Below are 57,671 nucleotides of genomic sequence, written 5' to 3'. Positions count from 1 at the left end.
CCCCGGAGCGTCCGCGCTATCGCTGCGGGACAAATGCGGTACGGCACCAAGGCGGATTTAAAGGACAGCCTCGCATGGGGCACGAAGCGGTACATAAGCACCATGAGAGTGCGAAATGAGGGGGATTATGGGAGAGAAGTGCAAAGAGCAATCCGGATGCCGGCCCTTGGAACCCGAATCCTTTGATTTGGACAAGGTACATGAGGCAAGCCTCGATATCCTGCGGGAGATCGACCGGATCTGCCGGAAGCGCGGGATCGCGTATCGCATCGATTCCGGCACGCTGCTCGGAGCGGTACGGCATAAGGGCTTCATTCCATGGGACGACGATGTCGATCTTGTTTTCCGAAGAGAGGAGTTCGAGCGCTTCCGGCAGGCTGCGCAGGAGGAGCTTTCCGACCGCTTCGAGCTGGTGCTGCCGGACGAGTACCGGGATGGTGCGGCGTTTTACGATTTCGTGCCGCGGGTGATCTACAGGAATTCGCGCCGACATTCCGGAGATGACCGGATGCAGGCGTTCTATGAAGGAAAGCTGAACCATCTCTGGGTGGATCTTTTTATCCTTGACAGGCTCCCTGCGGGGAAGCTCGCGAGCCGGCTCTGCCGCATGAGGCAGCAGATCGCCTTCGGGCTCGGAATGGGGCACCGGAGGTGTCTGGACTTTTCGAAGTACTGCGGTATCGAGAGGATAGAGGTCGGCGTGCTTTCCGGCATCGGACGTCTGCTGCCGATGCCCGTGATCTTCCGGCTGCAGGAGCGCTGGGCGCGGAAATACACCGATCGGACGGCGCGGACGGGGAAGTGCTCCGGGCGATCCTTCTTCTCGAACTATCAGCCGGACTTCCAGTACTGTGTTGTGGAGGACAGCTGGGAGGAGCCGTATACGGAGTATTCGTTCGAGGGGGAGCGCTTCCTCGGACCGAGAGACTGGGATCGGGTGCTCCATATGCTTTACGGGGAGTATATGCAGCTTCCACCGGAGGAAAAACGGCTGCCGAGCCACAGCGGCAGGGAAATCGAGGTGCTGGATAAGGGATGAAGAGGCTGAGTCTCGTGATCTCCGCCTATAATGAGGAAAGCGGGATCGAACGGTTTTATGAGGTAGTGAGGGGCTGCTGCGAGGCGCTCCGGGAGAGGGGCTGGGATTATGAGCTCCTCTTTGTAGATGACGGCTCCGCCGATCGGACGGGAGAGAAGCTCCGCGGCCTTGCGGCGCGTGACAGGATGCATGTCCGCCTGCTTCGCCTTTCCCGGAACTTCGGACATGAGGCGGCGATGACTGCGGGACTGGACTACGCGTCGGGGGATGCGCTGGTCTTTCTGGATGCAGATCTCCAGCATCCGCCGCGGTATCTCGCCGAAATCTGCGAAAGACTGGACGCGGGCTATGAGGTGATCTCCATGGTGCGGACGGCGAACCGCTCCGCGGGGGTTCTGAAGAATATCAGCTCCGCAGGCTTTTATTGGCTGATCAACCGTCTCTCGGACGTGCATTTCCAGCCGAACGCCTCGGATTTCTTCGCCATTTCCCGGAGAGTGCAGGGGATCCTCCGGCAGAGCTATCGGGAGAAGGTTCGTTTCCTCCGCGGCTACGTGCAGAATGTCGGCTTCCGGAGGACGGTGATCGAGTACGAGGCGGCGGAGCGTGTGGCGGGGGAGAGCCACTATTCGCTCCGGAAGCTGCTCGTGTTCTCGCTGAATACCATCATGTGCTTCTCGAACATGCCGCTGAAGCTCGGGATCTTCGCGGGGGCGCTCTCCGGGCTTCTGGGACTCGTGGTGCTGGCGTACACCCTGTGTACGCGGTGCGGTGCGCCGTCCGGCTACGCGACGATCGTCGTGCTGAACTGCTTCATGTTCGCGGTGCTCTTCTTCGTGGTCGGCATCATCGGTGAATATATCTCCGTGCTCTTTACGGAAATGAAGGATCGTCCGATCTATCTCGTGGAGGAGGAGAGGAATTTCGAAGAGGAAAAGGATGACAGCTCTTTGCGGGAGAGCAGGCGGACACAGACTTCGTCTGTGCCGGATCATTTCGCAGTTTCCTGATGGAAACTGCTGCACTCTCGCATCGCTGACAGAGAGGCAATCGCAAGCAATTGCCCTAAACCGCTCAAAGCGCTTCGCACTTTCGCGATGTTTACACATCGCTTCGTTCTCATACCTGCTGTTCTGTCAAATGTCCGAACGCTCGTGCAGGTAAGCTTGCCTCGCGTTCGTCCGCCTGACAGGAGACTTATACAATAAATGACCGTTGAGAGCAGCGGGAAAGCAGGGGTTTTCGTGGAAAAGCACGGAAAGCCTCTGCTTTTTTGTGGCTTTCGTAGAAGAATATTCTAGATTTTGAAGAGAATATTCTATGTTTTTTGCGTACTGCTTTGTCTATAATGACAGCACAAACAACAAGCGCGCGGCGGGAAACGCCGCAGCGGTTCAAATCTAAGGAGGATTTGGGATTATGAAAAAGTTACTCGGCATCATGACGGCATCTGCTATGGCGGCATCTCTTCTCGCGGGCTGCGGCGGCTCCAAGGCAGCGGAGACCACGATGGCTCCGGCAGAGACGACGGCAGCGGAGACGACGGCAGCCGCCGCAGAGAGCAAGGCGGAGACCAAGGCAGAGGCGGGAACGGCAGACCTGAAGGATAAGAAGGTCGGCGTCTGCATCTATCAGTTCTCCGACAACTTCATGACCCTGTTCAGAACAGAGCTGGAGAACTACCTCGTAGAGAAGGGCTTCTCCAAGGATAATATCAAGATCATGGACGGCGCGAACGACCAGGCTACGCAGACCAACCAGATCCAGAACTTCATCTCCGAGGGCGTAGATGTGCTCATTATCAACCCGGTGAACTCTTCCTCCGCGGCTACTATCACAGACATGGTACAGAGCGCAGGCATTCCGCTGGTTTATATCAACAGAGAGCCGGATGCCGACGAGGAGAAGAGATGGGAGGACAACAAGTGGGATGTAACCTACGTTGGCTGTGATGCCCGTCAGTCCGGTACTTTCCAGGGTGAGATCATCGCTGACCTCGGCATGGACAAGATCGATATGAATGGCAACGGCAAGGTTGACTACATCATGATCAAGGGCGATCCGGAGAATGTAGACGCGCAGTACAGAACCGAGTTCTCCATCAAGGCGCTCGAGGATGCCGGACTTCAGGTCAACAAGCTCGACGAGCAGGTCGGCATGTGGCAGCAGGATGAGGCGCAGAGACTGGTTGCGAACTCCCTGTCTCAGTACGGCAACGACGTTGAGGTTGTGTTCTGCAACAACGACGCAATGGCACTCGGTGCGCTGCAGGCGATCGAGGGTGCAGGACGAACCGTGGGCAAGGATATCTTCCTTGTAGGTGTAGATGCGCTGGAGGAGGCTTGCCAGAACGTGCTTTCTGGAAAGCAGACCGGTACCGTGTTTAATGATCACATTTCTCAGTCCCACACGGCGGCAGACGCAGCGGTGAACTACCTCACCGGCGCCGGCAACGACCACTACATCGGCTGCGATTATGTGAAGGTTACCGCGGAGAACGCACAGGATATCCTCGACTCTCTTAAGTAATCGACAGCAGAAAAGACAATTTCGGAGTGCGGGTGCCCATCGTACCTGCACTCTTTTTCAGAGGGAGAACAAAATGGCGGAATATAAGCTGGAGCTCAGAGGCGTTTGCAAGTCGTTCCCAGGCGTAAAGGCTCTGGATCATGTGCAGCTCGCCGTGCGTCCGGGCTCTGTACACGCATTGATGGGAGAGAACGGCGCCGGCAAGTCGACATTGATGAAGTGCCTCTTCGGGATCTACAGGATGGATGAGGGAGAGATCTATCTGGACGGTCAGAAGGTGGACATCCGGAATCCGGATGAGGCGATGGAGCATGGCGTCGCCATGGTACATCAGGAGCTGCAGCCGGTTCTGGCGCGATCCGTCGCGGAGAATATGTATCTGGGACGCTTTCCTGTGCACAGGTTCGGGCCTCTTAAGGTGATCGACCACAGGCGGATGAATGAGGAAACCACGAAGTGGCTGAAGGAGCTGGGGCTCGACTACAATGTCAAGGCACCGCTCGGCTCACTCTCCATCGGACAGATGCAGATGATAGAGATCGCGAAGGCGGTTTCCCACAATGCCAGAGTCATCATCTTCGACGAGCCGACCTCCTCCCTCTCCGACCGTGAGGTGGAATTCCTGTTCAAGGTTATGAATGACCTTCGGAACAAGGGTGTCGCGATGATCTACATTTCCCACAAGATGGACGAGATCAAGCGGATCTCCGACGATATTACAATCATGCGGGACGGCACCTATGTCGGCACATGGTCCTGCGCGGAGCTGACCACGGATCAGATCATCGCGAAGATGGTGGGACGCGAGCTGACCAATATCTATCCGGAGAAGCATCATGAGATCGGCGAGGTCATCATGGAAGTGGAGGATCTCTCTTCTATCCATGAGAAGTCCTTCCGAAATGTGAGCTTCTCGATCCGAAAGGGAGAGATCCTCGGCTTCGGCGGGCTGGTCGGTGCGCAGCGGACGGAGCTCATGGAGGGGATCTTCGGCATCCGCCATCTTGCGAAGGGGAAGATCAAGGTACACGGCAGGGAGGTCGCGATTAAGAGACCCAAGGATGCGATGGATGCCGGAATCGGGATGATCACCGAGGACCGCCGCGGAAACGGCATCTTCGGCTGCCTGTCTATCAAGGACAATGTCGGCATTTCGATCTACAACAAGAATCTGCAGGCGGGAATCGTGCTGAACCACGGGGCGATCAACCGGATCGTGGACGACAACATCAAGAAGCTGTCGATCAAGACGCCGAGCATGCAGGAGCATATCGCGAATCTCTCCGGAGGGAACCAGCAGAAGGTCATCGTATCGAGATGGCTCGCCAACGATCCGGATATCCTGATCATGGATGAGCCGACGAGAGGCATCGATATCGGTGCAAAGCACGAGATTTATGAGATCATGGAGCAGCTTGCCGAGCAGGGCAAGGCGATCATCATGATCTCCTCCGAGATGCCGGAGCTTCTGGGTATGGCGGATCGGGTATGCGTAATGTGCAACGGCAGGCTGACCGGTGAGATCGACGAAAGAGAAGAGATGACACAGGAAAATGTCATGAACCTCGCGACGCAGTTCTAAAAAGGGGATATTACAATGCAGAAGACACAGAAACAGAAGACCATTGACTTCCTGATCAACAATGGTGTGATTATCGTCATGTTCATCCTGGTGCTTTACACAGGACTCACCTCCAACAACTTCCTGACAAGGAACAATTTCCTGAACATTCTGGGGAATATGTCCTACCGTCTGGTTATCGCCCTCGGCATCGCCGGCTGCGTCATCACGGCGGGCTGCGACCTCTCTGCCGGACGTATGATCGGCTTCGGCGCCTGCATCGCGGGCATGCTCCTGCAAAAGGCGGACTATTCCGGACGCTTCTTCGGACAGGGAAGCTGGGCAGGCGGCTTCTTCGACAGGTTCCAGAGTGCGGGTATCAGCGGCAATACGCTGCTCTTCATGCTCTTCGTACTGCTCATCACGATGCTGATCACTGCTTTCTTCGGGACGATCACCGGCTGGTTCATCGCGTATCTGAATGTGCCCCCGTTCATTTCTACGCTGGCGATGATGGAGATCATCTACGGGCTCGGACTGATCCTCACGGGCGCGACGCCGCTCGGCGGCTACGTGGAGACCTATACGAAGGTTTCTACGGGCAAGCTCCTCTGGCTGAGCTATCTGATCTGGATCGCGCTCCTGATGGCGGCGATCACCTGGTTTATCTTCAATATGACCCGCCATGGTAAGTATATGTATGCGATCGGCGGAAATCCGCAGGCAGCAGAGGTTGCCGGCGTACCGGTGAAGCAGACCATGGTTATCATCTACGCGAAAGCGGCAGCATTCTACGGCATGGCGGGCTTCATGCTCGGTGCGAAGGCGGGCGGCGCTTCGATCAATACCGGACTCGGCTATGAGATGGAGGCGATCGCGGCCTGTGCGCTCGGCGGCGTATCCGTCACCGGCGGACGCGGACGTGTTTCCTCCGCTATCATCGGCGTTGCGGTGCTGGAGCTTTTGAAGGCGGCGCTGCAGTTCCTCGGAGTCAATGCCAACGCACAGTACATCGCGATCGGCATCGTGATCTTCATTGCGATCTCTCTGGATATCCGCAAGTACGTCGCGAAGAAGTAAGCTTTACGAACGCGAAGCATATCGTATATAATGAGGGGGCTGCAGCTGTCTGCGGCCCCCTTTACGGTATATAGGGAGGTGTGTATATGCCAAATGAATTGGTGAAGCTGAGTCTGTCGCAGCTGGGGATCCCGGCGATCCTCGGAGTTTTGCTTCTGTATTATGCAGTGAAGCTTCTCATCTTTCAGGATGTGGAGGCGATCCGTCCGCCGCAGTGGAAGCCGCTCCGTCCGGAGCAGAGAAGCGCTTATGCGAGAGAGGCGGGGCTGCTCCTGCTGCTCTTCGGCGTCTGTACGGCGATCGCCTCCGTACTGATGCTTTTTATCCCGCTGCTCGGGCTCTGCTTCCTGACGCTCTCAATCCTCGGCGTGTTCTACCGCTTCCGCAGGATGGAGGAGAAGTATACGGGGTGAGAAGCGGGAGGGGAGGGCTATGACGAAATATTCCGTGCTGCTCGTGGACGACGAGGAGGATGTCATTCAGGTCATTATCCGGAGGATCAGCTGGGAGGCGCTGGGCTTCGAGGTCATGGGCTATGCGCATAACGGGCTGGAGGCGCTTGAGCTCGCGGAGGAGAGGCAGCCGGATGTCGTGATGACGGACATCAAGATGCCCTATATGGACGGACTCACGCTCTCAAAGAGGCTGAAGGAGCTGTATCCGACGGTGAAGATTATCATTTTTTCGGGCTTCGATGAGTTCGAATACGCCAAGGAGGCGATCCGTCTGGAGGCGGAGGAGTACATCCTGAAGCCGATCAATGCAGAGGAGCTGGGGGAGGTGTTCGGGCGGATCCATGCGGCGCTGGATCGCGAGTTCGACGAGAAGCAGAATATCAATATGCTGAAGAACTACTATCTCGAGAGCCTGCCGATCCTGAAGGAGAATCTCTATACGGCGTTGATCGAGGGACGTGTCCCGGAGCAGGACATTCCTCATGAAATGATGGACTGCCAGGTGAGTCTGGACGGCCCGTATTATACGGTGGCGCTGCTGCACAATAGCCAATCACTCTCGCCGCAGGGCATCAATCCGGTGCTGATTACGATGTCGATTCGGAAGGCGGCGGAGGAACGGCTCAGTGCGCGCTGGAATGCGCGCTTCTTTACCTATCTCGGAGATATCGTTGTGATCGCGCAGCTTAAGCGGCAGGAGGAGCTGACGGAGCTGACGGACAGCTGCGAGATGCTCTGCCGCATCGCACGGCATGTCTGCAATGCGACAGTCAGCGCGGGAATCGGACGGGCTGTTTCGGAGCTTCGTCTGCTTCCGCAGAGCTTCGCAGGGGCGAATGAGGCGCTTTCCTATCGCGTGATCTACGGACGCGGCAAGGCGATCAGCATTTCCGAGATCGCACCGGAGGAGCACAGCGCGGACGAGCGCTGCGATGAGAATTCGGTGCTGCATAGAACGGAGACGCTGCAGGAGCTCTTCCGGAGTATACGGATGGATTCGGAGGAGGCGCTTGAGGGGAAGATAGAGCGCTATCTTTCACAGAGTGTACCGAAAAACCCCTCCATTCAGGACTACCATTTCTTTCTGATGGAGCTTGTGACAGAGCTCTACCGCTTTCTGCATTCCAGCCATGTGGAGCCGGAGAGGATCTTCCCGCAGGATGAGGATGTGTACCGCATGGTGCAGCAGATGGATCTCCGTGAGCTCTCTGCCTGGCTGAAGAGGAGCTGCGTGCTCGCGCAGCAGAGGATACAGGAGAACCGGCAGGACTCGACGAAGTCCTTCGTGCGGCGGGCGATCGAATATGTGGGGAGGAACTACAGCGATCAGGATCTGAACGTGGAGCATATCTGCGGCTATCTGCATGTCAGCGCCGCCTATTTTTCGACCGTGTTCAAGCGGGAGACCGGGAAGACCTTTATTAACTATCTGACGGATTTTCGGATGGAGCGGGCGGTTCGGATGCTGATGGAGGAGGACGAGAAGACCTATATCATTGCGGAGGCGGTGGGCTATTCCGATCCGAACTATTTCAGCTATGCCTTCAAGAAGAAGTTCGGGATGTCGCCGTCGAAGTACAAGCAGTCACAGGGAGTCTGAAATGAAAAAGCGCCGGATCTTCGCATTTCTGCCGAAGCTGCATCTGCTGAAAAGCATTCACAGCATGATACTGGTGAGCTTCACTGTCGTGTCTGTGACGCTCACCCTGCTTCTGTCCTATGTGTTCTACCGGCAGTTCTCCGTACACCTCGAAAGGAATGTGGTGGAGAGTGCGGAGCAGCAGCTCCGGCAGACCGCCGTCAGTCTGGAAGACTACCTCGTCAGTATGCGCCGCGTCTCGGATGCGATGTATTATGAGGCGATCAAGGGGATGGATTTCCGGAGTGACAATGCCGCCGGAGAGATGAACCTGATGTATGAGGCGAACCGGGACAATCTGGTCAGCATCGCGCTCTTCTCCGCAGACGGCGGACTGATTTCTGCGGCGCCGGTGGCGAATTTGAAGAAAAATATCGACGTGCGGGAGCAGAGCTGGTTTGAGCTCGCGACGGCGCAGGTGGAAAACCTGCATTTTACGAGCTCCCATGTGCAGAATCTCTTTGACGATCCGACCTACCGTTATCACTGGGTGATCTCTTTGAGCCGCGCGGTGGAGCTGACGCGGGGCGGCAGACCGGAGAGCGGCGTGCTGCTGGTCGATATGAACTATTCTGCGATCGAGCGGCTCCTGAAGCGTCTGAACGATTATTCCGGCGGGCAGTATTATTACCTCTGCGACAGCGGCGGCAAGCTGATCTACCACCCGCAGCAGATGCTGATCTACAACGGCTTGTATCCGGAGAACAATGCAGTGATCCCGTACTATGAGGACGGGGTGCACCGGGAGACCTTCCGTGGGGGGCGGCGCACTGTCATCGTGGATACGGTCGGCTATACCGGCTGGAAACTGGTGTCTGTGATTCCGGAGAATAAATATTTCTTCGGGATCGACAATATGCGCTACTTTGCCGCGATGCTGGCGGCGGTCACCGTACTCTTTCTGCTTCTTATGAACCAGCTCCTCTCCTTCCGCATCTCCTATCCGCTGCTTCGGCTGAATGCGTCGATCCGCGGGATAGAGCAGGGCAACCTGAACGCGGAGGAGATCTATGTCGGAGGCAGCACGGAGGTGGAGCACCTCGGCATCACGCTGAAGCAGTCCGTGCAGCGGATCCGGCAGCTGATGGCGGATATTGTGGTCGAGCAGGAGGAGAAGCGGAAGTCGGAGATGGACGCGCTGCAGTCCCAGATCAACCCGCATTTCCTCTATAATACATTGGATTCCATTGTCTGGATGATAGAGGGCGGAAATTCCGAAAATGCGGTCTTCATGGTGACGCAGCTTGCGAGCCTTTTTCGCATCAGCCTGAGCCGCGGGAAAAATATCATTCCGCTCCGGCAGGAGCTGCTTCATGCCGAAAATTATATGAATATCCAGAAGCTGCGCTATAGGAATGCCTTTACCGTGAGCTTCGCGGTCGATCCGGAGCTGCTGAGCTGCCTGAGTGTGAAGCTGATCCTCCAGCCGATTCTCGAAAACGCCATCTATTACGGCGTAGAGGGGATGGACGGAGACGGAGAGATCCGCGTGGAGGGGAGGCTGCTTCCGGCGGCGTGGGAAACGGCCTCAGCGAAGGAGTCGGATGCGGCAGACTATGCAGCAGAGAGGGAGATCTGCCTGTCTGTCACGGACAACGGCTTCGGGATGCCGGAGGAGGTTGTTGAGAGCCTGCTCCGCGAGGATGAGGAGAGTCGGCGGCGCGCGCCGAAGCATGGCTCCGGGGTCGGACTCATCAACGTTCACAAGAGGATTCAGCTTCGCTTCGGCACGGAATACGGTCTTCGGATCTATAGCGAGCCGGACGAGGGGACGCGGGTCGAGCTGCATCTGCCGGCGATTCCGGATACCGAGGAGAACCGGCGGCTCCTTGAGGAGGGACATTACCGGAGAGGAGGGAGGAATGAGGGGAAATAGGTTCTTTACGGTCGCGCTCGCGATCTCGGCATCGGTGATCCTGCTGCTCTCCGCCGCGCGGGTCATCTCGGATACGGAGAAGCCGCGCTTTCGGGTCTCCGTCGTGGTGGACGAATCCGGCTCCGGCAGGTGGCTGCCGTTCCGGGAGGGGATCACGCAGGCGGCGAAGGACAATAACATTGAGCTGAGCTTCGTGACGACGGACGCACTGGTGTCGGTGCAGCAGGAGGGACGGATCATCGCACGGGAGATCCAGAGCGGCGCGGACGGAGTGATTGCCGGCTTCCGTTCCTCCTCGGGGACAGCGGAGATGCTGCGGGGCTTCATGGGGCAGACCCTGCTGGAGCTCGTGGATACCGAGGTGGAGAGCGAAGGCACGAACGACTCGATCGGCCTGGTTTCTGCGGACAATGCTGCCATCGGGCAGGCACTGTGCCGAATGCTCCTGTCCGATCTGCCGGAGGGAGCGGCAGCGAAGCGGCTCGGGCTGCTCTGCGGCAGGCAGCAGCAGTTCTCCGTGCAGGAGCGTTTGTCCACTTTTTCCGAGGAATTGAAGACAGGAATTGTGGATAAGCGCTGGGAAATTCCGGATATAGAGGATGGGAAGGAGGCGCTTGCCCGGAAATGTGCGGAGGCGCCTGTGGATATCCTCGTCGCCATGGATAATGCGAGTATGGAATGCGCGATGGAATATCTGGAGGAGAACGGAAAGCGGAATATCCTGCTTTACGGCGTGGGGAATTCCGAAAAGCTGGTGTACGGACTGGACAGCGGACTGATTCGCGGCATGATCGTGCCGGAGGAGTTCAGCATGGGCTACCATGCGCTCTCCGATCTCGCGGCGCGGCTGAATCACAGGATATCGGTGCCGTTCCGGAGGGAGATCGGCTTCCGGGCGGTGCGCAGGGATACGATGTATCTGGAGGAGAACCAGAAGATTTTGTTTCCGAGGATTGCATGATGAAGTGAAAAAGAAAGCTGCTCTGCCTTCTGCTGTTCGGGCTCCTGCTGCTGGGTCTCGGTGCCTGCGGAAGAGCGGAGACGAAAAACAAAAAGAAAATCCGGGTCGGCATCACGCTTTACGACCAGTATGACACCTTCCTCTCGGAATTCATGCGCTTTTTCGAGGAGGCGGCATCCCGCCAGCGGGCGGAGGGCTATGAGATCAATATCGAGATCTACGACGCTGCGACGAGTCAGCGGACGCAGAACGAGCAGGTGGCGGAGATGATACAGAACGGCTGCGACATCCTCTGCGTGAATCTCGTAGACCGGACGGCCCCGACAGAGATCATCGACAGCGCGAAGCGGAAGGATATCCCGGTGATTTTCTTCAATCGGGAGCTGGTGGAGGAGGATCTCCTGCAGTGGAACCGTCTCTATTATGTCGGTGCCGATGCGACCGAATCCGGTGTGATGCAGGGGGAGCTCGCGGCGGAGGATATCCTTGGGGCTTGTACGGATGGGATCTCTGCCTATGATAAGAACCGGGACGGCGCGATACAGTACATCGTGCTCGAGGGAGAGGCGGGGCACCAGGACGCGATCGTCCGCTCGGAGTACTGCGTGAATACGCTGATCGCTGCGGGTGTGCGGGTGGACAAGCTGGGCTACGCGATCGGCAACTGGAACCGGGCGGAGGCGCAGACGAAGATGACGCGGCTCTATCAGGAGCTTGGAGACAGCATCGAGCTGATCTTCGCGAACAATGATGATATGGCGCTCGGCGCGATCGATACCTACCGGGAGCAGGGCGTCCCGAGTGCGCGCCGCCCGCTGATTTACGGCATCGACGGCACGAAGGTCGGAAGAGCCGCGGTGCGGGACGGTACGATGGCGGGTACCGTCTATAATGACGCGCGAGGGCAGGCGGAGCAGATGTTTGCGCTCTGCTTCCGTCTCGGCATCGGGGAGGAGCTCGGGGATCTGCCCCTCCGGGACGGGAAGTATATCCGTCTTCCCTATGAGAAAATCCGGATGAACAATGTAGAGGAATATGAATAATATCCGGAGAGCTGTCCCTTGCGGACAGCTCTCTTGGCTCTTGACTTTGGAGAAAACGGGTGCTATATTGTTCAAAATATTTTGAATGGAGACAAAAATGAACAAAAAGATCGATTGGAGCCTGACACTCTTCCCGTTTTTCTCTATCGTGCTTCTCTGCATCCTTTTCTTCGTACAGCCGGAGGCATCGAATGCGGCGCTCTCCGCGGTACGGGGCTTCCTCGGAAACGAGCTGGGACTTTTTTATCTTCTCGTGGGGCTCGGTGTTTTCCTGCTCTCTCTCTATCTTGCCTTCTCTCGATACGGCGGGATCGTGCTGGGGGAGCCGGGGGAGAAGCCGCGCTACAGCTTCTTCCGCTGGGGGGCGATGATGTTTACCGCTGGACTTGCCGCAGATATCCTCTTCTACTCCTTCTGTGAATGGCTCAGCTACGCGGGAGAGACGCATGTCCTCTCTATGGGGCCGCTGCAGGACTGGGCAGTGACGTATTCCCTCTTTCATTGGGGACTGATCCCCTGGGGCTTTTATCTTCTGCTGGCGGCTGCCTTCGGCTTCATGCTGCATGTGCGGAAGGGCTACCGTCAGAAATATTCCGAGGCGTGCCGCCCGCTGCTCGGAAAATATACGGACGGCTTCGCCGGCCGCCTTATCGATCTGCTTGCGGTCTTCGCCCTGCTTGCCGGGACGGCGACGACCTTCTCTGTGGCGACACCGCTGCTCGCGGAGGCGGTGCGGAAGCTCTTCGGGCTCCCGCTCGATACGCGGACAGTCACGATCCTGATCCTGCTTCTGACCTGCGCGCTCTATACTGTGGCAGTGCTTCGGGGTATGGCGGGGATTTCGCTGCTTGCGAGCCTCTGCTCCTGGCTCTTCTATGGACTCCTCGCCTATGTCCTCCTCTTCGGCGGGGAATGCCGCTTCATTCTCGAGAATGGCTTCGCCGCAGTCGGGAGGCTGATACAGAACTTCTTCCCGATGGCGACCTATACGGATCCGCTCCGGGAGAACTTCTTCCCGCAGAACTGGACGATTTTTTTCTGGGCGTACTGGATGGTCTGGTGCGTGGCGGCCCCCTTCTTCATCGGAAGTATCTCACGGGGCAGACGGATTCGGGATGTGATCCTCGGGGGCTATGCCTTCGGCGTAGGGAGCACCTGCCTCAGCTTCCTTATCCTCGGGAACTATTCGCTGGGGCTGCAGCTGTCCGGCAGGCTGGATGTGCTGGGGCTTTATCATATGACGGGGAATCTGTACCGGACGATCATCTCGGTTGCGGAGACGCTGCCGCTCTCTCCTCTGGTGCTCCTCGTGCTGATCCTGACAATGATCGCCTTTTATGCGACCTCCTTTGACTCGATCGCGCTTGTGGCGGCGCAGTACAGCTACCGTGAGCTGAGAGAGGGGGAGGAGCCCGGCAGCGCCGTGAAGGCGCTCTGGGCCGTGCTGCTGATCCTGCTTCCGGTTGCGTTGGTCTTCTCGGAGAGCTCGATGGCGAATCTGCAATCCGTTTCGATCATCGCTGCGTTTCCGATCGGCTTCGTGATTCTGCTGATCTCTGTCAGCTTCCTGAAGGACGCGAAGAAATATAAGGAGGAGGAGCTGCCGCTTCTGGAGAGGAGGACATCAGGAAAGCGGCTGCCGGAGCTCGGGAATTTAAAGGAGCAAACGAGAGCCGGAGAGGGGTGCCTCGATCCGATGTCGGACGAGGGCATCGAAGTGCTGCTCGAGAACTGGGAGCGTTCCTACGGGGAGAGATAGCCGGAAGGCAGACCGAGAGCCCGCATTGCGAGCCGTCCGTTTTACAGGCGGCTCGCAATGCGGGCTTGTGCAATTTGCATACAACAAATTTAATTTGTATATAATGTCCTTAATTTTTTTATATAGTGCTCGTTTTATTGAGAAAAATGCACTAAATATATGAAAAAGTATTCGCTGGATACTATATTTTAGCTTAAAAAACAGATAGAATATCATATATATTAGGAAATAATTACGGGGTATACAGTCAGAAGAAGGAAGGACAGAAAAAGGGAAGAGGGGAAAGGACAGAACGGAGGTTCGGAATGGATAAGGGGAAAGAGGATACGAATTATCTGAAGGACTATCTGACACTCTGCATGAAATACCGTCTGCTCTCTCTGGGACTGTCCTCGATTGCATGGAGCTTCACCATACTGCATGAGAGGAGGGGAAACACAGCGTTCTGGGGGATCCTGACGGGAATGCTGATTTCCTGCCTGCTTGGGAATCACCTCTACCTTTCCTCCAGGAAAGACCGGCTTGCTGCCGGCATCCTCTTCGCGATGGAGCTTTTGGCGTACGGAATTTTTATTTTTTTAAGCGGCGGTATTTTCAGTCCGTTTATCTGGTATTTTCTGAGCTGCATCCTGCTCAGCCTGAACGGGGACAGACACCACGCTTTCCTTCCTGCCCTTGCTGTGGTATGGGGGATCCTCTGTGCGGTTCTGGGGGAGGCGATGGAAATCGGAACCGGTGCGGAACCGGATCTGAATATCCTGATCGGCATCATTATTATCGTTGGCGCCTTTTACGTCTTCCGCAGCTATGCCCTCCTGCTCACAGAGGGACGGAGGGAGCTGGCGGTGCTGAACAGACAGCTGGAGGAGGAGAACCTGCGGGAAAAATACGCGCTGCAGCAGATCCGCGGTATGTATGAGGGCTTCAGTCTGATGGCGCTGACGAATCCGGAGCAGGTGCTGCAGAAGCTGGCGGAGCTTATCGCGGGCAGCATATCGGCGGGCGGCTGCGAGTTTATCATCAGGAGCCCGGACGGGAGCGTGACGACCCTTGGGAGCGGGATAGGGGAGGACACAGGGGAGCGGCTGCTCGAATGGCTCCGCGGTCTGCCGGAGGGGATGGGAGTGCAGGAGGGCGGACAGAGAGAGGAACGCAGCATTACGATCCGAGGGAAGCGCTATGAAGTGCTTCGGATCGGCAGCGGGAGTTATGGAGAGGCTATGCTCATACTGGATGCAGATAGCCGGAACAGCCGGGAAAAGGAATTTTATCTTCAGCTTGCGAGGAGCATGCTTCGGGAGGTGGATATCCAGAGACAGCTGGAGGGCTTTATCTCCGCGGAGGAGAAGAACCGGATTGCGGACGAACTTCATGATACGGTGATCCAGAAGCTCTTCGGACTGAGCTGCGGTCTCCGCGTGCTGGGTGCACAGGCGGAACAGATCGGAAAGGATGCGCTGAAGGAACGGCTGGAGGAGCTTCGGGGCTCGGCAGCGCTTACCATGAAGGAGCTTCGGGATGCTATCTACGGAAGACAGTTCGAGGCCTTTGGAGAAAAGAGCTTCGAGGGCAGGATCAGGAGCTATATGGAGGAGGCGGAGCATCTCCATGCGGTCAGGATCGATACGGAGCTGAACCTGCGCAGCGAAGCGCTCTCCGCTGCGGAAAAGATCGTCGTATACAGAACGATCTGCGAAGCGGTTAATAATGCGATCCGGCATGGGATGGCGAAGCAGATCCGCGTCAGGGTTCGTACAGAGGAGAATGGAACGGAGATCTGCGTGGAGGACGACGGAAGCGGATTTGAAAAAGGAAAGGGCACGGGAGGAGGGAGAGGACTGAAGAATCTGTATGGCATGGCGGCTCTTTTTAAGGGAACGCTGCTGCTGGAAAACAGGGAAGAACAGGGAGCGAGAGTCATACTGCGGCTTCCTATGCGGAAATAGGAGGAGGTACTTATGTTTTTGATATTAGATGACCACCCTCTGTCGAGGCAGGGGCTGGAAACGATTCTTCACATGTACCGTCCGGAGGAAGAGGTGCAGCAGGCGGGCAGTGTCCGGGAGGCAGTCGCCTGCTGCATGTGCAATACAAATATAAACATCGCGTTCATTGATATCAGGCTGAAGGAGGAAAGCGGCTTTGACTTCCTGAAATGGCTGAAAAAGGAGAGGAAAGCGACGAAAACCATCTTCATCAGCTCTTCCTCCGGAGAAAGTGATTTCTCCCATGCCAGAGCGATGGGGGCGGATGCGTACATCCTGAAGGATGCGTTCATAGATGAAATCATATTTGGCCTGAAGGCGGTGGAACGAGGCGGGAAGTTCTATTCCATGGAGCTGATCGGAAATTCCGGGACGATTTCCGAAGAGGAGAAGAGGCTTGAACGACTGACAGAGCGGGAGAGGGAGGTTCTGCAGCTGCTGGGACGCGGCTGCTCCAATGCAGAGATCAGCGAAGCGCTGTGCATCTCGACGGGGACGACGAAGAAGCATGTCAGCAGCGTGCTTTCCAAGCTGGAGATGAGGAGCCGCGTAGAGGCTGCTATATTTGCGAGGGACGGCTGCTTTGAGGAGGAAAAGGAGCTCCGGTGAGAGCGGAAAAGGAGAATGCCATGAAAAAGAGGAGAGTAGGAAGGAACGCCAGCCTGATTATTACGGGGCTCGTCCTTCTGCTTTGCCTGGGAGGAATCGGGCGAAGCTATTCGGGCTGGGTCAGCAGAATGCGTGTGAAGCAGCGGCTCATCAGCGGATCCTTTGATAATGTATTCTCGGAGGACAGCGCCGATGCTGCCGTCGTGAATGAGGAGGGGGAGGTTCTTACGGATCTTTCCGTAGAAGCCGTGGTAGAGGAGGATGGAAAACGCATCCGTTTCCGCTTCGCCGATGCGCTGCCGGCTGCGCTCCTGGAGGAGGGGAATCGTCTGCGGATCTCCTATGCTATACTGGAAAAGGAGGTGCCTGCGCAGGCGGCGATCGGGCAGGCGGAGGAAGAGCCTGTCACGGTGAAGATGACGCCGACCGACTGGTATCTCACGACAGACGGCTGCACCTACCGCTACAGACCGGAGCACAGCTTCTTCCAAAAGAGCAGACTCTTTTCGGGAGAGCACAGTTTGGCGGAAGAGGACGGCGTGCTCTATGGAACGCTGCTGCTTTTTGCAGAGGAGGATCTGCTGTCCGGTATGCCCCCGGAGCTTACACTTACGGAGAAGCGGATTTCGGAGCTGGAGGAGCTTCCCGGGAGGAGCTTCGACGAGGATGGAATCCATATCGTTTATTCCTGCGAGATCGCGATTGCGCTGGATCAGCGTGCCGCGACAGGGGGAGAGGAGGCGATCATATGAGAAAAAGAGAGGCTGTGATCCTGCTGGGCGTGGCGCTGATGCTGACATCCGCCTTTACTGCCTACGCGTACTGGACGGAGCGTCTGTTTGTGCGCTGTGAGCTTCCTGTTTGCTATCCGGTAGAGATTCACTGCAAAGAAATGGAAAGCACAGCGCCGGGGGCGCTTTTGGAGGAAGCGGCAGCGCTCTTCAAGGAAAGTGAAGGGTCTGAGAATGAAGCTGCCGAAAGTGAGCGGAGAGAAGCGGAAGGAAAGGCGGCAGAGACGGAGACCGGTGCGGAGAGAGAAGAAGAAACGGCAGAGACGGAAGCGGATGCGGAAAGGAAAGAAAGGGAGACAGAGCGGAAATCCGATGCGGAGAGGGAGGATAAGGAGACAGAGGAAGCGTGCGGCGAAAATACAATAGAAGAGAACGGCGGCGCGGCGCATGCATAGGAGGTACGGATACTGCAGCCTTCTGCTGCTTTTCCTGCTGAGCCTTTCCGTGCTTCCGGGAATCAGGGGGCTTCTGTCAACAGATCTCCTTCTGTTTTCCGCGTACTGGCTCACGCTTCTTTTTCTTCTGTATGTCATTTTCCCGAGGGCGGACATCCCTGTGAGGGGCGGACTTCGCAGAAGCATGCGGCTCTACGCTTTTTCGGGTGCAGGGATCTGCCTCGCGATCCGCTATATGGCGGGCGTCATTATGAAAAAGCTGGCGGCGACACCCTATGACCACTCACTCCCGGGGATTCTCCGGAATATTTTTGAAGTCATGCTGCCGATTCTCGTGCGGGAGGGGATTCGGGCGTATGCGCTCGGCAGTATTCGCCGCAGTGTGCGGCACAGAGCGTTTCGGATCACGCTTCTGACGCTTTTCCTGTCGCTTCTTATGCTTAATACCGTGAAGCTCGGACAGCTCAGGAGCGAACGGGAGCTCTTTATCTATCTCGCAAGTGATGCAGCGCCGGGGGTTTCTCTTCAGGCGCTTCTCACGGTACTGGCACAGTGCGGCGGAGCGGGCGCGGCGGTGTGTTATGCGGGGACTGCCTCTCTCTTCCAGAGGCTTTTTCCGTTCCTTCCCGAGCTTCCGTGGCTGGGGGAGGCTTCTATCGGCATCTGCTTTCCGGTTCTGTATGCTCTGTTTATCAGGGAGCAATACAGACTCGGCGAAGAGGGCGGGAGGGAGATCTCCGGCATTTCGATTTCTTATTTGCTGGGGCTTTTTACGGCGATCGGCCTTTACTGGTTCTGTATCGGCGTATTTCCGCTGTATCCCTCGGTCGTCCTGACGGGAAGCATGGAGCCGGTCATCTTCCCCGGGGATGTCGTGATCATCCGGCGTCTCTCCGAGGAAAGGGAGATCTACCGGATAGAGGAGGGGGAGATCCTGAATTTTCAGCGGAAGGAAATCAATATTACGCACCGGATCATAGAGATTCGTGAGGATGAAGCGGGGAACCGGAGCTTCGTCACAAAGGGAGACAATAACGCCTCCGAGGATGTACAGCCGGTTCAGCCGAATGATGTGAATGGAACCGTCGTCAGAATCCTCCCGAAGGCGGGCATTCCCGTGCTGCTTCTGCACAGTGAAAGGGAGACCCCGGAGGGCGTCGTGGATTCGTCTCCGTAGAAGCAGGGAGCTTCGGAACCATAGGCGCTGCGTGGAACGCTTGATGCCGTCGGCGGAGACGGCGGAATGGAGAGTGCTATGAAAGCAATAGCCGAAAAGCGGAAAAGGGCGCTGCCCAGACCGGTATTTGACAGACGGAGGCGCAGCTTTGCCTATGCTGTCGGCGGCATTGTCCTGTTTATGGGCGTTCTGCTCTTTGCCTCCGGCTGGAGAAACCGGAGCGTTTCCGAAAAGGACATCCTCTATGCCTATACGTTCAATGCGGACAGCGCATACCGGGTCAGGCTGCATCCGAATGACATCTATGAAGAGGAATGGCTTCCGGAGGAAAGGATGTATTCCGCTGCACTGACGGATTACATTGAGGTCTGCCTGCGCTCGGAGCTTCGCGGACAGGGAAGCATAGATGCGGAGCTTGGCGGGAACTATACGCTTACCGCAGTTCTGGAAGGGTTTTATACGAAGGAGGATGTCCGGAAACAGATTTATGAGAAACGCTTCCCCCTGCGGGAGGGTAAAATGCAGAGGGAGGCGGACGGAAGTGCTGCGGCAGAGGAAACCGTGAATATTTTCCCTGCGGAGTATGCCGCGCAGCTGGAGCGGATCGAAAATACATTAGGAGGGAGCACGGAAAGGAGCTGCTATCTGCTTTTCTCCGGGGACTGCTATATCGATACGGAGACGGAGCGTCGGCAGGAGCAATTTTCCTATGCGCTTCCGCTCCCGCTCCTTCTGGAAAGCGGCTTCTATACCATGGAGAAGCCGGAGACCGCGCCGGAGAGCGGGGAAATCTCGAAGAGCGGGAGCAGGATGCTCGGCCCTTCTCCGGCTAGGCTTCTGGGCGGCGGGCTGCTCTTTGCCCTCGGTCTCGGCGGCCTGCTCTTCACCCGCTTCTTCACGCGCCTGCCCTCGGAGGAGGATGCATGGAGGCTTCGTATGAAGCGGCTTCTCCGGCGGTACGGCAGCCGGCTCGTCTTTCTGATAGAGCCGGAGGAGGAGAGCGGGAAGCCCTGCTGCAGGATACAGAATATGGACAGCCTGCTCCTGATCGCCGAGGAGCTGCGGCAGCCGGTGCTCTGCAGTCTGGATGAGCGGGGCTGTCCGCGGAACGGGAGATTCTCGGTATACGGGCAGGAGACCTGCTATGTTCTCCTCTATGCGCCTCCGATGTCCGTACCACTTTCGGAGTAGTCCGGAATAGCCGAAAGGCATATGTAAAATCAGACCTTATGGAGATGTGCCGCCGCTTTCTGCATGGTATTGTTCAGATAGCAGTAAAGGAGAGACGGATTCGCGATTCCTGAACAATTGTTAAAAAGCATATTGCAGAAAGGACGGTATTTTATGAGAAGAGCAGGAAAGAAATCTCTGATTGGCGGACTTCTTGCGTTATCCCTTATCCTCACGGGAACCGGCTATGCATACTGGACGGATACGCTGCATGTCACGACGAAGGCAACGACCGGTGATTTCGGCGTAACCTTTGTCGACCTCGGGCTGTATGCACAGTACGACAACGAGACCCTGCAGGGCGGCTGGAGTATCGTGGACGGGATCGGAGACAGCGGTTATGTGGATGATCACTTCTTTATGAGAGGGACAAGCGACTATAACAAGATCGCAAAGGACGGCTCCATTGATGCCTATAAGGTGCGCCAGAAGGGCTACAACAATATAGATTTCGATGCCGAGCTCGAGGATGCGGAGCTGATTCCGAGGACGATCGGGCCGTACAATAAGGCGACGACATTGGGCAGTGATACGATCAAGCTTGAGATCAATGAAATGTATCCCGGCTATGCGCAGGCATTCCGTGCGGATCTCCTGAACGTAGGCAGCATTGCGGCGAAGCTCAGCACCATGAAGTTTACGGTTGAGGGAGTAGATAATACCTTTGTTGCAAATGATACGGTGAAGAATATGCTGGGAATCGCGCTGTACATGCATCAGGAGCTGATTCCGGGAAGCAGCGCGGAGCCGAGCGTGTTTAAGCTCACCAAGGCGTTGTCGCAGAATGATGAGGACTATTTCACAGTGGGCAAGGTACATTTCATGAGACTGTCCGCACTGGAAAAGCTGGATCCGGCTGTCGTCAAAGCAGCAATTGAAAATGCGACCATCCTCTGCAGCCCGACGGAAAACAGAATGGATGTCCTGATCGGCGTAGCAATGGATCCGGATGCGACCGGAAAGTATACGACAGGTACTACGGAGCTTATGGCGGATAATAAGGATGCGGACAGCCAGAAGAAGGGCGCTTCCGTGACAATCGACTTCCTTTGGGATCAGTTCAATGAAGGAAAGGATGCCGGAAATCCGAATTATCTTGTTTACCAGAACAAGTAAACGGCGGTCGATCAGCATATCGCGAAGGGAATCAGATGACATATCATTCGTAAAAGGAATGACTGACAAAAGCATACAGAGAATGCCCTCCGATGTCGCTTAGTGTGTGAGAAAAGGAGCCGGTTCGATAGGATGCTTCTATCGGGCCGGCTTCTTAATGCTGCTTTCATAATATATGCCATAATGGGAAGCATTTCCCCGTATTGCATTCCCTTCGGATGTTTTCTATAATACGAGGGCAAAGGACAATGAACAGAGAAAACAGACAGAGGAAAATAAACGGAGAAAGAGGGGGAAGGGATGCTGCAGGGCTTCTTTAATTACGAAAATCCGGTTTGGCGCTTCATCGGGAGGCTTGCCGACATTATGCTGCTGAACCTGCTGTGGGTCGTATGCAGCCTGCCGGTCTTCACGCTCGGCGCTTCGACAACGGCGCTCTATTACTGCACGCTGAAGATCGTGCGGGACGAGGATGACGGGAATGTCCGGATGTTTTTTCGGAGCTTCCGGCTGAATTTCCGGCAGGCGACGCTGATCTGGCTTGCGATGCTGCTGGCGGGCTCCATACTCTCTATCGATTTCTATTTCTTCGGCAGGATCATGGAGGGGAGCGATATGCTCCGCTTCGTGCTGCGCGCCGTTACGCTTGCAATTCTGCTGCTTTGGCTTCTTCTCTTTCTCTATGTATGGCCGGTGCTGGCGCGCTTCGACAATTCGATCCGCCGCACCGTGACGAACGCGATCTATATGTCTATAACGCATCTCGGCAGCACGCTTGCGATGCTCGTGACGGACGCGGTGCTCGTGCTCGCCGCGTATTTCAGCCTTTTCTATCTCCCGATCCTCGTTCCGGTGCTGCTGCTTCTCGGCTTTCCGGCGATCGCATGGGTCAATTCAACGATGTTCGAGCACATTTTCCGGAGGTATATGCCGGAGGAAGAACAGCCATAGTTTGTTCATAGTTTATTTCAAAAATGTTTACAGCCTACACACACTTTGTTCACGCCTGTTTTTTATAGTATGGACAGGATAACAAATGAGAGTTATCCGAGCGAATAAGATTTTTTTCATAATACTCGGGCAGGGGTCGCAGGATCCCTGCCCTCCTCCCTTTTCCGGGAATTTTTCCGAAAGATTGAAGATGAATATAGCTTGAATTCAGAAATGCTCCATTCCCGGCTGATTACAGATACCGTCGGGGCAGAGCGCCCACAGGCATTGGAATCGCCCCGCTGCCATGCTATAATCTGGGGCAGAACGACAATGAGCTGAGGGGTGTATTATGAAGCAGAAACTTGCCAACTATATTTCGGAGCTGCTGGTGCGGAACGGCATCACGCAGAATTTCACCGTGACCGGCGGCGGTGCGATGCACCTGAACGACGCGTTCGGACACCAGATGGGGATGCACTGCCTTTACCAGCATCATGAGCAGGCGTGCGCCATGGCGGCGGAGAGCTATGCGCGGATCTATAATCGCCCCGCATTGGTCTGCGTGACCTCGGGGCCGGGCGGCACCAATGCGATTACCGGCGTGCTGGGGGCGTGGCTGGATTCCCTGCCGATGCTGGTGCTGAGCGGGCAGGTGCGTTATGACAATACCGCGCGCTGGTCGGGCGTAGGTATCCGTGCGATGGGGGATCAGGAGTTCGATATTACGAGGGCGACCGGCTGTATGGCGAAGTATTCGGAGATGCTGATCGACCCGTACCGCGTGCGCTTCGTACTGGAGAAGGCGCTCTATCTCTCGCAGACGGGGCGTCCGGGACCGGTCTGGATCGACATTCCGGTAGATGTACAGGGAAGCTATATCGAGACGGAGGAGCTGATCGGCTTCGACCGGGAGGGCTATGAGGCGGGCGGTGACGGCTGGGCAGCGCCTGGCGGGCACTGCATCCCGGAGGACAGTGCGCTTTCCGGCAGAGAGAGACTTCCTGAGAACGACCCGGAGGCGCTTCGCAGCTATGCGCGGAAAATCCTTCAGAAGCTGCGGGAGAGCCGGAGACCGGTTTTCTATACCGGAAACGGCATCCGGATCGCCGGCGCGGAGGCGCGCTTCCTCCGCGTGATGAAGCGGCTGAACATCCCTGTCGTAGTCGGCTGGAACGCGCCGGATGTGATCCCGACCGAGGAGCCGCTCTATGCGGGGCGCCCGGGCGGACGCGGAGACCGTCCGGGCAATCTCACGGTGCAGAATGCGGATCTCGTGTTCAGCATCGGCTCCCGCCTGAATATCCGGCAGGTAGGGTACAACTTCCGGGAATGGGCGCGGGACGCCTTTGTCATTGTCAATGATATTGATGCGGAGGAGCTGCGGAAGCCGTCCGTACATGCGGATCTCCGCATCCATGCCGATGCCGCGGCGCTGCTGGACGCCCTGCTTATGGAGCTGGATGTGCAGGGGATAGAGCGGCTTTTCGACGGCGGGGAAGGGATGCTCCTTTCGGATGCAGAGCAGATTTGTCATTTCCCGGAAGCGGAGCGTGTACTGCGTGAGCATCGGGTACGGGATGCAGAGCGCGGCGTGCGGGAGGCGCGGCTGAGCTGGCTGGAGACCGCCGCCTTTTACCGGGAGAATTACCCTACCGTGCTTCCGGAGCATTTCCTGCCCGGGAAGGAGCGCGGAGAAGCAGCGAATGTCTATGCTGCGGTGGACATTCTGTCCCGGCTTGCCGGAGAGGGACAGATCACCGTGGTCGGGAACGGCAGTGCCTGCGTCGCGGGCGGACAGGCATATCGTATCCGGCGGGGCACGCGCTTCATCAGCCAGGACGGTGTCGCGTCCATGGGCTATGATCTCCCGGCGGCGATCGGTGCGTGCGTGGCGGTCTTCGGCCCGGACGGGCGGGAGGCGGAGGAGAACGGCAGGCGGAATCTGTATTGGAAGGGCAGAAAGGAGCAGTATCCGGATTACGCGAAGCATGATATCCTGCTGCTGACCGGCGACGGCTCGCTCCAGATGAATCTGCAGGAGCTCCAGACCATTATCCATCATCGGATGCCGATCAAGATTTTTGTGATTAACAACGGCGGCTATCATTCCATCCGGCAGACCCAGAGCAGCTTCTTCGGTGCACCGCTGGTCGGGATCGGTGTGGATTCCGGCATAGACGGTGTCTGCGACCTGAGCTTCCCGGATCTCGAGAAGCTCGCTTGTGCCTATGGCTATCCCTTCGTGCGCGTTTCGTGCAATGAAGCGCTCGCCGAGGCTTTTGAAAGGACGCTCGCGGAGGAAGGACCGGCGATCTGCGAGATCATGGTGAGCCTCAGCCAGCAGTTCCTGCCGAAGTCTGCGGCGCGGAAGCTGCCGGACGGCTCGCTGCAGAGTCCGCCGCTGGAGGATATGGCTCCCTTTCTGCCGAAAGAGGAGCTTAGGCGGCTGATGCTCGGGCGATGCAGCAGAGTGCGGGATTGATTCTGCGTAACCGTTCAGGGAAGCAGAGCTTCAGGGAAACACGGATGAAATCGGAAAAGGCGCACGCCCATGGCACTTGGTTCATGGATAAATCAGCGTTTCCTCCGTTCCTTTTCGGGTGAACTGCAAATGGCTTACCGGAACGGCTGCGATTGTGTGCTACGGAGGGAAAAGAACGGAGAAGGGGAACAGAATGCGGGATGTGGCTCCGGAAGGGGCGCGGCGCATTCTGTAGAGCGCGGCAAGGGAGGAGAAAATCGGAAATGCGAATCGTCATCAGCGGAGTCAGCAGTTTTCTGGGGAGAGCTTCGGCAGAGGCGCTCCTCGCCCGAGGACATCATGTCATCGGCATCGTGCGTCCGGGGAGCCGCAATACAGCGGGACTGCAGGATGCGGGGCTTCGGGCGCTGCGGCTCGTGCGCTTCGATTTCGACACGCTGCCGACGGCAGAGGAGGGGCGGTACCGCGCCGCTCTTTCCGAGGCGATGGGAAGGGACGCGCAGACAGCCGTGATCGACGGCTGGATCCACTTCGCGTGGGACGGCGTCGGCTCTGCGGGGCGGCAGGATCCGGAGATACAGACTCGAAATGTCGAAAATGCGAAAAAGGCGTATCGGATGGCGGAGCTTCTCGGCGCGGGGAAATTTCTTTTCGCGGGTTCGCAGGCGGAGTACGGGAACGGTACGAAGTCTGCTCCGCAGCCGGTCAGCGCGTATGGCAGTGCGAAGCTCCGCTTCGGCGAGTGGGCGGCGGCGGAGAGTCGGAAGCAGGGGACGATGGCGTTTCTGCACCTCCGGATCTATTCCGTGTACGGCTACGGGGATCATCCGACGACGCTGACGAATACTCTGAGCCGTGCCTGCCTTTCCGGGGACGGGTTTGCGCTGGGACCCTGCACGCAGCGCTGGAATTATCTGGAGATTCGGGATTTCGCTGCGGCACTCTGCCTCCTCACGGAACAGACGGCGGCAGGAAACGGGATCTATGACATAGCAGGAGAGAGTACGAAGCCGCTTCGAGACTATGTGCTGGAGGGGGCGGAGACACTGCTGTCCGCGGGAGACAGCGCGGCAGGCGCGGGCTTCCGGCTCCACTTCGGTGTCCGCCGGGACAATGCCGAGGGTACGGCCGGGATGGATCCGGACATCCGGAGGCTTTCCGCGCTTGGCTTCCGGCAGCAGATTTCCTTCCGGGAGGGAATGCTGGAGCTTCGGAGGAGGATACTGGAGGAGCAGGGCTGATTCAGACAGCCTCTCCGAGGCGGCAGCTCTCTCACGGCCCCGTTACATAAGCGTATTCCGTAACGGATTCCGCATACGGGCTTTATGAAGACCACAATATAGCAGGTCGAAGAAGAGGGATAGGGGAAACATGACGGAAAATGAAAAAGACAGAAGAGACAAGCGCTGCATTGCCTGCGGCGGGGCGCTTCATAGTCTCGGTACATTTCATGATATGCCGGCAAGCGCGCAGGAGCTCCCGACGGAGGAGCTGCTTTCGGAGGAGAGGGGGATTGATCTTCCGCTCTGCCAGTGCCATTCCTGCGGGCTGGTACAGTTTCCGGTGGAGCCCGTGTCCTACTATAAGGACGTGATCCGTGCGGGCGGCGGGACAAAAACCATGATACGGCTTCGGCATGAGGAATATCTGCGTCTCCTCACAGAGCTGGAAAAGCAGGGGCTAAGGCATCCGCGAATTCTGGAGGTCGGCTGCGGACGCGGGGAATTTCTCGAAATGTGGAAGAGCCTTTGGGAGACGGACGGCATCGAGCGGGGAGAGGCCGGGACAGAGCATGCGGAGGCGGAAGAGAGAAATGCAGTGCATATTCGCCGTATCCGTCCGGTGCTCTTCGGCATTGAGCACAGCGCGGCACTGGCGCGCGAGGCGCAGGCGAAGGGGCTTCAGGTCTTTCGGGACTTCGCAGAGGGAGAGAAGCTGCTTCCGGAGGCGCCCTTTGATGCCTTCGTGCAGTTTAATTTCCTTGAGCATCAGCCGAAGCCGCTCGATATGCTGCGGACGATCCGTCGGAATTTGCGCGACGGGGGGCTGGGGCTTCTGACGGTGCCGAGCTTCGAGTATATCCTGCAGCATGACGGCTATTATGAGCTCCTGCGGGATCATATCGCGAATTATACCGAGGAAACCCTGCAGGCGCTTTTGCAGGAGGCGGGCTTCGAGCTTCTGTCCTCCCGGATCGTGAACCGGGATACGATAGAGGCAATCGTGCGGAAGGCAGAGCCGGAAACGCTCAGTAAGCTCTGCTTCTCCGGCGCGTTGCTGGATATCTCGCCGCTGCTCGAGAACTATGAGATGCTCCGGCAGGATATTCGGGGATATTTGGACGGACTCGGCCGAGAGGGAAAGCGGCTCGCGATCTGGGGAGCGAGCCATCAGGGCTTCACGCTCGCAGCAAGCACAGAGCTCGGCGGACGGGTGAGCTATATCATCGATTCGGCGCGTTTCAAGCAGGGACGCTTCGCGCCTGCCTCCCATATCCCGATCGTTTCTCCGGAGCATTTCTTCACGGAGCCGGTGGAGGAGATCCTGATCGTCGCACCCGGCTATACAGACGAGATCGCCGACATTATCCGGGCACGCTATGGGGGGCAGGTGGGGATTCTCGCGCTCCGCGGGAAGCGCATCACCCGCTATGGGGAGAATCATCCATAATCTGCTTCCGTAAAGGGAAAAGATGTTGTCTCATTTCCCTCGGCAGGGGGTTGCCGTATCACTCTTATCCGAGGACGGATTCTTGTGTGATTTTTGCTTTACGTAAGCTTGAAATCAGAGAAAAATTCATGGTCCTAAAATAATAGATGGGGCTGTGAAAAAACGAAGACCAGAGCCCATGTATCGTGCGATGCATTTGCGGTTCGAGTCGCGATATGCGGCGGGGGCTTCCTGTTTTTTCACAGCCCCGTCTTTCGTCTTCGATAAAGCTGGATTTATAATATTTTAAGCAGGGAGAGGGTGCAAAGGAGAGTATTGCTGAGAGCTCTGAAGAAGAGATGAAGGATAAAGAAAAAGAAGCCGATATAAAGTCATGTTGCTTCGGACAGAATAGGAGGATAGCACCAAAGAGCTGTCATTTCAGTTTGCTTTCTGATAAAATAAATTTATATGAATGTATTATCGTAGCATTTTATGGAGAGGAGAAGGTATGAGAGCCTTCGTACTGAAAGCCCGGGGAGAGCTCGGCTGGGTCGAGAAGGATGAGCCGGTACTAAGGGATGCGCATGGGGTGCTGCTTCGTCCGCTGCTGGTTTCGCCATGCACGAGCGATGTTCACACCATCTGGCAGGGCTCGCCGAAGAGAACGGAGCTGACGCTGGGGCATGAGTGCGTCGCGGAGGTGGTCAAGGCAGGGAACGAGGTGCGGGACTTCCGCGTAGGAGAGACCGTGGCGGTGTCCGCCATCACACCGGACTGGTCGCAGCCGGACGTAGAGGAGAACTATGCCCACGCCGGACATAACTTCTCCGGACACCTGCTCGGGAAGTCCATTGACGGCGCGTTTCAGGAGCGCTTCTACCTGCCCTATGCGGATCGGAACCTCGCGCACATTCCCGAGGGACTTACGCTAGAGGACGCGCTTATCTGCGTGGATGTGATGCAGACCGGCTTCACCGCTGCGGAGGAGGCGGAGATCCGGGCGGGGCAGACCGTGGCAGTGATGGGCATCGGTGCGATCGGCCTCGCGGCGATTCTCGCCGCGAGGCTCCGCGGGGCACGGCAGATCTTCGCGATTGGCTCCCGGGCTGAAAATGCTGCGCTGGCGGAGTCCATGGGAACGCCGGGCTGCGCGGTCACGGTGCTGGATTACCGGAGTGCTGCGGCAGCGCTTCCGCCGACGATGCATCCGCTTTCGAACTCGACCGGCGCCGCGTTCGTGAACGAGATACTGCAAAGAACGAACGGCAGGGGCGCAGACGCCGTGCTTGTCTGCGGCGGCAGCGAGCTTGCGCTCGCACAGGCGGCGGATATGGTGAAGTATGGGACGGGCATCATTTCCAATGTGATGTACTTCGGCGCGGATCCGGAGCTCGAGGCATGGCAGCAGGAGCATCAAAGAGTCCGGCTTCTTCGGGACGGGGGGGAGGACGCAACGCTTTCTATACGAGACTATGCAGCGGTGGATGCGATCCTTCTCCCGAAGTTCTCGATGGGGCGGGGAATGGCGGGGAAGACCCTGAAATTCTCGCTTTCGAGGGGAGGCAGGGCGCATCTTGAGCAGGTGATGGCTTCGGTGCGCGCTGCCGGCATACAGCCGGGAAAGCTGATTACGAGACGCTATCAGGGGCTCGACAAAATAGAACGTGCGATTTATGATATGAAGGATCGCAAGGCGATCAAGATCGCGGTAAAGGTAGGAGAACGGAATTGAAAAAAACCATCAGTATCGTAGTGCCATGCTATAACGAGGAGGAAAACGTCATTCCGATGGCGGATGCGCTCCGGAAGATCTTCCGGGAAAGCCTCCCTGCCTATCACTACGAGATCATCTTCATCGACAATGACTCGAAGGACAGGACGAGGGAGCGGCTCCGGCAGCTCTGCGAGGCGGATCGCGGCATTAAAGCGATTTTCAATGCGAAGAACTTCGGACAATTCAACAGCCCGTACTATGCGATGCTTCAGTCGACGGGAGACGCGACCATACTAATGGCAGCGGATTTTCAGGATCCGGTAGAGATGATTCCGCGCTTTGTTTCCGCATGGGAGGCAGGCAGCAAGATCGCGATCGGGGTGAAGACGCATTCCAATGAGTCGAAGCTGATGTACCGGCTTCGCGGGCTCTACTACCGCTTCATCAGGCGGATGTCCTCTGTGGATCAGATCAGCCAGTTTACCGGCTTTGGGCTCTATGACAAGGCGTTCATCAATGTGATGCGGAACCTTGACGACCCGACACCCTTCCTCCGCGGGATCGTGGCGGAGCTGGGCTATCGGCGTACCGAGATCCCCTATACCCAGCCGCGCCGCCGCGCCGGTGTCACCCATAATAATTTCTATACGCTCTATGATGCGGCGATGCTCAGCTTCACGAGCTATACGAAGGTGGGGCTCCGGACGGCGGTCTTTTTCGGCGCGGTATGCAGCGCGCTCAGTATGCTGATCGGGCTGCTCTATCTCATCATGAAGCTGATCTGGTGGGATCGTTTCCCTGCGGGCATGGCGCCGATGCTGATCGGGATGCTTTTCCTCGGATCGGTGCAGATTTTCTTCATAGGGCTGCTCGGAGAGTACATTCTCTCCATCAATCAGAGGGTAATGAAGCGCCCGCTCGTCGTGGAGGAGGAGCGGCTGAACTTCGGGGATGCGCCGAAATACAGAGGGGTAAAGGAAGTAGAGGAATGAGAACAAAGCTGGATATCGCGCTGGTTCGGGAGGGGAAGCTGAACCTGCAGGGCTGGGCATTCGGAAAGGATCCGGAGCGGGAGGTCGGCTACCGCGTCACAGACCGGAAAGGGCAGGAGATCGAGGGAACGACGATCGAGAGCGTCCGCCGGGATTCCGTGGCGTCCGCCTTTTTCCCGGACTATGAGAAGCAGACAGGGCATCCGCTCCGCAGGGAGCTCGGCTTCGATATCAATGTGCCGTACCGCTTCGGAAGCGGGGAGAGCTGCATTCTGGAGATCTCGGCAGACGGACGGACGCGCAGGCTGCGGTTCGATGATAAGCGGATCGAAAGCTTCAATTCTCATGCGCACAAGAAGAGAGAGAAGCTGCTGGCGCTGCTGAACCCGGAGACGGTCGAGGTTGCATGGGACTGTCTCCGTGAGAGCGGGCCGCGGGTGCTGTTCAGGAAGGCGATTCACAGACTGCGGGGAATTTCGGAGGACTACGACTATAACGAGTGGTACAAAAAGACCCGTTGCACGGAGGAGACGTTACAGCAGCGGGAGACGCGCTTTCCGAGCATGCCGCGCTTCGCAGTCGTGATTCCGGTCTACCGTACGCCGGAGAAGTTCCTCCGCAGGATGCTGGAGTCGCTTCGTGCCCAGACCTATTCGAATTTTGAGGTGCTGGCCGCGGATGCCTCACAGTATGAGGGGCTGGTCTGGGAGAAGAACCTGGGGAAGCTCCCGCGGGAGGTGCTCGCGGAGTATCAGGCCAGAGATCCGCGCTTTCGCTTCGAGATCCTCGCGAAGAATCTGGGAATCTCCGAGAATACGAACGCAGCGATCCGCCTCTGTTCTCCGGAGACGGATTTCGTCGTGCTGGCGGATCATGACGACGAGCTCGCGCCGGAGGCGCTGTTTCAGTGCGCGAAAAAGATCAATGAACACCCGGATGCGAAGCTGATCTATACGGATGAGGACAAGATCGACTTCGAGTCCGCCTATCTCTTCGAGCCGCACTTCAAGACAGACTACAACCCGGATCTGCTTCGTTCCGTGAACTATATCACCCATCTTTTCGTGGTGGAGCGGGCGCTTTTGGAGAGCATTTCAGAGCCGGATCCGGAGAGCGGCAAGCGGATCTATGAGCGGAAGGAGTATGACGGCGCGCAGGATTATGACCTGATCCTCCGTGCCTGCGAGGCGGCAGACCGTATCGCGGAGGAGCAGCAGGCGCGCAGCGGACTCTCTGCGGCGGACGAGCGGCTGCTTCGGGAGGGGCGCTTCACCTCCCGGAACATCCTTCATATTCCGATGGCGCTGTATCACTGGCGTTCGCATCAGCTTTCTACCGCGGCGAATCCGGAGGCGAAGCTCTATGCCTTTTCGGCGGGAGAGCGTGCGATCACGGCGCATTGCCGGCGGCTCGGACTGCCGGTAAGGCGGGTGGAGAAGGGAATCACCTACGGCTTCTATCATACGCAGTATGAGATCGCGCGGACGGAGCAGGGCGTGGAGCCGCTTGTTTCCGTCATTATCCCGAATAAGGATCACAGCGCGGATCTGGATCTCGCGATCCGCTCCCTGATGAAGGGGGACTATCAGAATCTCGAGTTCATCGTTGTGGAGAACAATTCCGAGAAGCCGGAGACCTTTTCGTATTATGAGGAGATACAGCGGGAATTTCCGAGCCCGTTCACGGATACCGCTTCGCTCCCGGACGGAGAGAGCCCGGCAGAGCGGCCGCCCGTCTTCATGGGAAAGCTCGCCCGTCCCGCAGTCAGGGTGGTTCACTGGAAGCGGGAGTTCAACTATTCCTCGATCAACAATTTCGGCGTCCGCTTCACGCATGGCAGATATCTGCTCTTTCTGAACAATGATATCGAGCTGATCCGAGAGGATTCGCTGCGGGAAATGCTGCAATTTGTACAGCGGGAGGATGTCGGCATCTGCGGCGCACGCCTGCTCTATCCGGACGGCGTGATTCAGCACGGCGGGGTCGTGATGGGCTTCGGCGGCATTGCGGGCGCCGCCTTCATCGGCATTCACGACAAGGAGAATACCTATATGCACCGCGCGAAGTGCATTCAGGATTATTCCGCGGTGACAGCCGCCTGTCTGCTCTCGAAGCGGGAGAGCTTCGACGCGGTTTCGGGCTTCACGGAGGAGCTTGCAGTCGCCTTCAATGATGTGGACTACTGCATGAAAGTACGCGCGCTGGGGCAGAAGGTAGTCTACAATCCTTACGCGCTCTTCTTCCACTATGAATCGAAGTCCCGAGGGCTGGAGGATACGCCGGAAAAGGTGGCGCGCTTCAACCGGGAGATCATCGCACTCGCGCGGCGCTGGCCGGAGATCCTTCGCGAGGGAGACCCCTATTACAATCCGAACCTGACGCTTCGGAAGTCGAACTTCGTGCTCCGGGATCTGACGAAGGAGAAGCCGGGCGAGCCCTTCCCATTGGAGATCCTGAAGGGGATCGTCTGACAGAGGGAGAGACAGGACTCCGCAGATGATTCGGCGGGGGGAATTTACCGGAGCCTTTCGCCGGAATCATGATGAGCGGAGTGCTATGCTTTGACAGAGGTAGAGAAGAGGAAAGCTATGATAAAAAAAATGATTTCGTGGAACGTGAACGGGCTTCGCGCCGTGCTGGGAAAGAACTTCATGGAGGACTTCCGGGCATTGGATGCGGATATTTTCTGCCTGCAGGAGACGAAGCTGTCCGCGGGGCAGCTGGAGCTGCCGCTTCCGGGCTATCATCAGTACTGGAACTACGCAGAGAAGAGGGGCTATTCCGGGACAGCGCTCTTCACGAAGGAGGAGCCGCTTTCCGTGCGTTTCGGCATCGGCATTGAGGAGCATGACAGGGAGGGGCGCGTCATTACCGCGGAGTTTCCTGACTGCTATGTGCTCACGGTCTATGTGCCGAACTCTCAGAATGAGCTGAAGCGGCTCCCGTACCGGATGGAATGGGAGGACGCGTGGCGGGGCTATATCCTCGGGCTGGAGAAGGAGAAGCCGGTGATCTACTGCGGAGACCTCAATGTCGCACATGAGGAGATTGATCTGAAGAATCCGGCGACGAATCACAACAGCGCCGGCTTCTCGGACGAGGAGCGTGCGAAGTTCTCGCAGCTTCTGGACAGCGGATATGTGGATTCCTTCCGGCATTTCCATCCCGAGGCGGAGGAATACAGCTGGTGGAGCTACCGCACGAAGGCGAGAGAGCGGAATGTAGGCTGGAGAATCGACTACTTTGTGGTTTCCGAGAAGCTTCGGGAAAATATGCGTGCCGCGTGTATCCACCAGGAGGTGATGGGCTCGGATCATTGTCCGGTTGAGCTGGAAATCGAGGTGTAGTGGTATGTGCGGAGGATTGGTTTCCGGGGGAATCGCGATTCTGAAAAAAGGAGAGGGCAGACTGCTCAAGTCCGGCGGTGCATGGATCTTCGACAATGAGATCGCACGGACGGAGGGGGCGTTTGAGAACGGGGATATCCTGACGGTGCAGGATTTCGACGGCTTCTTTCTGGGCTACGGCTTCTACAATGCGGCATCGAAGATCCGTATCCGGATGCTCTCACGCCGGACGAGGGAGCCGATTACAGAAGCGTTTTTCCGTGAGCGGCTGCGGGCGGCGTGGGCGTATCGCAGGGAGGTCGTGGACATTTCCTCCTGCCGGGTCGTATTCGGAGAGGCGGACTGGCTCCCGGGGCTGGTGATTGACAAGTATGAGGACGTGCTGGTGGTAGAATCGCTTGCACTCGGCATCGACAGGCTGAAGCCGATGCTGGTATCTGAGCTGCGGGAGATTCTCATGGAGGACGGGATACAGATCCGCGGCGTTTATGAGAGGAGCGATGCGCCGGTTCGGCGGAAGGAGGGGATGGAGCCGTACAAGGGCTTCCTCGGGGCTCCCTTCGATACGAGAGTGGAGATTACGGAGAACGGTGTGCGCTATCTGGTCGATATCGAGAACGGACAGAAGACCGGCTTCTTCCTCGACCAGAAGTGCAACCGGCTCGCGATTCAGCGGCTCGCGAAGGGCAGGCGGGTGCTTGACTGCTTCACGCACATGGGAACCTTCGCGCTCAATGCGGGGCTTGCCGGTGCGAGTGAGGTGACCGGACTGGATATCTCGCCGCTGGCGATCGCGGAGGCAGAGGAGAACGCGAGGCGAAACGGACTGGCAGACCGTGTGCATTTCCGGCAGGCGGATGTGCTGGATGAGCTTCCGAGGCTGGTCGCCGCCGGTGAGCAGTACGATATGGTGATTCTCGATCCGCCGGCGTTCACCAAATCGCGGGAGGCGACGAGGCAGGCGGTCAACGGGTACCGGGAGATCAATATCCGGGGGCTTCGGCTCGTCCGGGACGGCGGGATCCTCGCAACCTGCTCCTGCTCGCATTTTATGACGGAGGCGCTGTTCCGGAGGACCATCGCAGAGGCGGCGCGGAGCGCACACAAGCGGCTCCGGCAGATTGCGTTCCGCACCCAGTGCGCCGACCATCCGATTCTCTGGAGCGGAGACGAGAACTCCTATTATCTGAAATTCTTCATTTTTCAGGCAGTAGACGAGAAGTAAGGGGGAAGCAGTGATTTTAAAATGTGACACACATACGCATACGCTGTATTCTCGGCACGCGTATTCTACGATACAGGAGAATGTGGCAGCGGCGAGGGAGCGGGGAATGGAGCTGCTCGCGACGACGGATCACTTTTCTCCCATGCTCTTCGCGAGACCGGAGGATCCGCGGAACTATCAGTATCTTTCGACCCAGTATGAGATTCCGGAGGAGTGGATGGGCGTCCGGCTCCTGAAGGGCTGCGAGGCGGATATCGTGGACATGGAGGGGCATCTCTTCGGCTATGACATTCCGATCGAGCGGATCATCACCGGAGATCCTCTGCCGGAGCGGGAGAGAGGGAGCCTGCTGGAGCGTACGACACGGAAGCTCGACTATATCATCGCCTCCGTGCACGGCAGGGAATTTGCAAAAAATGCGGGCAGGGCAGCGTGCACCGAGCTCTATCTCCGGGCGCTGGAGCAGCCGAAGGTCTTTATCCTCGGGCATATCGGGCGTTCCGGCCTCCCGGTCGAGCTGGATCCGATTCTACTCCTTGCGAAGGAGAAGCATAAGCTGGTGGAAATCAATGAGCATTCCCTCGGCGGCGGAGAGGAGGTGGAGTCCCGCTGCCGTGAGATCGCGATCCGCTGCGCGGAGCTGGATGTTCCGATTTCTGTTTCGACAGACGCGCATATCTCCTGCGATATCGGACGCTTCGAGCACGTGCCCTCGATGCTTCGGGAGATTCATTTCCCGGAGGAGCTGATAGCCAGCCGGGACAAGGAGAGCTTCCTCGCGATGCTGGAGCGCTCCGGTGCTGCAGGCAGGATGAGTCCTGCGTGAGGCGTACCGCCGCAGTTTCCTGATGGAAACTGCGGAACTCTCGCATTGCTGTAGAGGGGCAGCACAAGCGATTGCGCTGAACCGCGCAAAGCGCTTCCCGCCAGAGGGGCAGTACAGCCCTTCAAGCTGTGCGAAACCCTCGCCAGGGAGGCACTGTGGGAGAAGTCCTGCGGCAAACCGCGTGGCTCCCCGGTCTTTGACCGGCGGCAGGGCAGGAACAGGAGGAGGGAGAGAAAAAATGGCAAATGATTTCTCGAAGGGCTCGGTTCGGCGTGCGATCCTGATGCAGTCGGGACCCTTGCTGATCGCGCAGCTGATCCAGCTCCTGTACAATGTCGTAGACCGTGTCTATATCGGGCGGATCCCCGGGGTGCAGGGGGCGGCGCTGACCGGTGTCGGGATCGTCTTTCCGGTGATTTCCCTGATTACCGCCTTCACCGATTGGTTCGGCGTCGGCGGCGCACCGCTTTTCTCTATCGCGAGAGGCGCGGGAGACCGGGAGAGGGCGCGCAGGCTGCTGGGGACGACGGCATGGCTTCTTCTCTGGGGTTCAATCCTCATTACGCTGCTCGGCATCCTCTTTGTGCAGCCGATTCTCTACCTCTTCGGCGCTTCGGACGCGACCTATCCCTATGCGGCGGACTATCTCCGGATCTACATTCTCGGGACAGTTTTCTTCATGTGCAGCTCGGGACTGAACTACTTTATCAATGCGCAGGGCTTCCCGAAATTCGGAATGATGACGACCCTGCTGGGCGCGGCACTGAATATCGTGCTGGATCCGATTCTGATCTTCGGCATGGGCTGGGGCGTGCGGGGCGCGGCAATCGCGACGGTGCTTTCCCAGACGGTATCCGCGGTCTGGGTATTCCGCTTTCTGCTCTCGGGCAGGGCAGATTACCGGCTGGAGTGCACCCTGATTCGGGGGGATCGGCGGCTCCTTCGGGAGATCCTGACACTGGGCTTCTCCGGCTTCATCATGAAAGCGACGAACAGCCTCGTGCAGGTTGTCTGCAACGTGCAGCTCCGCCGCTTCGGCGGGGATCTCTACGTCGGCATCATTACAATCATCAACTCAATCCGCTCCATCATTGAGCTTCCGCTGATGACAGTGACGCATGGCTCACAGCCGGTGCTTGCCTACCAGTACGGTGCAAAAAGCTTCCGGCGGCTCCGGCAGGGCATCGCCTTTCAGTTCCTCTGCGGCATCCTCTATTCTCTCCTGGTGTGGCTTGCGGTGCTGCTCTTCCCTCGCTTTTTCGTGGGGATCTTCACGAATAGCACAGAGATGCTTACGCATGGCGTTGAGGCGGTACGGATCTACTTCGCGAGCTTCATCTTCATGGTCGGGCAGTCCGGTTCACAGACGGTGTTTGTCTCTCTCGGAAAGTCCAGACGGGCGATCTTTTTTTCCATGCTCCGGAAGGTCGTCATTGTCGTGCCGCTGACACTGCTGCTTCCGTGTTTCATGGGCGTGAACGGCGTCTTCGCGGCGGAGCCGGTTTCGAACCTGCTCGGCGGCAGCGCTGCTTTTCTTACGATGTATTTCACTGTCTACCGGAAGCTCCCGAGGGCAGAGGGACAGATGGAGCATCGTATTTAAAAAATTCCTCTTTGATGCTATACTATAAAGCAGATCAAAGCATATCACATACGATATGATGAGGGAGAGACAGAGTGCTTGGACTGGAGAAATCGGGAGACAGCTATATATTTCGGGTAGTCAGTGATGCGGAGGAGCTGTTCCTGAATCTTTACAGGGGAGCGAGACGGATACGACAGCTTCGCTTCCCGCCGGAGGAACGGATCGGGGATGTCTGGACGCTGCGGGTGTCGGAGAAGCTTACGGGACTTTCCTATGCCTATGAGGCGGACGGCAGAGCCTTTTCCGATCCGAACGGCTTCGCATTTACAGGCCGTCGGCATTTCGGCAGGCTGCGGGACGGTACGAGGCTCCTCAGGACACCGATCGGTGCTTCGCCTCCGGAGGAGACGGAGGAGTGGCAGCGGGATCGGGCGCTGCAAACGCCGTATGAGGACAGCATTATTTACCGCATCCATGTCCGAGGCTTCACACAGGATCGCTCCTCCGGTGTCGGACAGGGAAAGAGGGGGAGCTTCGCCGGTATCCTCGAGAAGCTGCCCTATCTCCGGGAGCTCGGCGTGACGGCGCTGGAGCTGCTGCCTCCCTATGAGTTTAATGAGGTCATGCTCCCGCATTTTGCGGAGGAACCCGCAGAGGGCGAGCGGCAGGCGCTCCTTCGGCCTACGGGACAGATCAATTACTGGGGCTTCACGGAGGATGCGCTGCGGATCGCGCCGAAGGCATCCTACGTCAGCGCGGGCGGCAGTCCGCAGGAGGAATTCCGGACTCTGGTACAGACCCTGCATCGGAATGGAATCGAGCTGATCGTGGATCTGTACTTCACAGAGGATACGCTTCCGAGCTACATTCACACGGTACTGCGCTGCTGGCGGACGGCGTATCATGTGGATGGCGTTCATCTGATCGGCAGCGCGCCGTATGCGGAGCTCGCGCGAGATCCGTATCTGCGCCGCTTCAAGCTCTGGGCAGACCGCTGGGACAGTCCGCCGGACGGGCAGAGCCGCCATTTCCTCGCGGAGTACAATGATGGCTTCCAGAATGAGATGCGGCGTGTGCTGAAGGGGGATGAGAACATGCTTCCGACCCTGATGGGACGTCTGCGCGGATGTACAGCGGGCGCGGCGGCGATCCGGTACATGGCGAACGAGGAGGGCTTCACGCTTTGGGATCTCCTGAGCTATGACCGTAAGCATAATGAGAAAAACGGCGAGGGAAACCGAGACGGAACCGACTACAACTTCTCCTGGAACTGCGGGGAGGAGGGGAGGAGCCGGAGGAAGAGCGTGAAGCTGCTCCGACGGAAGATGCTTCGTAATGCACTGCTGCTGCTCTTCCTCTCGCAGGGCACGCCGCTCCTCAATGCGGGAGACGAGTTCGGCAGGACGAAGAACGGCAACAACAATTCCTATTGTCAGGACAACGGGACGAGCTGGCTTAATTGGCGGCTGCTGGAGAAGAACCGGGAGCTCTTCGAGTTTACGAAGGCACTGATCCGTTTCCGTAAGGCGCATCGGGTGTTTCATCAGAGAGAGCCGCTCCGGGGACTGGACTATCGGAGCCGGGGCATACCGGATATCAGCTTCCACGGGGAAAACGCGTGGAGAGTGGATCTCGAGCATTATCGACGGGAGCTCGGGGTGATGTATGCCGGGGGCTATGCAGAGGACGAGAGCTTTCTGGTTCTCTACAATTTTCACTGGGAGGATCATTCCTTCCGTCTGCCGCATCCGCTCCCGGAGACGCGGTGGCGCGTGGTAATTGACACGGAGGAGGAGAGGGGGATCTCTTCGGACGGCGCGCTGCGGGAAATTACGGACGGCGTGTGTGTGGTTCGGGCGAGAAGCATCGTCGTGATTCAGGCAGTCTCCGAGCCGGTGCAGAGGAAGGGCAGGACAAGACGGAGGAAGCAGGGGAATACAGGAGGTAGGGTATGAATGAGAGTTTGTATGAGCTGATGAACTGGGCGGACGTGGAGGAGCTCAGCTATGCCGAGTCTACGCATCCGAAGCGGATACTGGGGCCTCATCTCCTGCCGGAGGGACTGCTGCTGCAGTGCTATCTCCCGACGGCGAAGGCGATCACAGTGAAGCTTTCCGGGAAGTGCTATCCGATGGAGCTGATGGACGAGGGCGGCTTCTTCGCGCTGCTTCTCCCGGCGAAGCGGAGCTGGGAAAAGAGGCTGCCGAGGTATACGCTGGAGATCACCTATGACAATGACAGTACGGTCGAGACGGAGGATCCTTACTTCTTCGATTCCATTTACACGGGGGAGGATCTCCGGAAGTTCGCAGCGGGTATTCATTACCGTATCTATGAGAAAATGGGGGCGCAGCCGATGGTGCGGGACGGCGTAGAGGGTGTGAACTTCTCCGTTTGGGCACCGAATGCGATGCGGGTCTCCGTGGTGGGAGACTTCAATCTCTGGGACGGACGGCGGCATCAGATGGAGAAGCTGGGAGACAGCGGAATTTTCGAGCTTTTTATCCCGCATCTCCCGGTCGGCTCGCTCTACAAGTTTGAGCTCCGGCGTCCGGGGCGGGAGCCGTTTCTGAAGACGGATCCCTACGGCTATGCCTTTGAGCTTCGGCCGAATACTGCGGCACTGGTTTCCGGGCACGATTTCGACTGGGGCGACGGGGAATGGCAGGAGAAAAAGGCAGCAGGCGGGCAGAAGGAGCACCCGATGTCGGTCTACGAGCTGCACCTCGGCTCCTTCGCGCGGAAGAGCGCTTTCGTTGATGAGGACGGCAGCAGTGTCAACGGCTCGGAATTCTATAATTACCGGGAGCTGGCAGAGAAGCTCTGCAATTATGTAAAAAAGGAGGGCTATACCCATGTGGAGCTGATGCCGGTGATGGAGCATCCTTTGGATCAGTCCTGGGGCTATCAGGTCTCCGGCTATTACGCACCGACCTCCCGCTACGGCTCTCCGGAGGACTTCATGTACTTCGTAGATTACCTGCATCGTGCCGGGATCGGGGTGATCCTCGATTGGGTGCCGGCGCATTTCCCGCGGGACAGCTGGGGACTTGCCGACTTCGACGGGACAGCGCTCTACGAGAATCCGGATCCGCTCCGGGGTACGCATCCGCACTGGGGCACGCTGATCTTCCACTACGCGCGCTACGAGGTCAGCAACTTCCTGATCGCGAATGCGTTCTACTGGGCAGAGCGCTTCCACGCAGACGGGATCCGCATGGACGCGGTCGCTTCCATGCTCTATCTCGACTATGGCAGGCAGGGCGGGGAAGCATCCAGAAATATTTACGGCGGCAATGAAAACCTTGAGGCGGTAGAATTCCTGAAGCACCTGAACAGTCAGTTCCGAAAGGCGTTTCCGGGAACGCTCCTGATCGCGGAGGAGTCGACGGCATGGCCGAATGTCACCGGCTCGGTGGAGTCGGATGGGCTGGGCTTCGACCTGAAGTGGAACATGGGCTGGATGAACGATTTCCTTTCCTATATGGAGACAGACCCGTTTTTCCGGAAGGGCAGCTACAGTAAGCTGACCTTCTCCATGCTCTATAACTATTCTGAGGATTTCATGCTGGTATTCTCCCATGATGAGGTCGTCCACGGAAAGCGGAGCCTTTTGGGAAAGATGCCGGGCAGTACCTTCGAGGAGAAGGCGCAGAATCTGCGGGCGGCATACGGGTATTTCTACGGGCATCCGGGCAAGAAGCTGCTGTTTATGGGACAGGACTTCGGACAATATGACGAGTGGAACGAGGGACAGGAGCTGGAGTGGAACCTCCTCGAATATCCGGTGCATAAGGGCATCCAGAGCTATGTGCGGGATCTGAATGTGCTTTATCGCGAGAGTCCCGCACTGTCGCGGCTGGATTACTACCCGGACGGCTTTGAGTGGATCAACTGCTCCTATCCGGAGCTTTCGCTGCTGTTCTTCCTGCGGGAGACCGACCATCCCTCCGAGACGATTCTGGTGGTTTCCAACTTTGACAATATCACGCATGAGAAGTTCCGGATCGGGGTTCCGTTCCCGTGCAGGGTGAAGGCGCTGCTGTCCTCCGATGACAGGAAATACGGCGGCGCAGGCATCGTACGGAAGACAGAGCGCAGGTCGGAGAAGCGGGAATGGGACGAGCGGGAATACAGCGTCGCGTTGGATATCCCGGCGATGTCCACGGTCTTCTACCGTCTCACGGAGCTGTCGGAGGAGGAGCGGAAGCCGGCAGCGGGGAGCCGCGGCAGAAGGGAAGTAAAAGCCGCGAAGCCGGCAGCGGGTAACCGCAGCGGAAAGGCAGCAAAAGCTGCGAAACCGAAAACGACGAGAAAGAAAAGCAAATAAGGAAAAAATGTGGATTCAGGAGAAATGAGTATGAAACAGGCAGGAATTCTTCTTCCGGTATTTTCTCTTCCGGGCAGGTACGGGGTAGGAACGCTGGGAAAGGCGGCATTTGACTTTGTAGATTTCTTATCGGAGACAGGGAATCGGATCTGGCAGATCCTCCCGATGGGACCGACGGGCTTCGGAAATTCTCCGTATCAGGCATTCTCGGCATTCGCGGGCAATCCGTACTTCATCGACCTCGAGACACTGGTTTCGGAGGGGCTGCTGGCTTCGGAGGAGCTTGCAGCGCTTGACTTCGGAGAGGACAGCGAGAGAGTGGATTATGGGAAGCTGTATGCGGCGAAGTTTGCCGCGCTGCGCCGTGCCTATGCGGGCTGGCGGAAGGCAGGGAATACGCCGAAGGAGGCGCTCCGGAGCATTCCGGCGGAGACGCAGAGCTACTGCGTTTTCATGGCGATCAAGGAAAGCCTCGGCGGCGCGAGCTGGGATGTCTGGCCGGAAGCGCTGCGGGACAGGCAGGAGAGGGCGGTGGCAGCGTTTATGGAGGCGCAGGAGGAGGAAATCGGCTTCTTCGCCTTTTTGCAGCTGAAATTTCAGGAGCAGTGGAAGAGGCTTCGGGCGTATGCGGGAGCGAGAGATATCCGCATCTTAGGCGATATCCCGATCTACTGTGCGCCGGACAGTGCAGATGTCTGGGCACATCGGGAGCTGTTCCAGTATGACAATCTCGGTCATCCGAAGTCGGTCGCGGGCGTGCCGCCGGACGCGTTTTCCGCGACCGGACAGCTCTGGGGCAATCCGCTCTATGACTGGAGGGCGCACGAGAAGAGCGGCTTCCGCTGGTGGCTGGATCGGATGGACTACTGCCTCGGGCTCTACGACGAGCTGCGGGTCGATCATTTTCGCGGCTTCGAGGCATACTATGCCATACCGTACGGGGAGGAAACTGCGGAGAACGGGAAATGGGTGAAGGGTCCGGGAATGGCGCTGTTTGAGGCGATGTATTCCCACTTTGGCACGGAAAAGCTGCCGATTGTTGCAGAGGATCTGGGAGTCATCACGGAAGAGGTCGTGGAGCTGATGGAGCAAACCGGCTTTCCGGGAATGAAGGTGCTGCAATTCGCCTGGGACAGCGGCGCCGGAAATACCTATCTCCCGCACAACTTCACGACGCCGAACTGCATCTGCTACACCGGCACGCATGACAACGATACGCTCCGCCATTGGTTCGACACTCTTCCGGACTGGCAGAGGGATTATATTTACCGCTACACCTCTCGCTCCGGCAACGACTGGAAATTCATGCCAGAGCTGCTGATCAAGCGCGCGATGGCATCCATCGCGGATACTGTGATCGTTCCGGCGGCAGACTATCTGGACAAGGGCGGCGAGGCGCGGATCAACGCGCCGGGCGAGGGCGTCGGAAACTGGCAGTGGAGGCTGGAGGAGAACGCCTTCTCGCAGGAGAAGAAGCGCGTGATCGCGGAGATCCTCGGCACCTACGGCAGGTACCATAGGACAGAGCCGCCCGCGACGGAGGAAACTGTTGCGGAGGAGAAAAAGGGGGAGAGCGTCGAGGGGTAGGCGGCATAGCAAGCCGCATTCGAAGCCGGAGGATATATCAGAGGGGGATCAGCCATACTTATCTCTCATCCAGACCTGCATCTCCCCCCTGCCTCTGTTATTCCACCGGCTGTAGGGAACGCCGCGAAGTGTGACAGGCTCCCGCTCCGGTTTCTGCCCGGAATACAGCGCCCCCATGTCTGAACGGTATACGGCCTTATCTCCTTCTACAATAGCGCATAGGATTCCGCCGGGGAGATCGTCGCTATGAGCTTCTCTGATCGGCTGGGATGTATCTATTCGGCAGGCCGCGAGGTAGCTGCCATTGTCTGCCTCTTCAAAACAATATACCTGAGGGCCGCGCATGATGCATACCCGGCCGAGGTTGTCGCGGACTCTGGGATTGCAGTAAACAAAGCGGAAGGAAACCGACAGCTCCAGCTGAATCTGATCGCCGACGCGCCATTCGCGGCTGAGATAGGCATACCCCTTGTGCGGCTCCTGGAGGAAGTCCTTTCCGTTGATACGGATCCGATAAGAATCCCTTGAATATGCCGGGATACGGACTGCGAGTGTCTGTGAAGCTCCGATTGCCTCCGTTATACATAGCATGATCGTTCCGGATGCCGGATAATCGGCCTCCAGCGTGAAGGATAGAGTACCGCTTTGGAGCGGTGCCTGTACGTCACAGGCGAGATACAGATTCACATAGCAGGTATCCCCTTCTGCCGCAATCATGTAATTTCCGATAGAGGCCAGCGTCCGTGTGATATTGGGAGGACAGCATGCTACGCCGAACCACTGCTGCCGCTCTGTCATAATGTGACGCATGGTTGGATTGTTTTCTGCGATTTCAGGGACAAGCTCCAGAGGGTTCACATAGAAATAATGCTGTCCGTCCAGAGCGATCCCTGCCAGAAGCGTGTTGTATAATGCCTGCTCTACCGTATCCATATACTGCCCGTCACGCGTTCCCTGAAACATCCGATTGGAGAACATCGCCAGACCGATGGTGGCGCAGGATTCAGAGTAATTTGTGCTGTTGGGGAGATCATAATCCGTCGTGAAGCGCTCACCGTAGGATGCGGAACCGATGCTTCCGGTGATATACATCTGACGTTGAACGATATTTTCCCATAAAGCCCGGCAATGCTCCAGCAGCTTTTCGTCTTCCTGTTCGAAGGCGAGGTCTGCCATTGCGCTGTAGAGGTATACGGCGCGTACGGCATGGCCCTCCGCCTTGTCCTGCTCCATCAGAGGACGATCTGCCTGACAATAGTCAAAGGTGAAATCCTTGAATTCGGGAAAAATAAACGTGCCGTTCCGATAATTTTCTTCGGAAGAGAAGTAACAGGGCTGTTCCCCGCGAATCTGTATGAAATACGCTGCAAGATCCAGATATTTCGCATTTCCCGTGAGTCTGTACAGCTTTATCAATGCCAGCTCTATCTCCGGATGCCCCGGATACGCATGGAGCTTTCCCTCCTCCGGACCGAAGACGGTACATATGTAATCTGCAAAGCGACATACGACATCCAGCAGCTTTCGCTTGCCGGTCGCCTGATAATAGGCTGCGGCCGCCTCGATCATATGTCCTGCGGTATACAGCTCATGACCTTCGAAGAGATCTTTCCACCTTGCTTCCCCGCGAATCGTATAATAGGTATTCAGATATCCGTCCTCGCACTGCGCCGCTGCAATTAAGTCGATGGCTTCATCGGCGATTGCTTCCAGCCTCGCATTGGATTTTTTTGAGAGGGAATACCCTACCGCCTCCAGCCATTTGGCGACATCGGTATCCTGAAAGACCATACCGCGATGCGCTCCGGTCTCCTGCCCTGCCGCAATGCGGAAATTCTGCATGCAGTAGCTCTTTTCTGCCCCGGGAACCAGGTCATTGATCAGCTTCCATTCAAAGGGAAGAATGACATCCTCCACAAGATTGATATAACGATCCCACGAGGCATCGTGGATCCTGATATTTCTCAGATTTATATTCTGTAAGGTCTTGCCTGCCATGATGATTCCTCCGTTCTGTTTATATCGTCTGTACAGATTGTCCGGGCAGAATTGTACAGGGATAAACGACATTGGTTGCGCTGTCATCCTTTCTTTGAATCTTGTGAAGCAGCAGATCCAGCGCCCGGTATCCCATCTTATGCAGAGGCCTGTCCACTGTCATAAGCGCCGGCGTTACATGCTGCGCAAAATCCGCATTGTCAAATCCGGAAACCGACAGATCCTCCGGGATACGAAGATGCAGCTCGGCGGCGGCATTATATACCCCCACAGCCATTTCGTCATTCATACAGACAATGGCAGAGGGGCGTTCGTCCGGGGGCAGAACCGTCCTGACGGTTTCTCCCGGATTACGGCACAGGAGGCGTATTGCAGCATCCCGTCCCCCCTGAAAGTTCCAATCGCCTCTCTCGTCCCAGTGCTTCGGGACAGCCAGACCCGCTTCCTGCATGGCAGTATGGAAGCCGCGTTTTCGCAGCTGGGCAGGTTCAGAATCTTCTTTCCCATGAATCGCTGCGATCCGCTTATGCCCCCGGCGAATGATCTCTTCCGTGAGCAGACGGAGGGTCTTCTCATTGTCATATCGAATGGAGGACTCCTCCCCTTCAGAGGTGTAGCAGTAGCAGAAGACTACCGGCTTGTCGGATTTTGGCATTACGTTCCGGATGAGCCGGTCGTGCATCCCTATATAGACAATGCCGTCAACCTGAAGCGAGAGCAGCGTTTCTACAGCCTGATCGATGTCCTTTTGATACAGACTAATCTCATTAAAATGTGAATCGATCTTATTTGCCAGCCGCAAATTGCTAAGAATAGTGTTACAGCCGTGTTCCTCTGCATATTGATTCATTCCATCGATAATAAGGGCTGTATGCCATACGGTGATATCCTCCACCAGAATACCGATCAGACCGGTTTTACTCCTCCGGAGACTCCCTGCCAGACGGTTGGACCGATATCCCGTTTCCCGGATTATTTCGCGAATTTTAGCCTTAGTCGGATTGCTGATCTTCGGCGAATCATTGAGCACCAGCGACACGGTTGCCGTAGAAACCCCTGCCCTTTTTGCAATTTCTTTCAGCGTCATTTCAATATCTTCTCCTTCTGCGCATTTATTGCCGGCTGTATCCTGCCTTCGGCTGAACGCAGGAGTCATGGCCAGAGCTCTGTCCGGCGCTCACTTCAGGCCGGAAGTCTTTATCCCTCCGGTGAGATATTTGCCTGCGAACAGGTACAGAATCATAGGCGGAATAATCATTAAAGAAGAGGCCGCCATGATAGAAGACCAATTCACTACAAATGCGTTACCTGAAGTATACATATAGGAGGTCATTAACGCCATAGTGAGGGTTCGCCAACGGTCGGAATTGATGTAAAAAACAGGCTGTGTCAGCTCGTTCCACCAGAAGACAGAGGACAGCACCCCGATGGTTACGAAGGTGGGCTTCGAAATCGGTACAATGATTCTGGTAAATACCTGAAACCTGGAGCAGCCGTCGATGATCGCCGCCTCATCCAGCTCTTTTGGAATCGAACGGAAATACTGACGCAGCAGGAATACGTTATAGGGATAAGCGAAAAAGGATGGGACGATCATGGGAAGCAGTGAATCCAGCCAGCCAAGCTTGCCGAACATGATGTATTGCGGGATGATCAGGGCAATATTCGGAATCATCATGGTTGCAATGATGAGAGAAAAAATTATGCCTCGAAGCTTGAAGTCCATTCTGGCCAGGGCATAGGCGGCGAGCGAGGAGGACAGCAATGTCCCTGCCGTATTTCCCAGAATCAGAAGAAGCGTGTTCCGCATGTACAGCCAGATATTGGAATGGGCAAAGATATAGATGTAGTTTTCCAGAGTGGGACGAATTGGCACAATTCCGGCGCTTGTTGTGAACTCTGTCAGCGTCTTGAAGCCGCCGGAGAAGATCCAGAGGATAGGGCTGAACATAAAGACTGCGACGACAGCCATGATGAAATACAGAATCATTTCAGAGAAGCTTTTTTGATTTGCTGGATTCATTTGTTCCGCCCCCTCAGGTTTCGTAGTAAACAATCCTCTTAGAGAGGATAAAGATGAGAATGCCGAAAAGTGCCGCAATGCCGAAGAGCACCATTGACAGTGCACAGGCATAGCCGACCTTCATATTGCTGAAGGCTTCCTTGTAGATGAGCAGACTCAGCACCTGCGTCATTCCGTTCGGATCCCCGTTCTCTCCGGAAAGCGGATACAGGAGCGCGAAGGATCCGTTCAGTGCGCTGATGGCACCGTTTACTATATTGAAGAGAACCAATGGAGAAATCATCGGCAGGGTGATGCGCCGGAATTTTACCCATGCATCGGCACCATCCAGTCTGGCGGCTTCATACAGCTCCTGCGGAACATCGGAGAGACCGGAGCGGAAGATCAGCATCATCTGTCCTGTATTGTAGGTAAACAGAGTTACTGTGAAAACTGCGAGATAGACTGTTCTGGGGTTCATCAGCCAGTTAATTGTCACATTTTTCCCGCTGAGAAAATGCAGCAATGCGTTGAGAAGACCGCTGTCCCTGCCAAAGATCGTTCGAAATGCATAAGCCAGCGCGACAGTCGGAACCACGGAGGGGAGAAAATAGCAGAACTGAAATACCCCCTTGCATTTCACTCTCTGATTCAGCAACAGAGCCAGAATGAGCGCCCAGACTGCGGTGACAAGGACCATGACCAGAGTGAAGAAGATCGTCACCCTTAAAGAATTCCGGAAAATTTCGCTTTTGAACAAATTCCGGTAATTCGCGAGTCCCACGAAGCTTCCGCTCCCGCTCAGCTTCCGGTTTGTGAGAGAGTTTTTCATCATGAACCCGATGGGAAAGAGTGTGAAGCATATAAAACCGATAAACCAGGGAAGGCAGAACAGATAGGCGATCGATGGGTTCCTCTTGGCTGTTTTCATACCAGAATACCTCTTGGTGTTTTCTTAAAACGAGCGGAATCAGTAGCCGATTGTCTCTGCCGCATACTGTGAAGCGTTCTGAACCGCCTTTTCCGGCGTTTCTTGCCCCAGAAGCGCATTGCTGAACTCGGAAATGGCGTTGCTGGTAACTCCGGAGGGGAGGCAGGTGTAGCCGAATACGCCGGACTGCAGCGCGTCGGTGACGGCGGCCCAGTTCTCAACAGGCGCTCCATCCACCTTCCATGCCCCTTCGGCGGCAATGGATTTGATGGCGGACATATTACCGGATGCCTTGGAGTTGATGGTCTGTCCCTCTTCACCCATGAGATATTCGATCACCTTGAATGCCGAATTCTGCTTTTGGGAATTCGCATTGATGGTATAGAAGCCGGTATGCAGCGTGTTGTACTTGACCTTATTGGTAGGAATGGTGGCGATATCCCAATGGAAGGGGAGCGTATCCTTGTAGGCTCCGATCACCCAGGTTCCCTGCCAGCTCATAGCAGCCTTTCCCGCACCGAACAGGTCTGCGGTATCGGAGGAGGGCTCGGGCATCACGCCCTTTGCGACCATAGCCGCACAGTCTGTCACAAAGGCTGCGGCTCCCTCACCGATTACCATCTGACTGCTCGCCGGATCGTATACCGGATCTCCGGCACCGCCAATGCCGGCCCACCAGGTCTGCGTGTTAGGAAGATCCATCCCATACACCGCCGTACTGCCGTCGTCATTTTTCTGCGTCAGCTTCTCTGCCGCATCCTTGAAATCCTCATAGGCCCAATCATTATCGGGATGCGCGATGCCTGCGGCATCGAACATATCCTTGTTGTAGTACATTACCTCTGCTGCCGCGCACCAGGGAAGCCCGTAGGTTCCGCCGAGACCATTACTCAGAGCGGCAACAGCACCGATCATATCGTCTGTCCTGATTTCGGAATTCACGAGATAATCATCCATATCGAGGATGCCGCCGGCCTCTGCAAAATTCTTGATGTCGTTTTCCCATACAATGAAGATATCTGTCGAGGAATCTCTGGTGGAAACCATCTGATTCAGCTTCGAGGAATAATCGGATTCCGGGATCACCGTGACTTCGACATGAATCCCGGTTGCGGCCTCGCAGGCCTTATACATATTTAATCTATCATCGCTGCTGGGCTCGTTCCATACGGCAAGCGTAACTGTCTCCGTCGTTTCATGAATATCCGAGTTTTCTGCCTTCGCCGTGGTTTCCGCAGAGGAATCCGCCGTACTGCTCGCTGCGGGAGCCGCTCCGGAGCCGCTCCCGCAGCAAGCGACAGTATTCATCATTATTATAGCGGTGCAACCAACTGCGAGCAATTTTTTTGTCTTCATAAAGCCCTCCTTTATTAAAACATTTAACCTAAAAAAATACATATTTTATATGTATAATAATGACAATAAATTCAATATTATATTAAAACGATTAACCTTATAAAATCAAGTTTAGACTTCTTATGTGGAATTGTCAATAACGATATTATTTACATATTTTTAGTCTGTTTTTTATGGAATATACCCATTTCGAATTTCTTATATCCTGCTCTTCGGAAATTCTTACATACTCGATTTGATTGTTATAGACGTTGAAAAAATAAGAAAATGGAATGAGCCTGCGTATCATTTACGAGGAAACATGCTAAAATGGGAACAGTTCAGGCAAGAGGGGGATATCATGTATACGGTTGTAGTGGTAGATGATGAAAGAACGATCGCGGAAGGGGTCGCGGCATTGTTTCCGTGGGATCAGGTCGGTTTTCGGGCGGTTCCCTTCACCGAGCCTAAGGCGGCGCTTGCTTATATAAGGGAGAATCCCGTTGAGGTATTGCTGTCTGATATTGAAATGCCGGGAATGAATGGGATCGAGCTGTGCCGGGCGGTGGCAGAGCTGCATTTGACGGTGGTTTTCCTGTCGAGCCACCAGAATTATGAATACCTTCGGAGCGCGATACAATGCCGGGTCGAAGACTATATTTTGAAGCCGATCCAAAGTAAAGATGTGATCGAATGCTTTGGAAAAATACGGGAAAAGCTGGATAAACGGATGCAGAAAGAGAAAGAACAGCCACAGTCCTATTACGATGCCATCAAAAAGCAGGTCATAGCGTATCTGGAAACGCATTATCAGGACGCGAGGCTGGAAAGTGCGGCGGCAAGGGTCGGACTCAGCGCGGCGTACTTATCCAGTCTTTTGAGGGATAAGTTTGGAAGCGGCTTCTCGGAGGAATTGAATTTGATCCGGATGAGGAAGGCATCGGAGCTTTTAAGGGATGTCACCCAAAAAACGTATGACGTGGCCTATTATGTCGGTTATGACAACCCCAAAAGCTTTTCCAGGGCGTTTAAAAATCATTATGGAATAACGCCGAGGGAGTACCGTATGAATTATACGGGGAAAGAGGAAGGATTGGAATGAGAAAAAAATTCTTTTTTCGCCGTTTTATACAATACCTCGGGACGATCTTTCTTCCTGTGCTTCTGCTGCTGGCGATCATGATCGGCATTGAAATTGCCACAGCCCTTGGGGATATGAGCCGAAGGGCGCGAAATATGGCCGCCTCTGTGAATGCGACGGTGGATCTTACGCTGAGTAATATCATGATTCAGAACGGGCAGTTCGCCAATAATCCCTATATGATCCTGTCACTGAAGAGGATCCTCCATACGGAGAGGGACCTCGATTATCAGGCAGCGATCAATATCCGCAGCATCAATGCGACGCTGAAGAGCATAATCACGACCTATCCTTATGTGAAGTCGGTATATCTGGCGCTGGATGAGTATAAGAATTACTATACCTCGAAACAGAGGATCGCGGTTCGAGGAGAGAATGAGGAGTGGTGGAGCGCCTACGAAGCGATGGACAGGGAGCAGATAACGCTCGCCACGGTTCTGCCTTCGGATAAGGATGAACAGCAAAAGGGGCGGGTTTTGACACTTTTTCAGAGGATGCCCTTCTACAGAGGTGTGGTTGTAATGCGGATAGATCTGGATGCCTATGGCAGGCTTCTGGCGAATACTGTTGATAGAGGGAAGTCTTCCGTTATATTCCAGAATCAGAACGGACAGACGATTTTTGTATGGGGGGACGAGAATGCGGTGAAGCTGCGTCACCGGTCGGCACAGTTCCATCAGGAGAACAATGAGGATTATCAGCTGAGGATCATTGCGGTAACGCCGAAGAGCGCCGCGTGGGATTATGCGCTTCCGTACCTTCCCTTTCTTATTCTGCTGCTTATGGTTGATCTGATCTCGGTCTTTCTTACTGCGTATTATACAACGAAGCGGAACTTCTCTTATATTGACAATATGATTGATGTACTGGATCATGCGGAGCGAGGCGTGGAGCTCCCGCAGAGAGAGGGAGTGAAGGGCAGATGGAGGGAGGACGAATATAGCGTCGTTTTAAATAATATTATCCGGCTTCATCTTCAGGCTACGAGGCTGAATGCAGAGCTGGAGGAAAGGCAGCATGCACAGGAGCTGACGAGCCTGATCGCATTGCAGACGCAGATCAATCCGCATTTCCTGTTTAATACGCTGCAAAATATCGCATTGGAGGCGAAGGGCGGACACGGGGATGCAGCGTTCGAGATGACGACGCAGCTGGCGGAAATTATGAAATATGCACTTTCCGATCCGATGGAAACGGTCACCCTGCGGGAAGAGATTACTTATCTGAAGGAATATGTGGCGATACAGCGTGCGCGGTTCGGAAATTTGTTTATTATCTATTATATGGTTGAGGAAGAAGACCTGTACGATACGCCGGTATTTCGCCTGATGCTGCAGCCGATCATAGAGAACAGTATTCTCCACGGGATTCGTCCGTCGGGGCAGAAGGGATATATAAAGCTTCGTGTATATAAGAGGAAGGAATATGTCTGCTTCCTGATTATGGATACGGGCGTTGGAATCGCAGGGAAAAGACTGTCGGAGGTAATAGAGAACATCCGGCGGGTTAATGTGCATAGTATAGGTCTCGCAAATGTAAATGCCAGACTGAAGCTCTACTATGGCGAGAGCGCGGAGCTTCGCATTCATAGCAGAGAGGGGAGGGGAACCGCTGTGTTTTTTCGGATTCCGGAGCATGCGGTTCTGAAAAGAAGTACCCAAAACAAAAATGAAGTTCCCTTTTTCAGAAAAAGCTAAATTTCAGAGACGAAACAGAAACAGAACTGCCTTTCGGAAATTCCCGATTGCTGTTAGATTTGACATAGCAAACAATGGAACAGATCGGGTTTGAGGAAAGGAAGGAAAGGGTTTATGAAGAAGGCTTTGGCAGTTCTCATGGTATCCGCTATGACATGTTCTGTACTCGGTGGCTGCGGCAGTGCGAAGCCGGCGGCAGGCACCGGAGAGACAAAGAACACTACAGCCGCAGGGGAGAGTACGGCGGCGGAAGGAGAGAATGTGACGCTTCGCTTTGCATGGTGGGGCGGAGATGAGAGAAACGCGGCGACGCAGGAAGTCATCAGGCAGTTCATGGAAGCGCATCCGGGTGTGACGATCGAGGGGGAGCCGGGCTCATCCGATGGATATCATGATAAGCTCGCGACGCAGCTTGCCAGTGGGACGGCTCCGGATATCGTGCAGATTGATCCGGAAAAAATGCCGACCTTCGTCGCTTCCGGAGATTACTTTTATGATGTGAAGGAGCTGGGCGTAGATACCTCTCTGTTTGACGCGAATTATATCGGGCTTCAGATCAACGGAAACTATGATGGGAAGCAGCTGGGGCTTCCGACCGGCATTGCGGGACAGGCGGTTCTGGTGAATAAAAAAGCGGCGGATAAATTCGGAGTTGACCTTGAGAAGGCAGACCTTAGCTGGGGAGACTGGATCGAATATGGAAAAGCGATTCATGAGAAGGATCCGGAAAGCTATCTTTTCTGCGTGAATAAGGAGTACATCACCAATATTTTTGTTTTGACACAGTGCAAGCAGATCAACGGGCCGCTCTTTGATGCGAATGGGAAGCTGACGCTTACAGAGGAAAACCTGGCCAGAGTATTTTCATATGTAAAAGAGCTGTATGACAACAATGTTGTTCCGCCTGCATCTTATCAGGCCTCGTACATTGAGGACGATATACAGTCTGACGCGAACTGGATTGCCGGAAAGTATGTTGCTGCGCCGTGCTACATCTCAACGATCGATGTAATGGCGGCAGGATATCCGGACGGGGAGTATGTTCCGGGAAGGCTTCCGGTGCTGGAGGGAGCGAAGGACGGCGGCTTCGCTTCCAATACACCGCAGCTTCTCTCTATTACGCGGAGCTGTCAGCATCCGGAGCTTGCGGCAGAATTCCTGAGCTATTTTTTTAATGATAAAAAAGCGGAGGAGACGCTCGGAGCGACACGTTCCGTACCTCCGACGGAGCAGGCAAGGAAGATTTGCACAGAGAAGGGATCCTTGACGAAGCTGGTTTCCGATGCGGCGGACATTGCGATAAAGGTAGGAGGAACGCCGAACGATGCGATCTCCTCGTCTCCCGAGGCAAAGACGATTTTGTTCGACGCAGTCGAGGCGATAGGATATGGAGAAAAGAAGCCGGAGGATGCGGCAAAGGAAGTGATCGCGGAGTTTTCAGAGCTTCAGAAATAACACAGCAAGCCTTGCCGCTTGATTGGGCGCGCAAGGCTTATTCAGAGGATTCGGAAGCATCTATGGAATTTACAGCTTTACGGAGGTTTCTATGGAATTTACGAAAGCCGCAGGGGCGAAATATTCCAGACGAGATTATCAGGCATTCTGTTATCTGCTGCCCTGGATCGTCGGGCTTCTGCTTCTTCAGCTATACCCGTTTATGATGTCCTTTGTCTATTCCTTCAATGATTATACGGTCGGCGGTTCTTTGAAATTTATCGGACTTGGAAATTATGTGAAGCTCCTTGGCAGAGACCGGGATTTCTGGAAATCGCTTCGGGCTACGGTTTTATTCGCGCTTTATACGGTACCGGGGAAGGTTATCCTTGCACTGCTGGTGGCACTGCTTCTGAACCGAAATATTCGGGGAATCAATCTGATCCGGACGCTTTACTATATCCCCTCTCTGTTCGGCGGATCGGTGGCTGTGGCGCTTCTGTGGAGACTGATGTTCAGCGATAATGGCGTTATGAATTCGATGATGTCAGTGCTTGGAATGGAAAAGTTATCCTTTCTCGGGAGTACAAAGCTGGCGCTTCCTACGATCTGCACGCTGGAGATCTGGCAATTCGGCTCCAGTATGGTTATGCTTCTCGCGGCACTGAAAAACGTTCCAAGGGAGCTCTATGAGGCCTCTAAAATTGATGGAGCAGGTCACGTGCAGAGATTTCTGCATGTTACGCTGCCGCAGATCTCACCGATTCTCTTCTTTGCGCTGCTGAATCAGATGATTCAGGAATTACAGAATTTCACGTCCCCGTATACCATTACCGGAGGCGGGCCGATGAAATCTACGAATGTGCTTGGGATCATGCTGTATAAAGAAGGGTTCTCCTATTTCAAAATGGGATATGCGAGCGCGATCTCCTGGATTGAATTTACCATTATCCTTGCCTTTACTTTGATTCTGTTCGCTTCTTCGAGGCTTTGGGTTCACTATGCGGATGAAGGCTGATTTTCAGGAGGAAAAGCTTTATGAATAAAAATGAGCGGAAAGCAGTACGAAGGAATGAGGAGCAGAAAGATAGAGCATCTTTTGCGGTTTATTTTGTCATTGTGATCATCGGCATTGTCCTTTTGTATCCTATGGTGTGGATGTTTTTTGCTACCTTTAAGGACAATGAAGAAATTTTCGGCTCTGTTGCGCTCCTTCCCGGGATTTGGCGGCTTGAAAATTACAGAAACGGCTGGCAGGGGAGTGCGGGGATCACCTACACGAGATTTTTCCTTAATACCTTTAAGCTGGTGATTCCGACAACGCTTTTTACACTGCTTTCCTCGACGCTGGCAGCCTATGCTTTCGCGCGGTTTACATTCCCATATAAAAAGCTGCTGTTTACATTTCTTCTCGCGATGATGATGCTCCCGAGCACGGTCGTGATTATTCCGAGGTATATGCTCTATAATCGTTTTCACTGGGTAGACAGTTATATCCCGTTTTATGCGCCGGCGCTTTTGTGCTGCAATTCCTTTTTTCCGTATATGTTGATTCAGTTCCTGCGCGGAATACCGCGGGATCTCGATGAGTCAGCCTGCATAGACGGATGCGGAACGCTTCGAACCCTGACGGAGATTCTTCTGCCCTTGATGAAGCCGGCGCTTTTTTCGGCGGGAGTATTTCAGTTCCTGTGGACGTATAATGATTATTTCAATTCGCTGATCTTTATCAATTCCGTAAAAAAATACCCGATTTCTCTGGCTGTCCGGCTGTCTCTTGATTCGGAGTCTGTCGTGCAATGGGGGAAGGTCATGGCGATGTCTTTTGCGGCAGTTGTGCCCCTGATCATTCTGTTCTTCGCCTGTCAGAAATATTTCGTGGAAGGGATCGCGACCAGCGGCATGAAGAATTGAGCGGAAAAGCGGAGGGAGAATAAGGTGAAAATAAGCGGGAAAGAAAATATATATGAGCTATGTTTGCAATGGAAAGAGAATGGAGCCTGGGTAAGTGCGGACGAAAAGCGGGTAAAGCTCGATCTGGGAACAGAATGCAGAGAAAGAGGGTATTCCTATTATCCGTATACCGTGGAGCTTCTGCCCGGGGAGCGGACGCTGGTTCGGCTTTTGCTTCGTTCGAATGCGGAGGAGGATGTGTTTCATCTGATTCCGTGCTGCATTTACGGAGATAACAATGCGGAAAGCGTTCATTTTGGGGAATTTCCGCTTCTTACTGCGGAGCGTTTTGACGAAACAGGAAAGGAGGATCCGTTTCGTTCTTCATATTGGTCGTTTCGCGCGGATCGTGCGGCGATGCCCCTGTCTGCGCTCTGCGGGAGGGAGGAAACTGTCGCAGTGACGATAGACCCGTATACGGAGCAGGAGGATGGAGGCTTCCTTCATAACGGCGTATTTTCTATGCTGCCCAATGGCTGTGGGGTCACCATGGGATATGAAAATGCCCCGATATCCTTCATCAATAAACGTACGCCGGGACCGGTGAAAAGTGAATATGTGTCATCTGCGAGGGCGTGCGGCAGGATTTATGTGGCATTTCCGGAAACAGAGCATGAAAGAGAGAATCCGAGACTGGCGATCCACCATATCATAAGAGCGGAATATCTCTTGAGAAGAGAGATGCCGAAGCATGAAAAAAGTGCGCGGGAAGCGGCGTATGCGTGCCTGAAAAGCTTCACAGAGCTGAACTGGGACAGCATTGCCATGGAATATACCAATAGAAGTTGCCTGCCGCCTGCCGATACCGTGCTGCGGCCATGGAGAAACGTGGTGGAGATCGGCTGGACCGGGGGCGGTGTGCTGGCATATCCGCTGATTCTCTCCGAGCGGCTTTTCGGAGAAGAGGCGGAGCGGCTATTGTCAAAGGCGCGGAGCGGCGAGGAAATATTAGAGCAAATTGTAGCTGCGTACAATGAGAAATCAGGATTTTTTAATGATCTGACGCATCCGATAGAGGGAAGCGGCAGTCCGGTAAATGGATGGTGGACCGCGTTTGGGCTTACAAGGGATGTTCACTGTGCGTATAATGTGAGCTCTGCGCTTCATTACTTGTTGAAATCGATTCTTTTTCTGAAGGAAGAGCGGAAAGACTACCCGGCGCGTTGGCTGAAAAGGGCAAGAGATGTTGCCGATACGGCAGTGTGCCTTCAAAGAGGGGACGGTGCATTTGGCTATACGTTTTCGATTTCGGAGAAGAAGGTCGTAGACTGGGAGGGCTTTGCGGGATGCTGGTTTGTGCCGTGCCTTACATATCTGTATGCGCTGACGGGAGAGAGGAAATATCTGCAATCCGCAGAGAAAGGGCTCACCTATTACTGGGAAGCGGTGCGGTCCCTGACCTGCTGCGGAACGCCGATGGATACCTGGAAGTCTCCGGATCAGGAGGGAAATCTGGCTTTTCTGCGCGGAGCGAGGCTCCTCTATGAATGCACGGGGGAGGATAAATACCTGGAAGCCTTGAAGGACGCTGCAAACTTTGAGTATCTCTGGCGATACGGATACCGCACCAGACCGGACTACAAGCCGCTCAGGGAGGGCTGGTGTTCCTGCGGCGGGTCAGTGACCAGTGTTTCCAATCCGCATATCCATCCGATGGGCATGATCGTGGATTCGGATCTTTATTATCTTGCTGCACATAGCGGAGATTCTTATCACAGGCAGCGGGCGGAGGATGGAACAAACTGGATTCTGCAAACATTGGAACTGTATCCTCAAAAAACGGGATATGGAGACTATGGCGTATTGAGCGAAAGGTGGTGCCCAAGCGACGGGCTTGTGATTCAGAGGGATTCCAATGGGGAGCCGTACAGCTCCTGGTACAGCTATAATTTATGGGCAGCGTCGGCGGCATTTGAGGAGGTATGCGAGAGGGCGCTGGAGGAGCTCGACACAGCTGCTCATGGCGTGTGAAACAGGTGTGTGTACAGAAGGATAATCGTTGCGGAGGGGAACGAAAAGGGCCGGTTTTCATGCTATAATCTGCTCATAGATGCAGAGACAGGGAGTGACTGTCCGGAGAGGAGCGGATGTGAACAAAACAATCACGATTCGGGATGTGGCGGAGAAGGCCGGTGTCAGCGTCAGCGCGGTACATATTGCTTTGAACGGGAAGAAAGGAGTGGGGGAAGAAAAAAAGGTACTGATTAAGAGAGTGGCTGCAGAGCTGGGCTATCAGCCGAATGCGATGGCATCTATGCTGAA

Annotated in this window: 44 protein-coding genes (1 of these 44 only partly in view); 39 read left to right on the top strand and 5 right to left on the bottom strand. The window is 55.7% G+C overall.

Annotated features, from left to right (window positions below; all coding sequences use genetic code 11):
* The first annotated feature begins 127 nt into the window (after window positions 1-127).
* From HW273_RS00500 to malQ, 32 genes are all read left to right on the top strand, one after another.
* Window positions 128-1,039 carry a LicD family protein gene (locus HW273_RS00500; RefSeq protein ID WP_179009743.1) on the top strand — a complete coding sequence of 304 codons (912 nt, stop codon included), beginning with the start codon at window positions 128-130 and terminating at the stop codon, window positions 1,037-1,039.
* Window positions 1,036-2,049 carry a glycosyltransferase family 2 protein gene (locus HW273_RS00495; RefSeq protein WP_179009742.1) on the top strand — a complete coding sequence of 338 codons (1,014 nt, stop codon included), beginning with the start codon at window positions 1,036-1,038 and terminating at the stop codon, window positions 2,047-2,049. Before HW273_RS00500 ends, HW273_RS00495 begins: the two co-directional genes overlap by 4 nt.
* Window positions 2,050-2,458: 409 nt before the next feature.
* Window positions 2,459-3,568, top strand: a complete 1,110-nt coding sequence (locus HW273_RS00490) for a galactose ABC transporter substrate-binding protein (RefSeq protein WP_179009741.1) — start codon at window positions 2,459-2,461, stop codon at window positions 3,566-3,568.
* A 73-nt stretch (window positions 3,569-3,641) separates the two neighbouring features.
* The gene (locus HW273_RS00485; RefSeq protein WP_179009740.1) at window positions 3,642-5,150 is read left to right on the top strand and encodes a sugar ABC transporter ATP-binding protein; all 1,509 of its coding nucleotides are present in this window, start codon (window positions 3,642-3,644) and stop codon (window positions 5,148-5,150) included.
* Between the two features lie 15 nt (window positions 5,151-5,165).
* The gene (locus HW273_RS00480) at window positions 5,166-6,209 is read left to right on the top strand and encodes an ABC transporter permease subunit (protein WP_179009739.1); all 1,044 of its coding nucleotides are present in this window, start codon (window positions 5,166-5,168) and stop codon (window positions 6,207-6,209) included.
* An 86-nt stretch (window positions 6,210-6,295) separates the two neighbouring features.
* On the top strand, window positions 6,296-6,622 hold the full coding sequence (locus HW273_RS00475) for a hypothetical protein (protein ID WP_179009738.1): 327 nt from the start codon (window positions 6,296-6,298) through the stop codon (window positions 6,620-6,622).
* 19 nt (window positions 6,623-6,641) lie between these two features.
* Window positions 6,642-8,264 carry a response regulator gene (locus HW273_RS00470; protein WP_179009737.1) on the top strand — a complete coding sequence of 541 codons (1,623 nt, stop codon included), beginning with the start codon at window positions 6,642-6,644 and terminating at the stop codon, window positions 8,262-8,264.
* A gap of 1 nt (window position 8,265) precedes the next feature.
* The gene (locus tag HW273_RS00465; RefSeq protein WP_179009736.1) at window positions 8,266-10,179 is read left to right on the top strand and encodes a cache domain-containing sensor histidine kinase; all 1,914 of its coding nucleotides are present in this window, start codon (window positions 8,266-8,268) and stop codon (window positions 10,177-10,179) included.
* Window positions 10,166-11,140: a substrate-binding domain-containing protein gene (locus HW273_RS00460; protein WP_179009735.1), complete on the top strand. Its 975-nt coding sequence runs from the start codon at window positions 10,166-10,168 to the stop codon at window positions 11,138-11,140. Before HW273_RS00465 ends, HW273_RS00460 begins: the two co-directional genes overlap by 14 nt.
* Before the next feature lie 152 nt (window positions 11,141-11,292).
* Entirely contained in the window at window positions 11,293-12,183 is an 891-nt protein-coding gene (locus HW273_RS00455; protein WP_243206710.1) for a galactose ABC transporter substrate-binding protein, read from the top strand.
* A 97-nt stretch (window positions 12,184-12,280) separates the two neighbouring features.
* Window positions 12,281-13,942 carry a BCCT family transporter gene (locus HW273_RS00450; RefSeq protein ID WP_330603854.1) on the top strand — a complete coding sequence of 554 codons (1,662 nt, stop codon included), beginning with the start codon at window positions 12,281-12,283 and terminating at the stop codon, window positions 13,940-13,942.
* 305 nt (window positions 13,943-14,247) lie between these two features.
* The gene (locus HW273_RS00445; RefSeq protein WP_179009733.1) at window positions 14,248-15,888 is read left to right on the top strand and encodes a sensor histidine kinase; all 1,641 of its coding nucleotides are present in this window, start codon (window positions 14,248-14,250) and stop codon (window positions 15,886-15,888) included.
* A gap of 12 nt (window positions 15,889-15,900) precedes the next feature.
* The gene (locus HW273_RS00440; RefSeq protein ID WP_179009732.1) at window positions 15,901-16,536 is read left to right on the top strand and encodes a response regulator transcription factor; all 636 of its coding nucleotides are present in this window, start codon (window positions 15,901-15,903) and stop codon (window positions 16,534-16,536) included.
* Between the two features lie 20 nt (window positions 16,537-16,556).
* A complete protein-coding gene (locus HW273_RS00435; RefSeq protein WP_179009731.1) occupies window positions 16,557-17,288 on the top strand; it encodes a hypothetical protein in 732 nt (243 codons plus the stop codon).
* Window positions 17,285-17,722 (top strand): hypothetical protein, encoded by a 438-nt coding sequence (locus HW273_RS00430; protein ID WP_179009730.1) that lies wholly within the window; start codon window positions 17,285-17,287, stop codon window positions 17,720-17,722. The genes HW273_RS00435 and HW273_RS00430 overlap by 4 nt, the downstream gene beginning before the upstream one ends.
* Entirely contained in the window at window positions 17,715-18,899 is a 1,185-nt protein-coding gene (locus HW273_RS00425; RefSeq protein WP_179009728.1) for a signal peptidase I, read from the top strand. The genes HW273_RS00430 and HW273_RS00425 overlap by 8 nt, the downstream gene beginning before the upstream one ends.
* Before the next feature lie 78 nt (window positions 18,900-18,977).
* On the top strand, window positions 18,978-20,090 hold the full coding sequence (locus HW273_RS00420; protein WP_179009726.1) for a DUF5305 family protein: 1,113 nt from the start codon (window positions 18,978-18,980) through the stop codon (window positions 20,088-20,090).
* A 153-nt stretch (window positions 20,091-20,243) separates the two neighbouring features.
* Window positions 20,244-21,245: a hypothetical protein gene (locus HW273_RS00415; protein ID WP_179009724.1), complete on the top strand. Its 1,002-nt coding sequence runs from the start codon at window positions 20,244-20,246 to the stop codon at window positions 21,243-21,245.
* Window positions 21,246-21,545: 300 nt separating this feature from the next.
* A complete protein-coding gene (locus HW273_RS00410; protein WP_179009723.1) occupies window positions 21,546-22,196 on the top strand; it encodes a YesL family protein in 651 nt (216 codons plus the stop codon).
* Between the two features lie 331 nt (window positions 22,197-22,527).
* Complete coding sequence (locus tag HW273_RS00405; protein ID WP_179009721.1) at window positions 22,528-24,660, top strand: thiamine pyrophosphate-binding protein; 2,133 nt, start codon at window positions 22,528-22,530, stop codon at window positions 24,658-24,660.
* Between the two features lie 263 nt (window positions 24,661-24,923).
* Window positions 24,924-25,901 (top strand): NAD-dependent epimerase/dehydratase family protein, encoded by a 978-nt coding sequence (locus HW273_RS00400; protein ID WP_179009719.1) that lies wholly within the window; start codon window positions 24,924-24,926, stop codon window positions 25,899-25,901.
* A gap of 130 nt (window positions 25,902-26,031) precedes the next feature.
* On the top strand, window positions 26,032-27,330 hold the full coding sequence (locus HW273_RS00395; protein WP_179009717.1) for a class I SAM-dependent methyltransferase: 1,299 nt from the start codon (window positions 26,032-26,034) through the stop codon (window positions 27,328-27,330).
* 490 nt (window positions 27,331-27,820) lie between these two features.
* On the top strand, window positions 27,821-29,044 hold the full coding sequence (locus HW273_RS00390; protein WP_179009715.1) for an alcohol dehydrogenase catalytic domain-containing protein: 1,224 nt from the start codon (window positions 27,821-27,823) through the stop codon (window positions 29,042-29,044).
* The gene (locus HW273_RS00385; protein ID WP_179009713.1) at window positions 29,041-30,018 is read left to right on the top strand and encodes a glycosyltransferase family 2 protein; all 978 of its coding nucleotides are present in this window, start codon (window positions 29,041-29,043) and stop codon (window positions 30,016-30,018) included. Before HW273_RS00390 ends, HW273_RS00385 begins: the two co-directional genes overlap by 4 nt.
* Window positions 30,015-32,489, top strand: coding sequence for a glycosyltransferase family 2 protein (locus HW273_RS00380; RefSeq protein WP_179009711.1), 2,475 nt, complete (start codon window positions 30,015-30,017; stop codon window positions 32,487-32,489). Before HW273_RS00385 ends, HW273_RS00380 begins: the two co-directional genes overlap by 4 nt.
* 120 nt (window positions 32,490-32,609) lie before the next feature.
* Window positions 32,610-33,365, top strand: coding sequence for an exodeoxyribonuclease III (locus HW273_RS00375; protein WP_179012353.1), 756 nt, complete (start codon window positions 32,610-32,612; stop codon window positions 33,363-33,365).
* A 4-nt stretch (window positions 33,366-33,369) separates the two neighbouring features.
* Entirely contained in the window at window positions 33,370-34,590 is a 1,221-nt protein-coding gene (locus tag HW273_RS00370) for a class I SAM-dependent rRNA methyltransferase (RefSeq protein ID WP_179009709.1), read from the top strand.
* Between the two features lie 10 nt (window positions 34,591-34,600).
* Entirely contained in the window at window positions 34,601-35,416 is an 816-nt protein-coding gene (locus tag HW273_RS00365; RefSeq protein WP_179009707.1) for a phosphatase, read from the top strand.
* Window positions 35,417-35,654: 238 nt separating this feature from the next.
* Window positions 35,655-37,019, top strand: coding sequence for an MATE family efflux transporter (locus tag HW273_RS00360; protein WP_179009705.1), 1,365 nt, complete (start codon window positions 35,655-35,657; stop codon window positions 37,017-37,019).
* 74 nt (window positions 37,020-37,093) lie between these two features.
* Window positions 37,094-38,956, top strand: a complete 1,863-nt coding sequence (locus HW273_RS00355; protein ID WP_179009703.1) for an alpha-amylase family glycosyl hydrolase — start codon at window positions 37,094-37,096, stop codon at window positions 38,954-38,956.
* Entirely contained in the window at window positions 38,953-41,331 is a 2,379-nt protein-coding gene (glgB, locus tag HW273_RS00350; protein ID WP_179009701.1) for a 1,4-alpha-glucan branching protein GlgB, read from the top strand. The genes HW273_RS00355 and glgB overlap by 4 nt, the downstream gene beginning before the upstream one ends.
* A 30-nt stretch (window positions 41,332-41,361) precedes the next feature.
* Window positions 41,362-42,918 carry a 4-alpha-glucanotransferase gene (gene malQ, locus HW273_RS00345; RefSeq protein WP_179009699.1) on the top strand — a complete coding sequence of 519 codons (1,557 nt, stop codon included), beginning with the start codon at window positions 41,362-41,364 and terminating at the stop codon, window positions 42,916-42,918.
* Between the two features lie 48 nt (window positions 42,919-42,966).
* On the opposite strand, the gene HW273_RS00340 is transcribed toward malQ, so the two are convergent.
* The 5 genes from HW273_RS00340 to HW273_RS00320 all read right to left on the bottom strand — a co-directional run bounded on the left by HW273_RS00340 (window position 42,967) and on the right by HW273_RS00320 (window position 49,205).
* Entirely contained in the window at window positions 42,967-44,916 is a 1,950-nt protein-coding gene (locus tag HW273_RS00340) for a glycoside hydrolase family 127 protein (RefSeq protein ID WP_179009697.1), read from the bottom strand.
* Between the two features lie 19 nt (window positions 44,917-44,935).
* Window positions 44,936-46,003 (bottom strand): LacI family DNA-binding transcriptional regulator, encoded by a 1,068-nt coding sequence (locus HW273_RS00335; protein WP_179009695.1) that lies wholly within the window; start codon window positions 46,001-46,003, stop codon window positions 44,936-44,938.
* 90 nt (window positions 46,004-46,093) lie between these two features.
* Window positions 46,094-46,939, bottom strand: coding sequence for a carbohydrate ABC transporter permease (locus tag HW273_RS00330; protein WP_179009693.1), 846 nt, complete (start codon window positions 46,937-46,939; stop codon window positions 46,094-46,096).
* A 13-nt stretch (window positions 46,940-46,952) separates the two neighbouring features.
* Complete coding sequence (locus HW273_RS00325) at window positions 46,953-47,849, bottom strand: carbohydrate ABC transporter permease (RefSeq protein ID WP_179009691.1); 897 nt, start codon at window positions 47,847-47,849, stop codon at window positions 46,953-46,955.
* A gap of 39 nt (window positions 47,850-47,888) precedes the next feature.
* On the bottom strand, window positions 47,889-49,205 hold the full coding sequence (locus tag HW273_RS00320; RefSeq protein ID WP_179009689.1) for an ABC transporter substrate-binding protein: 1,317 nt from the start codon (window positions 49,203-49,205) through the stop codon (window positions 47,889-47,891).
* Window positions 49,206-49,545: 340 nt separating this feature from the next.
* On the opposite strand from HW273_RS00320, the gene HW273_RS00315 reads away from it, so the two are divergent.
* The 7 genes from HW273_RS00315 to HW273_RS00285 form a co-directional block, all read left to right on the top strand.
* Window positions 49,546-50,286, top strand: coding sequence for a response regulator transcription factor (locus HW273_RS00315; protein ID WP_179009687.1), 741 nt, complete (start codon window positions 49,546-49,548; stop codon window positions 50,284-50,286).
* Window positions 50,283-52,022 carry a sensor histidine kinase gene (locus HW273_RS00310; RefSeq protein WP_179009685.1) on the top strand — a complete coding sequence of 580 codons (1,740 nt, stop codon included), beginning with the start codon at window positions 50,283-50,285 and terminating at the stop codon, window positions 52,020-52,022. Before HW273_RS00315 ends, HW273_RS00310 begins: the two co-directional genes overlap by 4 nt.
* A gap of 114 nt (window positions 52,023-52,136) precedes the next feature.
* On the top strand, window positions 52,137-53,477 hold the full coding sequence (locus tag HW273_RS00305; RefSeq protein WP_179009683.1) for an ABC transporter substrate-binding protein: 1,341 nt from the start codon (window positions 52,137-52,139) through the stop codon (window positions 53,475-53,477).
* 91 nt (window positions 53,478-53,568) lie between these two features.
* Entirely contained in the window at window positions 53,569-54,474 is a 906-nt protein-coding gene (locus HW273_RS00300) for a carbohydrate ABC transporter permease (RefSeq protein WP_179009681.1), read from the top strand.
* Window positions 54,475-54,494: 20 nt separating this feature from the next.
* Window positions 54,495-55,370: a carbohydrate ABC transporter permease gene (locus HW273_RS00295; protein WP_179009679.1), complete on the top strand. Its 876-nt coding sequence runs from the start codon at window positions 54,495-54,497 to the stop codon at window positions 55,368-55,370.
* Window positions 55,371-55,433: 63 nt separating this feature from the next.
* Window positions 55,434-57,380, top strand: coding sequence for a hypothetical protein (locus HW273_RS00290; protein WP_179009678.1), 1,947 nt, complete (start codon window positions 55,434-55,436; stop codon window positions 57,378-57,380).
* A 118-nt stretch (window positions 57,381-57,498) separates the two neighbouring features.
* Window positions 57,499-57,671 carry the beginning of a substrate-binding domain-containing protein gene (locus HW273_RS00285; protein ID WP_179009676.1) on the top strand. It continues 901 nt past the right edge of the window, so the window shows 173 of its 1,074 coding nt (coding positions 1-173); its start codon is at window positions 57,499-57,501; the stop codon falls past the right edge of the window.

Origin of the sequence: Oribacterium sp. oral taxon 102 (assembly GCF_013394775.1) — a bacterium.
In the GTDB taxonomy this organism is placed as follows: Bacteria; Bacillota; Clostridia; order Lachnospirales; family Lachnospiraceae; genus Oribacterium.
The sequence above is the reverse complement of the archived record's forward strand: the minus strand, read 5'-3'. Positions and strand labels throughout refer to the sequence as shown.

What these genes read in the sequence shown, in the direction of transcription:
- HW273_RS00415 (WP_179009724.1), top strand. Translation starts at nt 20,244, where the DNA reads ATGAGAAGAGCAGGAAAGAAATCTCTGATTGGCGGACTTCTTGCGTTA.
- HW273_RS00465 (WP_179009736.1), top strand. Translation starts at nt 8,266, where the DNA reads ATGAAAAAGCGCCGGATCTTCGCATTTCTGCCGAAGCTGCATCTGCTG.
- HW273_RS00400 (WP_179009719.1), top strand. Translation starts at nt 24,924, where the DNA reads ATGCGAATCGTCATCAGCGGAGTCAGCAGTTTTCTGGGGAGAGCTTCG.
- HW273_RS00420 (WP_179009726.1), top strand. Translation starts at nt 18,978, where the DNA reads ATGAAAGCAATAGCCGAAAAGCGGAAAAGGGCGCTGCCCAGACCGGTA.
- HW273_RS00455 (WP_243206710.1), top strand. Translation starts at nt 11,293, where the DNA reads ATGCGCTTTTTCGAGGAGGCGGCATCCCGCCAGCGGGCGGAGGGCTAT.
- HW273_RS00480 (WP_179009739.1), top strand. Translation starts at nt 5,166, where the DNA reads ATGCAGAAGACACAGAAACAGAAGACCATTGACTTCCTGATCAACAAT.
- HW273_RS00495 (WP_179009742.1), top strand. Translation starts at nt 1,036, where the DNA reads ATGAAGAGGCTGAGTCTCGTGATCTCCGCCTATAATGAGGAAAGCGGG.
- HW273_RS00490 (WP_179009741.1), top strand. Translation starts at nt 2,459, where the DNA reads ATGAAAAAGTTACTCGGCATCATGACGGCATCTGCTATGGCGGCATCT.
- HW273_RS00485 (WP_179009740.1), top strand. Translation starts at nt 3,642, where the DNA reads ATGGCGGAATATAAGCTGGAGCTCAGAGGCGTTTGCAAGTCGTTCCCA.
- HW273_RS00430 (WP_179009730.1), top strand. Translation starts at nt 17,285, where the DNA reads ATGAGAAAAAGAGAGGCTGTGATCCTGCTGGGCGTGGCGCTGATGCTG.
- HW273_RS00310 (WP_179009685.1), top strand. Translation starts at nt 50,283, where the DNA reads ATGAGAAAAAAATTCTTTTTTCGCCGTTTTATACAATACCTCGGGACG.
- HW273_RS00390 (WP_179009715.1), top strand. Translation starts at nt 27,821, where the DNA reads ATGAGAGCCTTCGTACTGAAAGCCCGGGGAGAGCTCGGCTGGGTCGAG.
- HW273_RS00500 (WP_179009743.1), top strand. Translation starts at nt 128, where the DNA reads ATGGGAGAGAAGTGCAAAGAGCAATCCGGATGCCGGCCCTTGGAACCC.
- HW273_RS00440 (WP_179009732.1), top strand. Translation starts at nt 15,901, where the DNA reads ATGTTTTTGATATTAGATGACCACCCTCTGTCGAGGCAGGGGCTGGAA.
- HW273_RS00295 (WP_179009679.1), top strand. Translation starts at nt 54,495, where the DNA reads ATGAATAAAAATGAGCGGAAAGCAGTACGAAGGAATGAGGAGCAGAAA.
- HW273_RS00475 (WP_179009738.1), top strand. Translation starts at nt 6,296, where the DNA reads ATGCCAAATGAATTGGTGAAGCTGAGTCTGTCGCAGCTGGGGATCCCG.
- HW273_RS00445 (WP_179009733.1), top strand. Translation starts at nt 14,248, where the DNA reads ATGGATAAGGGGAAAGAGGATACGAATTATCTGAAGGACTATCTGACA.
- HW273_RS00410 (WP_179009723.1), top strand. Translation starts at nt 21,546, where the DNA reads ATGCTGCAGGGCTTCTTTAATTACGAAAATCCGGTTTGGCGCTTCATC.
- HW273_RS00405 (WP_179009721.1), top strand. Translation starts at nt 22,528, where the DNA reads ATGAAGCAGAAACTTGCCAACTATATTTCGGAGCTGCTGGTGCGGAAC.
- HW273_RS00330 (WP_179009693.1), bottom strand. Translation starts at nt 46,939, where the DNA reads ATGAATCCAGCAAATCAAAAAAGCTTCTCTGAAATGATTCTGTATTTC.
- HW273_RS00335 (WP_179009695.1), bottom strand. Translation starts at nt 46,003, where the DNA reads ATGACGCTGAAAGAAATTGCAAAAAGGGCAGGGGTTTCTACGGCAACC.
- glgB (WP_179009701.1), top strand. Translation starts at nt 38,953, where the DNA reads ATGAATGAGAGTTTGTATGAGCTGATGAACTGGGCGGACGTGGAGGAG.
- HW273_RS00395 (WP_179009717.1), top strand. Translation starts at nt 26,032, where the DNA reads ATGACGGAAAATGAAAAAGACAGAAGAGACAAGCGCTGCATTGCCTGC.
- HW273_RS00370 (WP_179009709.1), top strand. Translation starts at nt 33,370, where the DNA reads ATGTGCGGAGGATTGGTTTCCGGGGGAATCGCGATTCTGAAAAAAGGA.
- HW273_RS00360 (WP_179009705.1), top strand. Translation starts at nt 35,655, where the DNA reads ATGGCAAATGATTTCTCGAAGGGCTCGGTTCGGCGTGCGATCCTGATG.
- HW273_RS00325 (WP_179009691.1), bottom strand. Translation starts at nt 47,849, where the DNA reads ATGAAAACAGCCAAGAGGAACCCATCGATCGCCTATCTGTTCTGCCTT.
- HW273_RS00315 (WP_179009687.1), top strand. Translation starts at nt 49,546, where the DNA reads ATGTATACGGTTGTAGTGGTAGATGATGAAAGAACGATCGCGGAAGGG.
- HW273_RS00435 (WP_179009731.1), top strand. Translation starts at nt 16,557, where the DNA reads ATGAAAAAGAGGAGAGTAGGAAGGAACGCCAGCCTGATTATTACGGGG.
- HW273_RS00380 (WP_179009711.1), top strand. Translation starts at nt 30,015, where the DNA reads ATGAGAACAAAGCTGGATATCGCGCTGGTTCGGGAGGGGAAGCTGAAC.
- HW273_RS00340 (WP_179009697.1), bottom strand. Translation starts at nt 44,916, where the DNA reads ATGGCAGGCAAGACCTTACAGAATATAAATCTGAGAAATATCAGGATC.
- malQ (WP_179009699.1), top strand. Translation starts at nt 41,362, where the DNA reads ATGAAACAGGCAGGAATTCTTCTTCCGGTATTTTCTCTTCCGGGCAGG.
- HW273_RS00320 (WP_179009689.1), bottom strand. Translation starts at nt 49,205, where the DNA reads ATGAAGACAAAAAAATTGCTCGCAGTTGGTTGCACCGCTATAATAATG.
- HW273_RS00305 (WP_179009683.1), top strand. Translation starts at nt 52,137, where the DNA reads ATGAAGAAGGCTTTGGCAGTTCTCATGGTATCCGCTATGACATGTTCT.
- HW273_RS00470 (WP_179009737.1), top strand. Translation starts at nt 6,642, where the DNA reads ATGACGAAATATTCCGTGCTGCTCGTGGACGACGAGGAGGATGTCATT.
- HW273_RS00425 (WP_179009728.1), top strand. Translation starts at nt 17,715, where the DNA reads ATGCATAGGAGGTACGGATACTGCAGCCTTCTGCTGCTTTTCCTGCTG.
- HW273_RS00300 (WP_179009681.1), top strand. Translation starts at nt 53,569, where the DNA reads ATGGAATTTACGAAAGCCGCAGGGGCGAAATATTCCAGACGAGATTAT.
- HW273_RS00450 (WP_330603854.1), top strand. Translation starts at nt 12,281, where the DNA reads ATGAACAAAAAGATCGATTGGAGCCTGACACTCTTCCCGTTTTTCTCT.
- HW273_RS00460 (WP_179009735.1), top strand. Translation starts at nt 10,166, where the DNA reads ATGAGGGGAAATAGGTTCTTTACGGTCGCGCTCGCGATCTCGGCATCG.